67 protein-coding genes (1 of these 67 running past the window's edge) are annotated in these 54622 nt (G+C 54.5%); 29 read left to right on the top strand and 38 right to left on the bottom strand.

What is annotated here, in order from left to right:
* From ACLTXB_RS02050 to ACLTXB_RS01980, 15 genes are all read right to left on the bottom strand, one after another.
* Positions 1-514, bottom strand: partial view of a sugar kinase gene (locus ACLTXB_RS02050; RefSeq protein WP_317335762.1) — the 5' portion only. The gene continues 512 nt to the left of window position 1, outside the view; 514 of the gene's 1026 nt are visible here — the first part of the coding sequence; the start codon lies at positions 512-514; its stop codon lies beyond the left edge, outside the window.
* Positions 515-517: 3 nt separating this feature from the next.
* A complete protein-coding gene (locus ACLTXB_RS02045; protein ID WP_317335760.1) occupies positions 518-1171 on the bottom strand; it encodes a bifunctional 4-hydroxy-2-oxoglutarate aldolase/2-dehydro-3-deoxy-phosphogluconate aldolase in 654 nt (217 codons plus the stop codon).
* Positions 1172-1184: 13 nt separating this feature from the next.
* A complete protein-coding gene (locus ACLTXB_RS02040) occupies positions 1185-2216 on the bottom strand; it encodes a galactitol-1-phosphate 5-dehydrogenase (RefSeq protein WP_317335758.1) in 1032 nt (343 codons plus the stop codon).
* Between the two features lie 24 nt (positions 2217-2240).
* Positions 2241-2984: a sugar phosphate isomerase/epimerase family protein gene (locus tag ACLTXB_RS02035; RefSeq protein ID WP_317335756.1), complete on the bottom strand. Its 744-nt coding sequence runs from the start codon at positions 2982-2984 to the stop codon at positions 2241-2243.
* Between the two features lie 102 nt (positions 2985-3086).
* Entirely contained in the window at positions 3087-4097 is a 1011-nt protein-coding gene (locus tag ACLTXB_RS02030) for a zinc-dependent alcohol dehydrogenase (protein ID WP_317335755.1), read from the bottom strand.
* A 55-nt stretch (positions 4098-4152) separates the two neighbouring features.
* Positions 4153-4992, bottom strand: coding sequence for a class II fructose-bisphosphate aldolase (locus tag ACLTXB_RS02025; RefSeq protein WP_317335753.1), 840 nt, complete (start codon positions 4990-4992; stop codon positions 4153-4155).
* 22 nt (positions 4993-5014) lie between these two features.
* Positions 5015-5917 carry a carbohydrate kinase family protein gene (locus tag ACLTXB_RS02020; protein ID WP_317335752.1) on the bottom strand — a complete coding sequence of 301 codons (903 nt, stop codon included), beginning with the start codon at positions 5915-5917 and terminating at the stop codon, positions 5015-5017.
* Positions 5914-6969, bottom strand: coding sequence for an alcohol dehydrogenase catalytic domain-containing protein (locus tag ACLTXB_RS02015; protein ID WP_317335750.1), 1056 nt, complete (start codon positions 6967-6969; stop codon positions 5914-5916). Before ACLTXB_RS02015 ends, ACLTXB_RS02020 begins: the two co-directional genes overlap by 4 nt.
* Positions 6970-7006: 37 nt before the next feature.
* A complete protein-coding gene (locus tag ACLTXB_RS02010; protein ID WP_428226080.1) occupies positions 7007-7717 on the bottom strand; it encodes an ABC transporter ATP-binding protein in 711 nt (236 codons plus the stop codon).
* Entirely contained in the window at positions 7704-8435 is a 732-nt protein-coding gene (locus ACLTXB_RS02005; protein WP_317335746.1) for an ABC transporter ATP-binding protein, read from the bottom strand. The genes ACLTXB_RS02010 and ACLTXB_RS02005 overlap by 14 nt, the downstream gene beginning before the upstream one ends.
* A 3-nt stretch (positions 8436-8438) precedes the next feature.
* Positions 8439-9482, bottom strand: coding sequence for a branched-chain amino acid ABC transporter permease (locus tag ACLTXB_RS02000; protein ID WP_412260056.1), 1044 nt, complete (start codon positions 9480-9482; stop codon positions 8439-8441).
* 147 nt (positions 9483-9629) lie between these two features.
* Positions 9630-9914 carry a hypothetical protein gene (locus tag ACLTXB_RS01995; RefSeq protein WP_428226089.1) on the bottom strand — a complete coding sequence of 95 codons (285 nt, stop codon included), beginning with the start codon at positions 9912-9914 and terminating at the stop codon, positions 9630-9632.
* Entirely contained in the window at positions 9890-10213 is a 324-nt protein-coding gene (locus ACLTXB_RS01990; RefSeq protein ID WP_412260348.1) for an iron-containing alcohol dehydrogenase, read from the bottom strand. Before ACLTXB_RS01990 ends, ACLTXB_RS01995 begins: the two co-directional genes overlap by 25 nt.
* Before the next feature lie 149 nt (positions 10214-10362).
* Positions 10363-11643 carry a TRAP transporter large permease gene (locus ACLTXB_RS01985; protein WP_317336448.1) on the bottom strand — a complete coding sequence of 427 codons (1281 nt, stop codon included), beginning with the start codon at positions 11641-11643 and terminating at the stop codon, positions 10363-10365.
* Positions 11644-11668: 25 nt separating this feature from the next.
* On the bottom strand, positions 11669-12025 hold the full coding sequence (locus ACLTXB_RS01980; protein WP_317336451.1) for a TRAP transporter small permease: 357 nt from the start codon (positions 12023-12025) through the stop codon (positions 11669-11671).
* Between the two features lie 155 nt (positions 12026-12180).
* Between ACLTXB_RS01980 and ACLTXB_RS01975 the strand changes: the two genes are divergently transcribed.
* Together ACLTXB_RS01975 and ACLTXB_RS01970 are read left to right on the top strand one after the other, a co-directional pair.
* Positions 12181-12366 carry a hypothetical protein gene (locus tag ACLTXB_RS01975; protein ID WP_036626780.1) on the top strand — a complete coding sequence of 62 codons (186 nt, stop codon included), beginning with the start codon at positions 12181-12183 and terminating at the stop codon, positions 12364-12366.
* Positions 12367-12387: 21 nt separating this feature from the next.
* Positions 12388-12609 (top strand): hypothetical protein, encoded by a 222-nt coding sequence (locus ACLTXB_RS01970; RefSeq protein ID WP_412260051.1) that lies wholly within the window; start codon positions 12388-12390, stop codon positions 12607-12609.
* Between the two features lie 253 nt (positions 12610-12862).
* Here ACLTXB_RS01970 and ACLTXB_RS01965 read toward each other — a convergent pair whose 3' ends face one another.
* From ACLTXB_RS01965 to ilvD, 3 genes are all read right to left on the bottom strand, one after another.
* The gene (locus tag ACLTXB_RS01965) at positions 12863-13039 is read right to left on the bottom strand and encodes a D-alanyl-D-alanine carboxypeptidase family protein (protein ID WP_081692017.1); all 177 of its coding nucleotides are present in this window, start codon (positions 13037-13039) and stop codon (positions 12863-12865) included.
* A gap of 1210 nt (positions 13040-14249) precedes the next feature.
* Positions 14250-17753: a pyruvate:ferredoxin (flavodoxin) oxidoreductase gene (gene nifJ, locus ACLTXB_RS01960; protein ID WP_412260048.1), complete on the bottom strand. Its 3504-nt coding sequence runs from the start codon at positions 17751-17753 to the stop codon at positions 14250-14252.
* Positions 17754-17786: 33 nt separating this feature from the next.
* Complete coding sequence (ilvD, locus tag ACLTXB_RS01955; RefSeq protein WP_317336450.1) at positions 17787-19478, bottom strand: dihydroxy-acid dehydratase; 1692 nt, start codon at positions 19476-19478, stop codon at positions 17787-17789.
* 253 nt (positions 19479-19731) lie between these two features.
* Here ilvD and ACLTXB_RS01950 point away from each other — a divergent pair, with 253 nt between their 5' ends.
* A complete protein-coding gene (locus tag ACLTXB_RS01950) occupies positions 19732-20913 on the top strand; it encodes an IS110 family transposase (protein WP_138309038.1) in 1182 nt (393 codons plus the stop codon).
* Between the two features lie 142 nt (positions 20914-21055).
* On the opposite strand, the gene ACLTXB_RS01945 is transcribed toward ACLTXB_RS01950, so the two are convergent.
* The 5 genes from ACLTXB_RS01945 to ACLTXB_RS01925 all read right to left on the bottom strand — a co-directional run bounded on the left by ACLTXB_RS01945 (position 21056) and on the right by ACLTXB_RS01925 (position 25802).
* The gene (locus ACLTXB_RS01945) at positions 21056-21499 is read right to left on the bottom strand and encodes a VOC family protein (RefSeq protein WP_412260044.1); all 444 of its coding nucleotides are present in this window, start codon (positions 21497-21499) and stop codon (positions 21056-21058) included.
* 83 nt (positions 21500-21582) lie between these two features.
* A complete protein-coding gene (locus tag ACLTXB_RS01940) occupies positions 21583-22920 on the bottom strand; it encodes a TRAP transporter large permease (protein ID WP_337601199.1) in 1338 nt (445 codons plus the stop codon).
* On the bottom strand, positions 22917-23435 hold the full coding sequence (locus tag ACLTXB_RS01935) for a TRAP transporter small permease (protein ID WP_412260040.1): 519 nt from the start codon (positions 23433-23435) through the stop codon (positions 22917-22919). Before ACLTXB_RS01935 ends, ACLTXB_RS01940 begins: the two co-directional genes overlap by 4 nt.
* A gap of 140 nt (positions 23436-23575) precedes the next feature.
* On the bottom strand, positions 23576-24691 hold the full coding sequence (dctP, locus tag ACLTXB_RS01930) for a TRAP transporter substrate-binding protein DctP (RefSeq protein WP_337601201.1): 1116 nt from the start codon (positions 24689-24691) through the stop codon (positions 23576-23578).
* Between the two features lie 43 nt (positions 24692-24734).
* Positions 24735-25802: an MBL fold metallo-hydrolase gene (locus ACLTXB_RS01925; RefSeq protein WP_412260037.1), complete on the bottom strand. Its 1068-nt coding sequence runs from the start codon at positions 25800-25802 to the stop codon at positions 24735-24737.
* A gap of 323 nt (positions 25803-26125) precedes the next feature.
* Between ACLTXB_RS01925 and ACLTXB_RS01920 the strand changes: the two genes are divergently transcribed.
* The 5 genes from ACLTXB_RS01920 (at position 26126) to ACLTXB_RS01900 (ending at position 29226) form a co-directional block, all read left to right on the top strand.
* Positions 26126-26959: a FadR/GntR family transcriptional regulator gene (locus tag ACLTXB_RS01920; protein ID WP_081692016.1), complete on the top strand. Its 834-nt coding sequence runs from the start codon at positions 26126-26128 to the stop codon at positions 26957-26959.
* Positions 26960-27156: 197 nt separating this feature from the next.
* Positions 27157-27552, top strand: a complete 396-nt coding sequence (locus ACLTXB_RS01915; RefSeq protein ID WP_412260345.1) for a tyrosine-type recombinase/integrase — start codon at positions 27157-27159, stop codon at positions 27550-27552.
* Entirely contained in the window at positions 27477-28103 is a 627-nt protein-coding gene (locus tag ACLTXB_RS01910; RefSeq protein WP_317336347.1) for an N-terminal phage integrase SAM-like domain-containing protein, read from the top strand. The genes ACLTXB_RS01915 and ACLTXB_RS01910 overlap by 76 nt, the downstream gene beginning before the upstream one ends.
* On the top strand, positions 28072-28809 hold the full coding sequence (locus ACLTXB_RS01905; RefSeq protein WP_412260342.1) for a site-specific integrase: 738 nt from the start codon (positions 28072-28074) through the stop codon (positions 28807-28809). Before ACLTXB_RS01910 ends, ACLTXB_RS01905 begins: the two co-directional genes overlap by 32 nt.
* 240 nt (positions 28810-29049) lie before the next feature.
* Positions 29050-29226, top strand: coding sequence for a hypothetical protein (locus ACLTXB_RS01900; protein ID WP_428226079.1), 177 nt, complete (start codon positions 29050-29052; stop codon positions 29224-29226).
* Between the two features lie 897 nt (positions 29227-30123).
* Here the strand turns inward: ACLTXB_RS01900 and ACLTXB_RS01895 are convergent.
* From ACLTXB_RS01895 to ACLTXB_RS01850, 10 genes are all read right to left on the bottom strand, one after another.
* The gene (locus ACLTXB_RS01895) at positions 30124-30339 is read right to left on the bottom strand and encodes a cysteine-rich KTR domain-containing protein (RefSeq protein WP_317336348.1); all 216 of its coding nucleotides are present in this window, start codon (positions 30337-30339) and stop codon (positions 30124-30126) included.
* A 142-nt stretch (positions 30340-30481) separates the two neighbouring features.
* Complete coding sequence (locus ACLTXB_RS01890; RefSeq protein ID WP_317336349.1) at positions 30482-31258, bottom strand: rolling circle replication-associated protein; 777 nt, start codon at positions 31256-31258, stop codon at positions 30482-30484.
* 27 nt (positions 31259-31285) lie between these two features.
* Entirely contained in the window at positions 31286-31936 is a 651-nt protein-coding gene (locus ACLTXB_RS01885) for a sigma-70 family RNA polymerase sigma factor (RefSeq protein WP_317336350.1), read from the bottom strand.
* Between the two features lie 63 nt (positions 31937-31999).
* Positions 32000-32128 carry a hypothetical protein gene (locus ACLTXB_RS01880; protein WP_317336351.1) on the bottom strand — a complete coding sequence of 43 codons (129 nt, stop codon included), beginning with the start codon at positions 32126-32128 and terminating at the stop codon, positions 32000-32002.
* Positions 32125-32400 carry a hypothetical protein gene (locus ACLTXB_RS01875; protein ID WP_317336352.1) on the bottom strand — a complete coding sequence of 92 codons (276 nt, stop codon included), beginning with the start codon at positions 32398-32400 and terminating at the stop codon, positions 32125-32127. Before ACLTXB_RS01875 ends, ACLTXB_RS01880 begins: the two co-directional genes overlap by 4 nt.
* The gene (locus ACLTXB_RS01870; protein WP_317336353.1) at positions 32393-32605 is read right to left on the bottom strand and encodes a hypothetical protein; all 213 of its coding nucleotides are present in this window, start codon (positions 32603-32605) and stop codon (positions 32393-32395) included. The genes ACLTXB_RS01875 and ACLTXB_RS01870 overlap by 8 nt, the downstream gene beginning before the upstream one ends.
* A complete protein-coding gene (locus tag ACLTXB_RS01865; RefSeq protein WP_317336354.1) occupies positions 32598-32978 on the bottom strand; it encodes a hypothetical protein in 381 nt (126 codons plus the stop codon). Before ACLTXB_RS01865 ends, ACLTXB_RS01870 begins: the two co-directional genes overlap by 8 nt.
* Positions 32975-33163 (bottom strand): helix-turn-helix domain-containing protein, encoded by a 189-nt coding sequence (locus tag ACLTXB_RS01860; RefSeq protein WP_317336355.1) that lies wholly within the window; start codon positions 33161-33163, stop codon positions 32975-32977. Before ACLTXB_RS01860 ends, ACLTXB_RS01865 begins: the two co-directional genes overlap by 4 nt.
* 69 nt (positions 33164-33232) lie before the next feature.
* Positions 33233-33496, bottom strand: coding sequence for a hypothetical protein (locus ACLTXB_RS01855; protein ID WP_317336356.1), 264 nt, complete (start codon positions 33494-33496; stop codon positions 33233-33235).
* A 34-nt stretch (positions 33497-33530) separates the two neighbouring features.
* Positions 33531-33725, bottom strand: a complete 195-nt coding sequence (locus ACLTXB_RS01850; protein ID WP_317336357.1) for a helix-turn-helix domain-containing protein — start codon at positions 33723-33725, stop codon at positions 33531-33533.
* Positions 33726-33882: 157 nt separating this feature from the next.
* On the opposite strand from ACLTXB_RS01850, the gene ACLTXB_RS01845 reads away from it, so the two are divergent.
* Both ACLTXB_RS01845 and ACLTXB_RS01840 read left to right on the top strand, forming a co-directional pair.
* Positions 33883-34461, top strand: coding sequence for a helix-turn-helix domain-containing protein (locus ACLTXB_RS01845; protein ID WP_317336358.1), 579 nt, complete (start codon positions 33883-33885; stop codon positions 34459-34461).
* Positions 34462-34584: 123 nt separating this feature from the next.
* The gene (locus tag ACLTXB_RS01840; RefSeq protein WP_317336359.1) at positions 34585-35814 is read left to right on the top strand and encodes a tyrosine-type recombinase/integrase; all 1230 of its coding nucleotides are present in this window, start codon (positions 34585-34587) and stop codon (positions 35812-35814) included.
* Between the two features lie 368 nt (positions 35815-36182).
* Here ACLTXB_RS01840 and ACLTXB_RS01835 read toward each other — a convergent pair whose 3' ends face one another.
* Entirely contained in the window at positions 36183-36398 is a 216-nt protein-coding gene (locus ACLTXB_RS01835) for a ribbon-helix-helix domain-containing protein (protein WP_317336360.1), read from the bottom strand.
* Between the two features lie 337 nt (positions 36399-36735).
* On the opposite strand from ACLTXB_RS01835, the gene ACLTXB_RS01830 reads away from it, so the two are divergent.
* On the top strand, positions 36736-37005 hold the full coding sequence (locus ACLTXB_RS01830) for a hypothetical protein (protein WP_317336361.1): 270 nt from the start codon (positions 36736-36738) through the stop codon (positions 37003-37005).
* Positions 37006-37743: 738 nt separating this feature from the next.
* Here ACLTXB_RS01830 and ACLTXB_RS01825 read toward each other — a convergent pair.
* From ACLTXB_RS01825 to ACLTXB_RS01810, 4 genes are read right to left on the bottom strand one after another with little or no spacing between them, the layout of a single operon-like run.
* Positions 37744-38283 carry a TlpA family protein disulfide reductase gene (locus tag ACLTXB_RS01825; protein WP_412260025.1) on the bottom strand — a complete coding sequence of 180 codons (540 nt, stop codon included), beginning with the start codon at positions 38281-38283 and terminating at the stop codon, positions 37744-37746.
* Positions 38283-39146: a 4Fe-4S binding protein gene (locus ACLTXB_RS01820; RefSeq protein ID WP_317349486.1), complete on the bottom strand. Its 864-nt coding sequence runs from the start codon at positions 39144-39146 to the stop codon at positions 38283-38285. Before ACLTXB_RS01820 ends, ACLTXB_RS01825 begins: the two co-directional genes overlap by 1 nt.
* Positions 39139-39249: a CD1871A family CXXC motif-containing protein gene (locus ACLTXB_RS01815; RefSeq protein ID WP_394806207.1), complete on the bottom strand. Its 111-nt coding sequence runs from the start codon at positions 39247-39249 to the stop codon at positions 39139-39141. Before ACLTXB_RS01815 ends, ACLTXB_RS01820 begins: the two co-directional genes overlap by 8 nt.
* Positions 39250-39271: 22 nt before the next feature.
* Positions 39272-39976, bottom strand: a complete 705-nt coding sequence (locus ACLTXB_RS01810) for a hypothetical protein (protein WP_317336480.1) — start codon at positions 39974-39976, stop codon at positions 39272-39274.
* 133 nt (positions 39977-40109) lie between these two features.
* Between ACLTXB_RS01810 and ACLTXB_RS01805 the strand changes: the two genes are divergently transcribed.
* From ACLTXB_RS01805 to ACLTXB_RS01720, 18 genes are all read left to right on the top strand, one after another.
* Positions 40110-40739 carry a helix-turn-helix transcriptional regulator gene (locus ACLTXB_RS01805; protein ID WP_317336479.1) on the top strand — a complete coding sequence of 210 codons (630 nt, stop codon included), beginning with the start codon at positions 40110-40112 and terminating at the stop codon, positions 40737-40739.
* 69 nt (positions 40740-40808) lie between these two features.
* Positions 40809-42137: an MATE family efflux transporter gene (locus ACLTXB_RS01800; RefSeq protein WP_412260020.1), complete on the top strand. Its 1329-nt coding sequence runs from the start codon at positions 40809-40811 to the stop codon at positions 42135-42137.
* An 87-nt stretch (positions 42138-42224) separates the two neighbouring features.
* Entirely contained in the window at positions 42225-42746 is a 522-nt protein-coding gene (locus tag ACLTXB_RS01795; RefSeq protein ID WP_317336477.1) for a GNAT family N-acetyltransferase, read from the top strand.
* Between the two features lie 60 nt (positions 42747-42806).
* Positions 42807-43121, top strand: a complete 315-nt coding sequence (locus ACLTXB_RS01790; RefSeq protein ID WP_317336476.1) for an ArsR/SmtB family transcription factor — start codon at positions 42807-42809, stop codon at positions 43119-43121.
* 87 nt (positions 43122-43208) lie between these two features.
* On the top strand, positions 43209-44210 hold the full coding sequence (locus ACLTXB_RS01785; protein WP_317336475.1) for a permease: 1002 nt from the start codon (positions 43209-43211) through the stop codon (positions 44208-44210).
* Positions 44211-44228: 18 nt separating this feature from the next.
* Positions 44229-44573 (top strand): thioredoxin family protein, encoded by a 345-nt coding sequence (locus tag ACLTXB_RS01780; protein ID WP_317336474.1) that lies wholly within the window; start codon positions 44229-44231, stop codon positions 44571-44573.
* Between the two features lie 3 nt (positions 44574-44576).
* The gene (locus ACLTXB_RS01775; RefSeq protein WP_317336473.1) at positions 44577-44999 is read left to right on the top strand and encodes an arsenate reductase ArsC; all 423 of its coding nucleotides are present in this window, start codon (positions 44577-44579) and stop codon (positions 44997-44999) included.
* 152 nt (positions 45000-45151) lie between these two features.
* On the top strand, positions 45152-45832 hold the full coding sequence (locus ACLTXB_RS01770; protein WP_317349023.1) for a response regulator transcription factor: 681 nt from the start codon (positions 45152-45154) through the stop codon (positions 45830-45832).
* Positions 45829-46962 carry a sensor histidine kinase gene (locus tag ACLTXB_RS01765; protein WP_412260014.1) on the top strand — a complete coding sequence of 378 codons (1134 nt, stop codon included), beginning with the start codon at positions 45829-45831 and terminating at the stop codon, positions 46960-46962. Before ACLTXB_RS01770 ends, ACLTXB_RS01765 begins: the two co-directional genes overlap by 4 nt.
* A 462-nt stretch (positions 46963-47424) precedes the next feature.
* Positions 47425-47637 carry a helix-turn-helix domain-containing protein gene (locus tag ACLTXB_RS01760; RefSeq protein WP_317326505.1) on the top strand — a complete coding sequence of 71 codons (213 nt, stop codon included), beginning with the start codon at positions 47425-47427 and terminating at the stop codon, positions 47635-47637.
* The gene (locus ACLTXB_RS01755) at positions 47634-48068 is read left to right on the top strand and encodes a helix-turn-helix domain-containing protein (RefSeq protein WP_317326504.1); all 435 of its coding nucleotides are present in this window, start codon (positions 47634-47636) and stop codon (positions 48066-48068) included. Before ACLTXB_RS01760 ends, ACLTXB_RS01755 begins: the two co-directional genes overlap by 4 nt.
* Positions 48062-48433, top strand: coding sequence for a hypothetical protein (locus ACLTXB_RS01750; protein WP_317326503.1), 372 nt, complete (start codon positions 48062-48064; stop codon positions 48431-48433). Before ACLTXB_RS01755 ends, ACLTXB_RS01750 begins: the two co-directional genes overlap by 7 nt.
* 303 nt (positions 48434-48736) lie before the next feature.
* A complete protein-coding gene (locus tag ACLTXB_RS01745) occupies positions 48737-49156 on the top strand; it encodes a hypothetical protein (protein ID WP_317326502.1) in 420 nt (139 codons plus the stop codon).
* Positions 49144-51108: a MobP3 family relaxase gene (mobP3, locus tag ACLTXB_RS01740; RefSeq protein ID WP_428226078.1), complete on the top strand. Its 1965-nt coding sequence runs from the start codon at positions 49144-49146 to the stop codon at positions 51106-51108. Before ACLTXB_RS01745 ends, mobP3 begins: the two co-directional genes overlap by 13 nt.
* 142 nt (positions 51109-51250) lie before the next feature.
* On the top strand, positions 51251-51574 hold the full coding sequence (locus tag ACLTXB_RS01735; RefSeq protein ID WP_412259960.1) for a DUF6809 family protein: 324 nt from the start codon (positions 51251-51253) through the stop codon (positions 51572-51574).
* Positions 51571-51777 carry a hypothetical protein gene (locus tag ACLTXB_RS01730; RefSeq protein WP_317336562.1) on the top strand — a complete coding sequence of 69 codons (207 nt, stop codon included), beginning with the start codon at positions 51571-51573 and terminating at the stop codon, positions 51775-51777. Before ACLTXB_RS01735 ends, ACLTXB_RS01730 begins: the two co-directional genes overlap by 4 nt.
* 55 nt (positions 51778-51832) lie before the next feature.
* Complete coding sequence (locus ACLTXB_RS01725) at positions 51833-53038, top strand: tyrosine-type recombinase/integrase (protein WP_317336561.1); 1206 nt, start codon at positions 51833-51835, stop codon at positions 53036-53038.
* Positions 52996-54414 carry a tyrosine-type recombinase/integrase gene (locus tag ACLTXB_RS01720; RefSeq protein WP_412259958.1) on the top strand — a complete coding sequence of 473 codons (1419 nt, stop codon included), beginning with the start codon at positions 52996-52998 and terminating at the stop codon, positions 54412-54414. Before ACLTXB_RS01725 ends, ACLTXB_RS01720 begins: the two co-directional genes overlap by 43 nt.
* The last annotated feature ends 208 nt before the right edge of the window (positions 54415-54622 follow it).

Below are 54622 nucleotides of genomic sequence, written 5' to 3'. Positions count from 1 at the left end.
TTTTGCGATAATTCAAATCGCAACTGACGGTAACCCCCCTCTTTTTTGCCTCCTGGCACGCTGTCAGGCAAATGGCCGCCAGGGCATCGGAGAGGGCTGGAGTGATGCCGGTGAAATGGAACCAATCCGCGTCCGCGAAAATCGCGGGCCAGTCAAAGTCCCCCGCCGCCGCCATAGCAATGGCGGAACCCTTCCGGTCATAAATCACCTTGGAGGGCCGTTGGGCGGCTCCTTTTTCCACAAAGTACACACCCAGCCGCTCACCGCCCATGGCAACATGGGAGACATCCACGCCGTAGCCACGCAGTTGCCGCAGCGCCGCCGCCGTGAGGTCGTTGCGGGGCAATTTGGTCACAAAGGAGGCCTGGTCGCCGTAATTCACCAGGGACACCGCCACATTGGCCTCACCGCCGGCATAGGACGCCTCAAAGGAAGTCGTCTGCTTGATCCGCAAATAGCCTGGCGGGTTCAGCCGCAGCATAATCTCGCCAAAACAAACCACTCTTTTCATCATTGTTCACCATGTTTCCGCCTGCTCCGTATAGAGCAGGGCATTTTCCCGAATAGCCGCATAATTTCCGGCTGCCAGCAGTTCCTTGCGTACAATGTTGGAACCCACGCCAAAGCATGTCACGCCAGCCCGGTGAAACTCCTCCAGGTTGTTGTGGTCCACGCCGCCCACCGCGCAGAGTGGAATGTGATCCAACGGTCCGCGCACAGCCTTGATGTAATCGGGCCCCAGATTTCCGGCGGGAAATACCTTCACGACACTGGCGCCCCACTGCGCCGCCTGAACGATCTCCGTGGGAGTCATGGCACCGGGAATGGATACCATCTCCAGCTCCCGAGTACGGCGGATGACCATTTGATTGCAGTTGGGAGAAATTACAAAGGTTCCGCCCGCGGCCGCCGTCGCCTCCGCCTGCTCGACTGTCAGCACGGTTCCGGAACCGATGTACATGCGCCCCCGCATGGCTCCGGAGAGACGCGCGATAGCGTCGGCGGTCGCCCGCACACCGTCCGCCCGCTTCTGGTCAAAGGTGACCTCAATACACCGAATACCGCCTTGGTACAGCACCTCCGCCAATGGCGTCAATTGATCCGGCGCCACGCCCCGCAAAATTGCAATAATTTTCGTATCCAGGATAGTCTGTAGCACGTCTTGATACATCACAGCGCTCCTCTCATGGCTCCAAAACCACTTTGATCAGGCCGGGCTCCGCATCGTGAAGTCGGTCGAACCATTCACCGCCCTGTGCTAAAGGCACAACCTTGCTGATAATACTGTCCGCATCCACCATTTTATGACCAATCATGTTCAGGCACACGTCATATTCACCAGAGGAAGCACAGCTTCCCTGTAGGTCGATTTGTCGGGTCACACACTTTTGCAAAGGAAGTTCCGTCTTTTGAGCGATATTGCCCACCATGACCACGCTACCGCCGGTGCGGACACTGTCGATGGCGGTGTTCAAGGTGGCTGTGATTCCAACTGCCTCAAAGGCAATATCGGCACCTCTGCCGTCCGTACGGGCGGCCACCACGGCTGCCACATTCTCCTTGGAGGAGTTCACGACGCAGGTGGCTCCTAGCCTTTCAGCAACCTTCAGCTTGTCCTCATCCAAATCCACCACGATCAGCTCCGTAACGCCCGCCGCCTTGACCACCTGGGTCAGCAGCAGACCAATAGTGCCCGCTCCCACAATCACAGCACGGTCTCCCAGGCGAAGGCGGGAGACAGCTACGGCATGGACAGCGACGGACAGCGGCTCCACCACAGCGGCCTGGGCATATGTGACCGTATCTGGCAGCTTATAGAGAATTCGCTCCGGCACGGCCACATACTCCGCCATGGCACCGGGGGTGCGATAGTCGTCGCAGGACACGCCCAAAACCTTGCGGTCCTCGCACAGATTTACCATGCCCCGCCGGCAGTACCAGCACTTTCCGCAGTAAACCGTGGAATCAAAGGTGACGCGGTCGCCCGCCTTATACATGGAGACCTTCTCGCCAACTTGACTGATCACGCCGGCGGCCTCGTGCCCCATGATCACGGGCGGTTGGCGGCGCCCGCTTTTGCCGTCATAGCCATGCACATCGCTGCCGCAAATGGCGCAGGCCTTTACGCGGACGATTACCTCGCTCTCTCCGCACACGGGCGGAGGCATATCCTTGTATTCAAATTTGAAATAATCCGTGAGGACCAGTGCTTTCATACAATCGACCCGCTTTCTTTGAATTTATACCTCGTCCCAGAGGGTCTTTACATATTCATAGGCGTCCCGGACACCTGCGAATCCACGTCCGCTGGCCTCCTCAATGCACAGCCAGCCGTCAAAGCCATTGGCCTTCAAATATTGAAACACGGCGCGGTTCGGCGTCACGCCACTGCCGATGGCAGTCGGGGAAAAGGAGCCTCTATGCCGCATGTCCGTGACATGAATCGTTTCCACCCGGTCCAATACCTTGGGCAAAATCTCCATGGGGTCCTCGCCATGGGCGGTGATATTACCAGTATCGAAATTTATCCGAATATTCGTATCCCGAATACGATCGCAAATCCGCAAAAAATTTTGGGGATCATAGGTAAAGTCCACGTTGTCCCAGGCGCCCGGCTTCCCGTGGTTTTCAAAGACAAGGCTCACATCAAAGTGCTTCGCGTAGGCGTCCACGGCGTGAAAGGCGTCCGACACCCAGTCTACACACGCCCCGGTGTCCACTGTAGGGTGGGCCTGGCCCGCCAGAATACGGAGATAGCGAGCACCCAGCTCAGAGCACAGCGCCACATCGCTCTGAAGGTATAAAAGCTCTCGCTCCCGCTGAATAGCGTCTGGATGGGTAAAATCCGGATAAGTCGTCATCATAATGACAGGCAATCCCACATCCGCTAACCCCTGTCTCAGCTTGGCAAGATAGGTGGGGGTGCGGTTTTTCAGAAACATGCTGCTGATGTCGATACCGTCGTAGCCAATCTCCTTTGCCACTCCGGCCCAATCCACCAAGTCCATTCTGTCAGAGCAGATATCCTTGAAAATAGAAACAGGCAAACACGAAATTTTCACGATATGTCTCCCCTCTCCCCAAGCTCAGCCCTTTGTAATGGAGTCTTCGATCTCCACCAAGACCTTTACCTGCCGGGTCTCGCGCCTTGCCATGGCGGTTATCATGGACGTTACTTTCCAAAAGTCGATTCTGGCCGTAACAAGGTCCATCGGGTCGACTCCACCGGAGGTGAGAATTTTCAAGCAGGCGGAAAAGTCCTCATCTGTAAAGGCATAGCTCCCCCGGAGGTGAAGTTCCCGCGTGACGACATTTTGCATATTGATGGAAACCATCTGGTCCGCGTTGCCCACCCAGATGACACGTCCGCAGTTCTTCACGCAGTCCACGGACATCTGCGCGGTGGGGGTGACGCCAACCGCCTCAATGGACACGTCCACGCCGTCTGAAATTCCAACGGCCCGCAAAACCTCCTCATGTTTGTCCTTTAAAGGATTCATTACCGCTGTCGCGCCATTTTCGCGAGCCCTGTCCAGATTTTCCGATGAAACATCGCTGACAAGAATGGAGGCGGGATTTTCTAGGACCAATAGCTTCAAAATCAACTGTCCGATGGCGCCAGCACCGACAAGCAGCACATGCTTGCCCGCGAGAGGCCTTGCGGCGGCGACCGCGTGGTGGGCCACGGCCATGGGCTCCAACATCGCGCCGGCCTCAAAGGACACTGCGTCCGGCAGAATGTAGCACAGTTTTTCTGGTACGCAGATGAACTGCGTAAACGCGCCATTTACGTCCAATACGCCCAAATTACTGCGGTTGGGACAGATATTGGGAAAGCCCGCCTCACAGAGGCCACACTTTCCGCACGCGGAATAGGGTAGGACCGAAACACGCATCCCGGGCTTTATCCGGTTCACGCCAGGGCCCACGGACACCACGGTGCCGCTGAATTCGTGCCCCATGATCATGGGCGGGATTTTCCGGCCCGAGGCTCCTGTAAATCCATGGATATCACTGCCGCAGATGCCGCAGTATTTCACGCGTATTTTGACTTCGCCCTCAACCGGCTCCGGCTCGGGGATCTCCTCCACGGGCATGGTCCAGGGGCCCTAATAAACCAGTGCTTTCACGTTCCTCTCCCTCCTTGTCAGCTCAATTCTCTTCGGCTGTAAAAAGTTGAATTTTAGCCTTTGCGACATTCATAACGAAGCTTCTGGCAACGGATATATAGGTATAGATGTCTCTGGAATCCATCGTGGCGCGCAGGCCCTCTAAATATGCCAGGCGTATCTCTGTCGCAACATTGATTTTGCGGACACCCTCCTGGATGGCAGACCGGACCACCTTATCCTGCAGGCCAGACCCTCCGTGGAGAACCAGATGGGGGACTTGGGCCTTCAGCTTCCGAATGCTCTGCAGCAGTTCAAAGTCCAGCTTTGGCTCCGACTTATAGAGACCATGCGCATTGCCGATGGAGACCGCCAGGGCATCCACATCGACGCCGTTGATAAATGCCTCCACCTCCGCGACACTGACCTTTGCAGGACCATTTCCGACAATCCCGTCCTCTGCCCCGGGAATCGCTCCCAGTTCCGCCTCCACGCTGACACCTACTGCGTGGGCAGCCTTGATAACCAGTCGAGTCTGCTCAATATTTTCCCGCAGCGGAAGCGAAGACCCGTCGAACATGACAGAGGTAAACCCAGCCCGGATGCAGGCAACGGTTTGCTCAAAGCTGGCGCCGTGGTCCAGGTGCAGAACAACTGGCAGAGCGGATCTTGCGGCCAGCGTTTTTACAACGGAGGCCAGAAGATCCAGCCGGCCGACCCGGATGGCCCCCTGCCCCACCGCAAGAATGACGGGCTTTTGCTCCTCCTCCGCAGCCAGCATGAGGGATTGTGCAATGTCGATGTTATCGATGTTGAACGCCGGCACGGCAGCGTTATGCGCCTCAGCCCAGTCCAGGACCTCTTTCAAGCTTACAAGCGGCATCGTGTGCGCGCCTCCTCATCCATCAAATGTTATAGGTCTCTCTCATCAGCGTCAGGGTGGCCTCCAGGGATGGAGACGCCGTCTGTCCGCCAAGCGCCGTACAGGTGAGGGCGGAATACGAGCTGGCAAAGGAGAGTGCGTCGCGCAATCCCTGACCCTTAGACAAGGCATATAGCAAAGCCCCATGAAAATTATCTCCAGCACCGGTGGTATCCACAACCGGCACGCGGCAGGCGGGGATACGGACGGTCTGGCCGCCCTGCCGGGCAGTGAGCCCCTGCTCCCCCATCGTAACGCATGCCAACGCGGTTCCGTTCTCCACGAACTTCTCACATGCCTCTTCAGGCCCAAGGCCGAGTCTGTCCCTCACAGTCTTGTGGTCCGGGGCCAAAATGTCCACAAAGCCCGACAGCTCTAGCAAGATGTCTCCGCCAAGGTTCCCACCGTCCACCGAGAGCTTGGCCCGACTGTGCGATCGGCAATATCCCGCCAATTCCAGCATCTGTCCATCTTTTAGTCCCGCCAAATGAATCATCTCCGCCCAGGCCAGGAGCTCGGCTTCCAGCTCCACCGCCCGCACCCCATCGATACACCCGCCGAAATGGGTGATACATCGCTTTCCATCCTCTTCCACCTGAATGGTACTGAAACTGGTAACCCCCTGTTCCTTTGTAAAGAGCTGAAGCCGCTTCCCAGCGATCCGCTCCGCCTCCCCCCGCACAAATTGCCCATTCGCGTCCGCTCCGATCGCCGTGATAAGCCCAGCAGTGCCCCCCAGCCCCGCAAACGCATTGGCCGCCGTGGCCGCCGGACCACCGCAGGACTTCTGGATCTTCACTGCCTCGATGCGCCGGTCACTCTTCGGTGGTTCTTTCACCAGCATGAGAAGGTCCTTGGAAATCGTCCCAATAAATAGGCAATTCATATTTCGACACCTTCGCTGGCGACCTCAATCAACACCTTGGATACCTTGTCCTTTTGTCCGATGGCAGTTTCAAACGCCTCTTGCGACCGTGTGAAGGGGAAGACATGGGAGATAATCTTTTCTGCGGGAATCACATTCCTCGCCAGAAGGTCAATGACCATCTCGTAATGATTTCGATACCGGTAAATTGTGTCAATTCCACCGCCCAAGTACATAAGTTTCATGAACTCAATGGGTGTTTTTCCTGGAACATTGCCCACCATGACAATTTTTCCGCCCCTGGCCAGCACATCCACGGTCATGGAGGCAGTTTTGGGACTGCCAGCTGTTTCAAACACGACGTCCGCGCCGGCTCCGCCCAGGAGGGCGCGAATCTCCTCCACCGACTCCGGGCGGCCGCCCAGCACGACACCGTCCGCGCCCATCTCCATGGCCTTGTCCAGCCGGCTTTGAAACAAGTCGGACAGGATAACCCTAGCCGCCCCCCGTGCCCTGCAGAGGAGCAGCGTCGTCAGGCCGATACAGCCCGCGCCCAGAATTACCACCGTCTTGCCCACACAGACGTCGCCAACCTCGGCGGCCTCGGCTCCGACGCACAGGGGTTCCACCAGTGTCCCAAGCCGCATGGAGCAGGAGGACGGCAGCAAAAAGGTCAAATCAGCCGGAAACGAAATATAGTTTTGTAAAAAGCCATCATAGGGCGGAACCGACGGGAACCGCACATGCTCACACATGTTGTAGCGACCTGACTTGCACATCCTACATTTCCCACAGGTTATCTGGGGTTCAATGGTAACCCTGTCGCCCACTCTCCGGTCCGTGACGCCGTCACCTACCCCCACAATCACACCGGAGCACTCGTGACCTAACACAAAGGGCATGGGAATCGGCGTTTCTCCCCGGAATCCGGATTCAAAGAAATGCGCATCGGAGCCGCAGACGCCCACATAGCAGACGCGAATCGCCACTTCTCCGGGGCCGGCCTTGGGGACCGGCCGCTCCAGAGGGGTAAGTTCTTGCTTCTTTGTCAGTGCATATGCAATGTTCTCCATACAATCACACCTTTAGTAAATATCAAACGATGCGCACTCAAATGCCCAGGTACGCCCTCTGAATATCCTTGTTGTTGAGCAATTCCCTACTGGGGCCTGTCATTTGCATATGCCCGGTCTCGAGAACATAGCCGCGGTCCGAAATCGACAGTGCCTTTGTGAGGTTCTGCTCAATGACGAGCATTGACGAACCCTCTCGTTTCATAATGTCCAGCGTCCGGTACACATCATCCACCACCACGGGGGCGAGGCCCAGAGAGGGTTCATCCAAGATCAGCAACTTTGGGGCCATCATCATGGCCCGGGCGATGGCCAGCATCTGCTGCTGGCCACCGGAGAGGGAGCCGGCGGGGAAATTCAGCCGTTCTTTCAAGATAGGAAACATCTGTAAAACTTTTTCCAGCAGCTCTCCCCGGCGGGGCTTTGTGCGCTTTGTATAGGTTCCCAGCAACAGATTGTCCTTAATTGAAAGACTTGCCAAAATGCCGCGTCCCTGGGGGATATGGGCAATTCCGTTTATCGCCCGTTTATTCTCCGGCATTTCCGTTAGCTCCTGCCCCATCCAATTGATGCTGCCCGAGGTTGGAATGACTTCACCGGATATGGTGCGCAGTAGCGTCGTCTTTCCCGCGCCGTTGGATCCAACCAGGGCGACAACCTCGCCCTCGTTGATCTCCAGGCTGACGTCGAACAAAACCTTTAGATCGCCGTAGCCCGCGCAGATCTTGTCCATTTTAAGCATACCCATAGTCCCCTCCCAAATAGGCGCGAATGACATCCGGATTGGCCATTACCGTTTTGGGGTCGCCTTCCGTCAGGAGATGCCCTTCATTCATCACGACAATCCGGTCGCATAGCTGCATCACTGCGGAAATCACATGCTCAATGAACAAAATTGTGATTCCCCGTTGGTTAATACGCTTCACAATGGATAGGCTGTTATCCATCTCGGAAGGCGTCAGGCCGGCCAGACACTCGTCCAGCATCAGCAGCTTTGGATCCGTCACCATGACGCGGGCCATGTCCAGCCACTTTCTCTTTTCAATGGGAAGCTTGCCGGAGAGAATCTGGGCGTAGGACGCCAAATCCAGGAATTCTAGCATCTCATCTGTCTTCTCCTCTGCCTTCTTCCACGTTTTGTTGTACAACAGCGCTATGGTCAGAACACTGTCCCGCACCGTCAGGTTGGTGAAGGGCTTTGGGGATTGGAAGGTGCGGCCGACCCCCATCCTAGCGCGCTCTTGAATCTTTTGCCTATAGAGCTCATGCTCGTTGTCGAAGACAATTTTTCCGCTATCCTGAATATATACGCCGGAAATCAGATTGACGCAGGTAGATTTTCCGCAGCCGTTGGGGCCAATCAGCGCCAGAATTTCGCCCTCATATACGTCAAAGCTCAGGTGATTAATTGCGTGAACTCCCGCAAAAGACTTGTCCAAGTCCTGAATTTGCAGCAATTTGTTCATGATTTAAACTCCTTTTACAGCCCTGGCAGCCTTCCGCTTGGCCAGCTTCTCACGAATCACATCCGCCAGCGTGATCAATCCGGAGGGACGCAGCAACACAATCAGCACGATCAACAAGCCATAGAGGGCGTATCCTGCGCCGCCGCCGGCGAAGTCCTGCAAATAATAATTGCATAGCTCCAGCAGCGGAATGATGATGAAGGCACCCAGTACTGGCCCCCAGGTGGTCCCCATGCCTCCCAGAATTGCAATCAGGCCAATTTTCACAGAAATGTCGTGGGCGCACAGGGCGTTGGGGTCCACATAGCCGAGACGAAACACATAAAGCGTTCCAGTGACCGACATCATGGAGGTACTGATGAGAAATGCTTTCGTTTTCAAACTGGAGGGGACAATCCCCAGAGAGGACGCGGCGTCCTCATCCTCCCGCACAGCGCGGAGATAGTATCCCAGTCGAGAGCGCTTCACAAACACGAAGATGGCGACACAAATCAGCATCCAAATCAGCGCGATATAGTAGAAGTCAATTTTGGACTTGAAGGTGAGCATCCAAAGACTGTAGTTTTTCCGGATTCCAAAATTGAGGCCGACAGACCCGCCGGTAACATTTTTAAAAACGATGAGGCACTGGCGGAGAATGGTGGTGCAGGAGATCGTCGCAATGGAGAAGAACACACCGCGCAGGCGGAAGCAAGGCGCTCCGATGACCAGCGCGAACAGACACGCGGCGATAATACCGATAAACATGCTGATCCAGGGGGACAGTTTCACGCTCAGATACATCATGATGCCGGCGTAGGCGCCGATGGTAAAAAAGCATGCGGAGGCCCAAGAGATCTGCTTGGCCAGACCGCCCAACACGTTCCAGGCCACCCCTAATGCGGCGAAAAAGAACACTTCTATCACAACATTCATCAGATAAATGTTGCTGCAAAGATAAGGAAATACTGCCAGCAAAACCAGTACGGCAATGGCAACAGGACTTCTTTTGACGGTGCGCAGAATGTCCTTTCCAGAGAGACGGCGCTCCAAATCAATTTTTCTCATGCGACGCGGGCCCCCTTTCCGAATAGGCCATAAGGTTTAAAAATTGGAATTTTAAGCAGCCTCAATTCAAATAAAGAATAGAATTCCGATTGACTTGGATGCTCTCGCTGAAAGCATTCTTTTCTTCTTAGTGCCTAATCTTTTCAATCAGGAACGTGTTGCACAGGTATTTATCTCGAAAATGGTCTTCAACGACGCATTGCACATACCAGCGTCTACTGCTTCCTTTGCCGCTTTTCCCTCTTTTTGCAGACACTGCCAGCACATGGTCGCAAGACCTACAGCCAGCGCCGGCTTCCCTGCCACTTGATTGCCTCTGCAGGGGGCTCTGCAGGCACGTGCTTCAAAATAGGTCGCTATGGTGTCGCCCATTTCTGCCATCAGTGGCTTGGCAAGTGCTTTCGCAATCACATCTGTGTCCACCAACACCATATCCGCACAGCGGTCCAAAAAAGATATCTGTCAAATTCACCGTTATCTTGGTAAATCACGCTCAAGGAGCTACAGGGGGAATCTGTAGAAGCCACCGTGGGAATGATGTCCACTGGCAATCCCGCATAATACGCCACATCCTTGGCTGTATCCAGGATCTTGTCGCCGCTGATTCCCACAACTACAGTAGATTTCTCGGCCTTTGCCCTTTCCACCAGACGGTCAATATGGGGCTGAGGGCATTCTCCCCGGAAAATCTCATACCGGATGGCATAGCCCGTACCGGCAAAGCCCCTCAATGAAAACGGAGGAACTTCGTTCCTCCGTTTGTACAACTCATTATTCCATAAAGCTGGGAAGCCAGAGGCAAATTTGGGGAATATAAGTAATAAGCAGCAGATTCACCAGATAGCATTACGCACAGTATATTCCACCAATCAAATCTCTGTTATCCGTAAATTAGATTCGGAATCAATGTCGAGAACTGCGGTACAAATCCTATCAGCAGGGCCACTATAATATAAGTAATCAAATACGGCGTCAACATTCGGAATGTATCCTTCACTTCAATCTTTGCGATTCCGCAACAAATGTAAAGGAGGATTCCTACCGGCGGAGTAATGCCGCCGATCAACAGGGACACAACCATAAATGTGCCGAAATGAATGGGGTCAAATCCATAGCTTGCCGCCAGCGGGAACAAGATGGGGACTAAAATGATCAGTGCGGATGTACCGTCAATGAACATACCCACAATGAGCAGCAGCACCAAAATCAAAACTGTAACAACAGCTTTATCCGTGCTGATGGAAAGCATGAAATTGACGACGCGAATGGGGAACTGATCAATGGTAAGAATCCAGCTAAACACGGAAGCAGACGCGATAATAAGCATCATGGATCCCGTCGTAATGGCCGCGTCATAAACCGCAGCCCAGAACTTTTTAAAGGTCAATTCCTTTCTGATGATACCAACAGCCAACGCATACAACACCGCCACTGCACCGGACTCGGTAGCCGTGAAAATGCCCGTGAGAACGCCGCCAACAATGATAACCGGCATAACAAGTGCGTCCAGCGTATTCACCAAGGCAGCACAGAACTTAGAGATCGTCGTCCGCTCACTGACGGGATAATTTCTCTTTTTTGCAATGAAATAGGTGGTGATCATCTGGGACAGGCCGACGATAATTCCAGGGAGCAGACCCGCAATGAACAGCTGTCCCACAGACAAGCTGGCAATGGACGCAAACAAAATAAACATGATGCTGGGGGGGATAATCGGGCCAATGGTGGAAGATGCCGCTGTTACCACTACGGAAAAATCATCATCATAACCCCGTTTACGCATGGCCGGGATCAGCACGGAGCCCAAACCAGAGGCATCGGCGGCAGCCGAACCGGAAATACCAGCGAACAACATACTGGCAAGAATATTTCCCTGGGCCAATCCGCCACGAATATGACCGACTCCCCGGTCCGCAAGCGTAATAATTCTCTCACTGATGCCACTGCCGTTCATCAACGATCCTGCCAACATGAACAGCGGAATTGCCATCATCGTAAAGGAATCAAAGGTAACAAAAAATCTCTGCGCAATAATTTCCATCGGCAGATCCATCGCAAGCAAAATGGTAATCAATGCCGAGCAGCCGAGCGAATATCCAACGGGGACATTGAAAATCAGCAGTGCAAAAAAACTGATGAGCAGAATTGCAGATACTGGCATGGCCGTATATTACCTCCCTCTTTCTTTAGTCATTCTTGTCGCCACGATACGCCTGTGTCTTTTTCCAGGTGTCAACCCCCAGGAAAAACAGTACAACCAGCGCGCCTACCGGTATTCCCGCATATGCAATGCCGATGGGGATCTTCATGGCTGGGGACATGACGGAAAGGTTTTGGAGCGACAAACGGGCACCATAGACGATCAGGATAACATTGAACGCAACCATGATGACCTGGCCCAGCAGATAGAATCCAAACTGTGCCTTCTTTCCAAACCTGGTCGTTACCATGTTTAATCGGATAATGTTCTGACAATAAAACGTGGCTCCTGTGGCTATTTTCCATTTCTGTGGTATGGTGTGTTGCTGACAAGGAGGTAGCACACCATACAAGAAACACCTGAAGACCTGTACTACGGGAGCATCATGCCATACGACTGCCAAGTCCGTTCCAGAGCTTCCCTGATGAAAGTGATGGAACAGTCTCGGGAGTGTGAGGAACAGCTCACCAAACTGCTGGAGGGCGAAGCCACAGTCTGTTGCTGCGGCTCATCAACGCAGGGAACGAGATCGGCAGTACTCTGGCTCTGGAGAATTTCATCCTGGGCTTCCGTCCGGGGACGCGACTGATCCTGGAGGCGCTGGACGGGGACGACAGCAATCTGGTAGAACTGCGCCCAGCGCCCGGTAGCCCGCGCAAGTCCTGCGATGCCAATCAAAGATAAAACCTCGGAGGTGAAAAAGAAATGGCGATGCGCAGGCCATCCGGAGACGGCATGGTACGCAAGCAAAAGCACGGCCGCCGGGAGGGGCACATCGTCATCGGCCACAAGGAGAACAGCGATCCCATCTTCCGCTACATCCACGCCTATATGCCAAAAGAACTGACCGCCAAACTCCGGCAAAACATCACCGCCTATCAGGGTGTGGATCTCACTGAGAAGTGCAGGATGCGTCTCTCGGAGTGACTGGAGCAGATGGCATCAGTCCCCTCTGCCGGTTGGCTTAGGATCTCCCTGACCAGATCTGCAACGGAGACTTCGCCGCTGCACGGATGGATACAGTCCTGCTCGGCCTGCTCCGTCACCTTAAAGCTCTCCATGCGATCGGAGGCCAGCGCATTATTCAGTTTTCTGCGTTCCTAATGCTTAGTGAGTCAAATCACTGCCGCAAGCAAGATCAGCAACACCAGCAGTCGCATCGCCAGAAGTCCGTATCGTCCTACCGTGCAAAGTCCAACGCGAGATACTCCTCCAGATAAATGCTCTGCTCGGCGATTTCCCCGGAGGCATCCAGACCTACATAGCGGTAATGCCAATGCTCATAGCTGATGCCAGTGATCTCACTTTTCTCGGTGGGATAGCAGAGAATCAAGCTGTATTCTGCAGAGCCGGCCATGAGCTACTGCTGGACAGGCGTGTCCTCCTGCTTCTTATCCAGCAACTGATAGCTCTGATACACAATGTCCACCGCCAGCCCAGCCTGATGTTCTCTGGTATCGGGTCGTGCCACCCAAAACGGCGGCTGCCTTTCCGTCTCTGCTTAAGTATATCCCTGATCCAGATATGAGTAAATCTTCCTTTGAAGCAGTTCGGCCTGCTTGTCCCAGCTACGGCAAGGGGAGCAGATCAGGGGCCTGTACCCCGCCGCCCGGGTTGCGTCCATCATTTTCTGGATGTGGATAAGTCCCGCTATTGATACTCTGACCATTTTTCAGTTTCATCAGTTCCGGAACAGAAAAATCCTCAGGCAGTGGCTTCTCCCCATTTACCGGAATCAGCTTCCAATTCTCTGCGGTTTCTCCATCAGAGTTGGCGCCTGCACCCGGAAACGCCGGAAGGCCAGGGGTGATGCTGCATCCCTCTCCAGTACTGCCGCCTGACGGTATTGGTAAACCGGCATCATTAGCCTTTGATATCTGCGCTGCCTAGGTGTACTCCAACAGCACAGCCAGAGAAGCGCAACGAGACGCAGGCTGCACCGCTTTTGGCCTTTCCGGGACGCAACATAGCATTTCCGTTCAGGGATGTCGGTGTAATCAGTAGGATTGTTTTGGATAGAAGACATATCGGGACATTCCTTTGCTGTTTTCTGTCCACCACCTTACCACACCGTTCCGTTAAACTTCCTTCGTTTTTGCATCAAACTGCCATCACCCAGCGGCATCGTAGGTTTCTGCCAAGTTATCTGCCGCTGGACTTAAGGGCTTCTGGGCTGGATAGTTAAAAAGCAATATCCACCTTCTCCATCAGAATTGTCCAAATTGATGTTATACAAGACAATTGTCTCCGGCAGGGGATCCCTGCATGATCCACGCCTTGGATCTGCACCTGGTTCTCAATCTCAAGGCGGTCCATTAAGGCTTTGCCAATCTCTGAAGCGGTGGTAGAGGGATGTTCCGATATGGCGAAAAACATCTGCAAGGCGACGGTATGGCCGGTATTCGCATCTGGAATGATGGATAAATCCGTCTTTTTTACGCATCAGGGACATCCATTTGCAGGAAAGCAATACCCCGCAGGGCTTCTTTTTTGTAACAATATAGGAGCCCGGCAAAGCCGGACCCCATATATTGAGATATGAATGAAGAGTTAAGCGTGTTTAGAACTTACTGCCGGCTGAGATGGCGGTAGCTTTCCAGACGTTCCTTAGCATCGCTCTCCGCCTTTCTGTACAGGCGCTCTGCCCTTTCAGGAAAGGAGAGCTTCAAGGATGCGTAGCGGTTTTCGCCCATGAGGAACCGCTGAAAGTCACCGGTGGGGGCCTTTGAATCCAGAATGAAGGGATTTTTACCCTCTTCCTTCAAGGCGGGGTTGTAACGGTACAAGTGCCAGTAACCGGCCTCCACGGCTTTCTTCTCCTCCAATTGGCTCAGGCCCATACCTGCCTTGGGACCATGCTCGATGCAGGGACAATAGCAGATGACGAGGGAAGGGCCAGGATAAGCTTCGGCTTCCCGGATGGCCTTTAAGGTCTGAGTGGGATCAGCGCCCATAGCCACTTGGGCTACATACACATAGCCGTAGTTCATAGCCATCAGGCCCAGGTCTTTCTTCTTGGTCTCCTTGCCGCCAGCGGCGAACTTAGCGATGGCGCTGGCCGCAGTGGACTTGGATGCCTGACCGCCGGTATTGGAATATACTTCGGTATCAAGGACCAAGATGTTGATGTCTTTGCCGGAAGCTAGAACATGGTCCAGACCGCCGTAGCCGATATCATAAGCCCAGCCGTCACCGCCGAAGGCCCACACGCTCTTCTTGGTGAGATATTCCTTGTTGTTACGAATGAACACAGCCTCATCACTGTTGTTATCCGCAATGGCTTCCAACAGTGCGTCGCTGACGGCGCGTGAGGCTTCGGGATCATTAGCCCGCTCCAGATAATCCTCACAGGCAGTCTTGACGATGTTCTGTTCCGCCAGAGCAGAGACGTTCAGTTCCAGCTGATGGCGGATAGCGTGCTGTCCCAGCAGGAAGCCATAAGCATATTCGGCATTGTCCTCGAACAGACTCATAGCCCAGGCAGGGCCATGCCCTTTACAGTCGGTGCAGTAGGGAGAGGAAGGGGTAGAGCCACCGTAAGCGGAGGAGCAGCCGGAGGCGTTGGCCACATACATACGGTCACCGAACAACTGACTCACCAGCTTGATATAAGGTGTCTGGCCGCAGCCTGCACAGGCACCGGAGAACTCAAAGTAGGGCTTGGCGAACTGGGACGCCTTCACGTTCTTATTGCTGATAGCATCCTTCTTGATGGACACCTTATCCATAGCATAGGTCCAGTTCTCCGTTTCCTTAAGCTGGCTGTCCAAAGGCTTCATCGTGATGGCGGTATCCTTGGCCAGGCACACGTTCACACAGCTGCCGCAGCCGGTGCAGTCATAGGGAGACACCTGAAGCCGGTAAGTGTACTTGCCGTTCATACCCTTGGCGGGAACAGTGTTAAAGCCGATGGGCTTAACAGCCTCTTCGTCCTCGTTCAACAGGATGGGACGAATGGCGGCGTGGGGGCAGACCAAAGAGCACTGGTTGCACTGAAGACACTTGGCGGCGTCCCATTCCGGCACATCTACAGCGGCGCCCCGCTTTTCAAACTTTGAGGTGCCGGCGGGCCAGGTGCCGTCCTCCAGGCCAAATTTCATCATGGTGGACACTGGCAGGCTGTTGCCCTCCTGGCGGTTCATCACGTCCACCACCTCCTGGATGAAAGCGGGCTTATTTTTCTGGATGGGGGTATCCTCTGCAGTGAGCCACGCAGCGGGGATCTCCACCTTGTGTACCCCATTGAGGCCCTTTTCGATGGAGGCATTATTCATGTCCACAACGGCCTGGCCCTTTTTCTTGAAGTAGGTCCTGTAGATGGCCTCCTGCATCTCGGAGACAGCCTGCTCTACGGGAATCACAGCAGAGAGCTTGAAAAATGCAGCCTGAAGGATGGTGTTGGTACGGTTGCCAAGGCCCAACTCCCGGGCGATGGAGGTGGCATCAATGGTGTAGAAGGCAGCATTCTTTTCCGCCAGTGCCCGTCTCATAGAGGCGGGGAGGTGTGCCTCCAGCTCTGCATCACTCCAGCTGCAGTTCAACAGGAAGGTGCCGCTTTCTTTCAAGTTCTTCACCATATCGTACTTATCCACATAGGACGGAGTATGGCAAGCCACAAAGTCCGCAGACTGGATCAGATAGGGAGAACGGATGGGGGACTTGCCGAAGCGGAGATGGCTCTGGGTCAGGCCGCCGGATTTCTTGGAGTCATAGACGAAATAAGCCTGGCAATAGAGGTCCGTCGCATGGCCGATGATCTTGATGGAGTTTTTGTTGGCACCCACAGTGCCGTCGGAGCCCATACCCCAGAACTCAGCGCTGGTCTGACCGACGGGAGAGGTGTCGATGTCGCAGGTCACAGGCAGGGAGGTGTGAGTCACATCGTCTACGATGCCTATGGTAAAAGCGTTCTTGGGGATCCCTGCTTTCAGGTTTTCGAACACGTCAATAATCTGGCCGGGGGTGGTGTCTTTGGAACTGAGGCCGTAGCGGCCGCCTACGATTTCCATGTCTAGGCCTCTGCTCTTGTAGGTCGAGCAGATGTCCTGATACAGGGGCTCTCCTATAGCACCGGGCTCCTTGGTGCGGTCCAGCACTGCCATACGCTTGCAGGCAGCTGGCACGGCGGCCAGGAAATGCTCAGCAGAGAAGGGACGGTACAGATGAACATTGATGAGGCCGACCTTCTCGCCCTTGGCCATCAGGTAGTCCACAGCTTCCTTGGCGGTCTCGGCTGCGGAACCCATGAGGATGATGACCCGTTCAGCGTCCGAGGCACCATAGTAATTGAAGAGTTTGTATTTCCGGCCAGTGAGCTTGCTGACCTCAGCCATGTAGTGTTCCACAGCGGCGGGAATGGCCTCGACCTTCTGGTTGCAGGCCTCACGGCACTGAAAAAAGATGTCAGGGTTTACGGTGGTGCCGCGGGTGACAGGATGTTCCGGATTCAAGGAGTGCTTGCGGAAAGCCCGCAGGGCGTCCATGTCCACCAAAGGGCGGAGATCCTCATAGTCCCACGCCTCGATCTTCTGGATCTCATGGGAGGTGCGGAAACCGTCAAAGAAATGGAGGAAGGGCATCCGGCAGTGGATAGCGGACAGGTGCGCCACAGCCCCCAGATCCATGACCTCCTGAGGGGTGGAGGCGGCCAGCAGGGAAAAGCCTGTCTGGCGGACGCCCATGACATCACTGTGGTCACCGAAAATGGACAGTGCATGGGAGCTAAGGGTGCGGGCAGACACATGGAACACACCTGGCAGCATCTCGCCGGCGATCTTATACATATTAGGGATCATCAGCAGCAACCCCTGGGAGGCGGTGTAAGTAGTGGTCAGGGCACCGGCCTGCAGGGAACCATGGACCGTACCGGCCGCCCCACCCTCGGACTGCATCTCCACCACCTGTACCGGCTGGCCGAAGAGGTTCTTTTTACCGTTAGCCGCCCAGGCATCCACATGTTCCGCCATGGGAGAGGATGGGGTGATTGGGAAGATGCCAGCCACCTCGGTAAAAGCATAGGATACATATGCCGCCGCCTCATTGCCGTCCATGATCACGATTTTCTTCTTCATATCTATCGTCCTTAAAATCAGCCTTTCTATGCGTTACAGCTCTTTCAGCTTTTTCATATCCAGCACGGCACCTTCTGCCCCCGAACCTGCCAATTTGCAGTAGAGGCCCAGCCAACCCCGGGTGAATTTGGGCTCCGGCGCCTTCCACGCAGCCTTTCGGGCGGCCAGCTCTTCATCACTGACCAGCACGTTCAAAGAGCGCTGTTCCACGTTGATCACGATCCGGTCCCCGTCCCGGACCAGAGCAATGGGTCCTCCCTCAGAGGCTTCGGGGGAAATGTGGCCTACGAAGCAGCCATTATTCGTACCGGAGAAGCGCCCATCGGTGATCAAGGCAGTGGACAATGCCAAGCCGCGGCCATAGAGATATTTCATGGCCTTATACATTTCCCGCATACCCGGGCCACCCTTAGGCCCCTCGTAACGGATCACAACCACATGCCCTTCATGCACTTCGCCTGCCAGAATAGCCTCTTCAGCATCTTCCTCGCAGTCGAAGCAGATGGCTTCGCCCTCAAAGTGATGTAGGCTCTTGTCAAATGCACCAGGTTTTGTGATGCCTGTGCTGGGGGCCAAGTTGCCTCGCAGCACTGCTACACCGCCGCTATAGCCGAAGGGGTCATCCAGTGTGTGGTTTACCAGACCCGTGGCGGGATAACGATACCTGTGCTCCGCGATGTTTTCCGCCAGCGTTTTCCCCGTAACGGTCATTACATCCGTTTCCAACAGGGACTGAAGATTTTCCAGCAGTCTGGGCATCCCGCCGTCATGATAGAAATCTATCATGTTGTATTTGCAGGCTGGGTTCATTTTCGCAATCTGTGGAGTAGAGTTAGAGAGGTTGTCAAATAGCTGCAGTACATCAATGTCCAGCTCCGCTTCGTGAGCAACGGCTGTCAGATGCATCACCGCATTGGTGGAGCCGCTCATTGCAAGGCAAGCCTTGATGGCGTTGCGGATTGAACCCGGTGTGATGACTTTTCGTACTGTAATATCCCGCTCGACCAGTTCCACGATCTTCATGCCGGTCTCTTCGCCCAGTTGGGACCGGTGAGCAGATGCAGCCGGGGCATTGGCGCCGTCCGGCAGAGTCATGCCCAAGGCTTCCGCCAGACTACACATGGTGTTGGCAGTCCCCAGATAAGAGCAAGAGCCGCAGCCAGGGCAGGCTGTATCCTCCAGAGCCTGATACTCTTGTTCCGTAATCTTGCCGGCGGAAAGCATTCCGTAGGCTTCCGTGGCAGTGGTCTGATCCGACTGACGGCCGTCAAAGACCATGCCGCCCTCCATGGGGCCACCAGGCAGGAAGATGCAGGGGATGTCCAACCCTGCGGCAGCCATCAGCATCCCCGGTACGATCTTGTCACAGGAGCCAAGCAGCACCAAGCCGTCAAACTGGTTGATCTGTGCCATGCTCTCGATAGAACTGGCTACCAATTCCCGGGACGGCAGAATATAATGCATCCCGACATGGCCGTTCGCCATGCCATCGCATCCACCCAGCACGCCAAATTCAATAGGCGTACCTCCGGCCCGGTAAATACCGTCCTTCACCCGTTGGGCCACCTGACGCAGGTTATAGTGACCGGGGACGCACTCGCTCCAAGCGTTGGCGATACCGATCACCGGCCGTTTTAGGTCCTCCGTAGTAAAGCCCATGGCCTTTAAAGTCGCACGATAATACTGGTTTTCATTTCCGGTCAAGATTTTCTTGCTGCGTTCCATCCCTTAACTATCTCCTTGTATTATAGAGTAGTAGTTATTAGAGCCCCTCTCCAAGGGCTGTGCTACACTATAAGGGATGCTGTGGATTGGTTGCGTTCTCCTACCGCATGACGGTTCACGAAAGGCTCCAACCACAGCCCTTTACCAGTTTGTTAATCAGTTAGATACCGCCAGACGGTTTATGTGAAACAAGGTTACAAGCGTAAAGAGCCCTGTGGAACCAGCATCAAGTAAACATACTGGGGGTATTTTCATGATTTGTGTGGGTATTGACGTTGCTAAGGACAAGCACGACTGCTTCATCCTCAGCTCGGAAGGCGAAGTCCTGGCAGATGTATTCACCATTTCAAACAATGCAGAGGGATTTGACACCCTTCTGCAGACCATTCATCGCTGTGCCCGTCCGGAAGATAAAATAAAAGTAGGACTTGAGGCAACTGGACATTACAGCTACAACATTCTCGGATTTCTGCTTGACAAAGGTCTGCACACCTTTGTTATCAATCCTCTGCACACCAACCTTTACCGAAAGAGCCTCAGCCTCCGCAAAACGAAGACAGACCGTGTCGATGCGCGAACCATTGCAGCTATGCTCATGTCTGATGTGGACCTCAAGTCCTACACAGACACAGCATACCACAACGAAGAACTAAAATCACTCACAAGATACAGGTTCGACAAAGTAAAGGAGCGAGCAAAGCTGAAGCAGTCAGTTTCCCGATTGGTCACCATTCTGTTTCCTGAGTTGGAAAAGCTGGTTCCAACACTTCATATGGCTTCCGTGTATGCCCTTCTCAGCGAGTTTCCTGGGGCCAAACAGATTGCCAGAGCTCATCTAACTCACCTAAAGGCACTCTTAAACGATGCATCCAAAGGCCGCTACGGACGAGATATGGCCACGGAACTTCGGGATGCCGCCAGATGTTCTGTTGGCTCTGTTATGCCTGCCAAGTCTCTTGAATTGCAGCATACGATCCGCCTGATCCGGGAACTGAATACCGAGATCGAGGACATTGAATCCGCCATCCAGACCATAATGGAAGAAATGCAGTCTCCCATTACAACTATCCCCGGAATTGGTTTCCGCATGGGCGCTATGATCCTGGCTGAGATTGGCGATTTCTCGCGTTTCGATTCACCGGATAAGATTCTTGCTTATGCCGGCATGTCGCCGTCTACTTATCAATCTGGGCAGCTTTCGCTGTCTGGCACGTACTCACACATGGAGAAGCGAGGCTCCAAATACTTGCGCTACGCTCTTTACAACGCAACTAAATATGTCTGCCTTTGGGATTCAACCTTCGAGGCCTACCTGGCTAAAAAACGGGCAGAAGGCAAGCATTACAACGTCGCACTTTCCCACGCCGCCAAAAAGTTGGTTCGGTTGATCTATGCCATGGAGAAATCCCGGCAACCGTACAACAGCGTCGCTTAATCTTTTCTCTTGCATAAGTTTAAGCAGGCGTCCAAACGGACGTCAGCTTTGCTATACTCTTTTTGAACCGTCTAAAATTTTTTGCTAATCCATTCATTTCAGGCTTGACTTTTAATAGTTAGTCTTTCTGTAGCCCCAAACCTTAATTCTGTTCCTTGATATTCTGCATGATCTCGAACCGCTCGCCGTTGATCCCCCGGAAGAAGGTCACCAACAGGTCCATATCGCCCAGATTGGGCACGCTGCGGATTTCGGCTTCCTCACAGGTCACCTTGGGATGCTTCAGCAGCTTCTCCTTCACCGCGTGGATATCGTCCACCAGGATGGCAAAGTGGTGGTCTACCTGCAGATACTTTTCCCGGAGCTCTTCGGGGGTGTGGGTGGGGACCCAAAGAAGCTCCAAGGTGAAATTGCCCAGCCGCAACATAGCCAGCCGCTCATGGGCCACTTCTACCACACCGTAATACAGCACCTCAAAGCCAAAGGTCTCCTGATAGAGCTGTACGCTCTCCTCGAGATCTGCTACGAAAAAAGCCGTGTGATGGGTGGTCACCACATGATCGCCCACATAGTATTTTTTCTGCATTGCCGATAAGTCCTTTCATTTTTTAACATTAAATATAGTGCAGCGCCCGGAGCAGTTGACCTACCCGGACGCCGCAGGCCGCTTTAAGACATCATCATATTGGGCAGGAACAGGATAATCTGGGGGAAAATCATGCAGATGGCAATGGTCAACAGCATCAGGACGATGTAGGGGAGCGCATGCTTAAAGATGGTAGCCACATCCACAATGTCGCCCAGAACACCTTTGCAGGCGAACACGATGGTGCCGAAGGGCGGCGTGATCTGGCCAATGCAGACGGCCATCACCAGGATAACGCCCCACCAGACTTGGTTGTAGCCCATGGCCTGGATCACCGGCTGGATAATGGGGGTTGTCAGCAGGATGATGGAGTTGCCGTCGATGACGCAGCCCAGAGCCAGGACCAGCAGCAGGAACACGCCGATGAGGGCCCAGTTGGGGAGATTGGCACTGAGGATGCTGGTAGAGACCCACTTCACAGCGCCGCTGACGCTCAGCAGGCGGCTGTACATCTGGGCGGAGACCAACAGCATGAGGATGCCGGCGCTGCCCTTGCTGGTATCCAGCAGGATGGAACCGGTGCTCTTCCAGGTCAGGGAACGCTTGCACAGGGCGATGATGAAGGCACCCAAGCAGCCGATAGCGCTGGCTTCCGTGGGGGTAACATAGCCGCCCCAGATGCCGCCCAGCACTACGATGATCAAGAGCACAATGGGCAGTGCACGCAGGGTGGACTCCAGCTTGCCCTTGGGATCAGGGTCCTCATAGAGAGGCTTGCGGGTCACAGGATCCAGGCCGATGGCAGCGGGATGTCTGGTGCCATAGATCGATGTATAGATGATGAAGATGGTGGCCATCAGGATACCAGGCAGAACACCGCCAACGAACAGCTGGCCGATGGACACCTGTGCCACAGTACCGTAAACGATAAAGAACAGGCTGGGCGGGATGATCATGCCCAGATTGGATGAACCGCAGACGATACCTGTCGCAAAGTTCGAGTCATACTTATACTTGCGCATCTCGGGGATAGCTACCTGGCTGAACACGGTGGCAGAGGCCACGCTGACGCCGGTCACGGCCGCGAACACAGCGTTGCCGATAACGGTGGCGGCAGCCAGGCCGCCGGGGACCTTCTCCAGCATCTTGTGGGCCCACTTAAACAAGTCGCCAGCCGAACCAGAGACTGCCATGATGGTGCCCATGAGCATGAAGAGGGGGATCACACAGTATGTATATGTGCGGATAGCGTTGAATGCGGTGGTCGAGAGCACGCTCAGGGCCGTAGAAAGATTGCTGGTAACCAAAAATAGTCCCACAAAGCTCAGGGACATCAGGGTAAACGAAATGTGGACACCAGCAAACACGCAGACGAACAGCAATGCAACGGTGACCAGAGCAATAATAATGCTAGTGTTCATTCCTTCTCGCCCTCCTTTTTCACAGCTTTCACGATCAGCTTAATAAAGTTGTAAATCGCCGCATAGAATGTGAACCATGCGCCGAACAGTGTCAAAACATAGAAGGGGCCCATGGGCATCAGGAACGTGCCCTCGGAGTCAAACTGATTGGTCGCAAAGGATTGGAGAGTCGGCTTGATCATAGCGTAGGCCATGAACAGGAACAGTACGGTGCCGATACCTTCGGCGATTAGGTCCAGAATGAGCTTCGTTTTGGAGGAAGCCCGCGCATACAAGAATTCAGACCGGGTATGGCCTGCTACGAAAGTCACATAGGGCAGTCCCAGAAACATGGCGACTACCAGCAAGTTACGGACGATCACGGAAGCGCCGTTAAAGGCAGAATGGAGAAAGGTGCGCAGACCCACGTCCACAGAGGTAATCAGCATCATGGCGATCAGCATGATGCCGCCCAGCAGACATAAGAATTTTGAAATGAGTATCAGAGCATTATTGATTGACTTCAACATTTTCATGGTAAATTTTTTCATCCCTTTCTTTTCTTATACAGAGAGGAAAAAAGCCGCAGACTTGACCTATGCTCAATGAGCCAAGCCTGCGGCGCTTTTAGACATTCCCCGCTATATGCGGCCAGTCAGATTCAGCTATTTTGAGATCAATAATTGAACTGCCAGTCGCGGGGAATGTTAACACCGTTTTCCTTCAGCAGCTCCACATAGCGTTCCAGAATCTTCAAACCAGTGGGGCCAAGCTCGGTAGCGGTATCGGGGATATTGGGCAGGGCGTTCAGCCAGGCAGCCTTCTCTTCATCACTCATCGTCACGATGGTACCGCCGGCCTCCACAAAAGTATCGTATGCCTTGGAACGGCACTCGTTGGTGTACTCCAAGTGATACTGCTCCAGCTCCTTGCTGACTTCCAGGATGATGTCCTGCACCTCAGTGGGGAGAGAGTTCCACTTCGTCAGGTTCACGGTCAGCAACTCGCCCATGGTAGAATCCAGACCGATGTCCGTCGCGTATTTGCAGATGTCCTGATAGTTTGCCTTCACAGCCCAGTGAGGAGCAGCGAACTGGCCGCTGATCAGGCCGGTCTGCAGGGAGGTGTATCCATCGCCCATGTTGGACTGGATGCCAACAGCGCCGGTGTTCTCCAGCCACAGCAGGTTACGGCCGGAGCCTCCAATCTTCTTGCCGCTCAAGTCAGAGAACTTCTCGATGGGAGTGGAGGAAAATATCTCATAGGAGTCCAGAACCATCTTAGCCAACAGCTTCTGGTTGTACTGGGTCTCGAAGGAGGTCACCAGCTCATCAGAGAACTCCTCATACAGCTGGTCGGACACCTTCTGGAGCAGGGCGTTGTCACCAGTGCAGAAGGGGAGGTAGATGCTGTACTGATGATAGGGAAGCTGGCCGGAAACAGGGGAGACAGTGATAACGCACAGATCCAGCAGGCCATCCTGCGTGGCGGTCACTGTTTCGGACAGGCCGGCCACGGTGCCGTAAGCATCCGTCCACTCGATCTCATAATCGGTGTTCTCGGAAACGCGCTTGGCGACCTCAGGCTTGAAGAAGTTATCCAGGCTGTCCAGGTATTCCATGGAGCCTACAGTGTGGCCCGCGCCGATGACCAGGTTGATGGTTTGCTTTTTGCCGGCAGAGTCACCGGAGTTGCTGCCGGAGTTATCATCGGAAGACGTGCCGTTGTTGCCGCAGGAGGAGAGGGAAAGACTAAGGACCAGTGCCAGAGCAAGAGCTGTAAATTTTTTCAAGTTCTTTCTCCCTTTTCTTTTTTTATGACCGCCGAAGCGGGGATCATTTCTTGGCAAAAGTGGACTTGCTGAAGTCGTAATTCTCACTCCCGTCGGGATAGCGGTAACGACCTTTATCCTTGTCAGCGGGATAGTTGAAGCGGCCCCCGCAACGCATGATCATGGTCTTGATCTCGGGGGTGTTCTCGCTGACGATGCGAGTAAACTGGTTCACCAGCAGCTCAGGGTCGCCGGCGGTGTTGGCCCAGTTGTCATAGTGATCGGGAATCAGCAGCTTGGCCTTCAGAGTCTGGCCAACGCGGGCACAGTCATACGGAGTCATCTTATCGGTAGCGCCGGGAGCGTTGCAGCCCATATCGAAGATTGCCACATCGATGTTATACTTCTGGGCAACTGCCACATAGCCGTCATGATACCAGGTATCGCCCATGAAGAGAATGTTGCCCGCGCTGGTCTTGAACAGGTAGCAGTAGGCAGCTTCCTCGAAGGGCAGCAGCACATCGCCTTCGCCGGTCTTGATGGCGGTCTGATCGTAGCAGATCAGGAAGTCCACCTCAGCGCCCTTCACCTTGACGGACTCGCCGACTTTGGCGACCACGATGCGGTCATCGGGAACGCCGAAGCCCTGCAGCTTCTTCACTGCTACGGGAGGTGCATAGAACGGAGCGTCGGTGGTGGCCGTCATGGCCTTCACAGCGTACAGGTCGCAGTGATCCTGGTGGGCATGGGTGCAGAAAATGCCATCGATATGGTTGAACTTCCAAGGATCGATCACCTGAGGATTGAGGCGGATCCAGTTGATGCTGTCAGCACCGGCCTGCTTGCACACACCGCAGTAGTACAGCTCCGTATACATGGAGGGACCGCAGTACTGGTCGATCATAAAGATGCCGCCTTCATCGGTCTTCAAGACCCAGGAGGGACCGCCGCACCACCAGAGGCTGACCTGTCCCTTGGGCACTTCATAGCCCTCGATCTCCCGATTCAAGAAGCTTCCCCACTCAGGGAAGGTATCCTCCAACCACTGAGTTCGATCCATAGGGTGGTTCTGGTTCAAGTAGGCACCAGAAGGGAAGCCGCGTCCATCAGTCTTAGGCACTTGGTTCGTCATTGTCTTGTCCTCCTTGTGTAATAGTATAATAATGTTAGGATTGCGCACCATCTATGTTGTCCTACATCCTACATAAATGATAGCAAAGTCATACATGTTTGTCAATTGTGCTAACTCGTACAAAATTGGCTTCAAAATTTGTTAAACCGAACATTTTTCCATGCTATAATTACTGTTTTGATATCATGTGCCAAACAGCAAATATGCGATCTGCAAAATTTTATGCTTTATCGACTGCTAAATTTCTCCCTTTTGAGCCTTCTTGTCTGATGTCATATTTTTTCGGAGGAAGCATTGACTTCCATTTGAAAATTAAATAAAATATGGAAAGACAAGCACTATATCTGAATAGATGCCGCAACCTACAAATTATTTTTAAGGAGACTTATTACTCAATGCCACTTCCAAACGATAAAAATACATCCGCACTACAGCAGCTGACTTTCTTGGATGACCTGGTTGCCAGTGAACGCCGTAATATTTCCGATGTGATCTTTCGGCGTATCCGAGATGCTATCATCAGCGGTGAGCTTCCTCCAGGCTATGTATTCCCTAATGAAAATGAGCTTTGCAAGAAGCTGAATATCGGCCGCAGCAGCCTCCGGGAAGCCTATTCGCCCCTGGAGACCTTGAAGCTGATCTCCCGCAGCAAAGCTGGGACATATGTAAATGACTTGGATATTTACCAGAATGCGATGAACTTTGAGGCAATCGCTAAGCAGACCGATGTGAAAAACATCGCCGAGTATCGCCAGATATTCGAAATAGGGGCTATCCAATTGGCTGCAAAGCGTGCAACGGAAAAGAACGTCACACGCTTAAGAGAGATCCTAAAAAAAATGGAGGAAGTCCCAGAGGACTCCGTCGCTCTTTCACAGTATGATTTTGAATTTCATGCCTACCTGATGAAGATGACTCACAATGAGCTTCTCATCGTCATGTTCAATTCCATCCGGAATGCATATAAGAACCTCACCGAAAGCATATTTGCTATGGGATGCCTGCCAACGACGATAAACGAGCATTTGGCCATCGTGGATGCCATCGCTGACCACGACTCAGCACTTGCCGCTCATATGATGCAGCTCCATCTATCAAATATAGAGAGTTTTCGTAATCGCCAGTCGGCCGCGGCAGGGAAGGCCTCCGAAAAATAAGCAGATCGGGACGAGTCAGATGACTGGACTGCCCCAGTAAAAAAAGAGAGCTCTATTACAGTTAATGTTATTAAGCTAAGAACCGGGGCGAATACCCCGGTTCTTAACTTTCGCTTTTTTAGCGTTTTTCGCAAAATTGCGCGAAATAAGTTGCTGCTTTCTGCACTCTTTTATCGGAAAGCGCTTAACTTAATGACATTGCTTATTCTGTATGGATCTTTCCCAATCCACCCAAACTCAAAGCACCCATGACCCCCAGCGCTGCATACCGACAGTTGAAAGCGATCCTGACAGAAAACGATCTGCCCGACCTTCGTTTTCATGATCTCAGGCACACCTTTGCCACCTACGCGCTGGCGAATGGAGTGGACGCCAAAACACTGTCCGGAATCCTGGGCCACACCAAAGCCAGTTTCACAGTGGACACCTACACCCACACGACCACAGATATGTACCGGAAAGCCACCAAAATCGTCGGCGGCTGCCTGACCGACTACTTGGGAGAGGAGATGGCCCCATGGCAAAGCGCAGAAACCGCGGTGATGGCAGTCTCCACCCGAGAAAAGACGGTGGTTGGGAAGGCCGGTATGTAGTGGGCTACGATGACATGGGCCTGCCGGTGACCAAAAATGTCCTCGCCAAAACCAAGCCGGAATGCGCGGCAAAGCTGGCACAACTCCGGAAAACGCCGAAAGAGCTTGTGCCGGACCAACCTAAACCCGGAATCTTGTTGGCGGACTGGCTGGACCTCTGGTATCAAGGGTACAAGAAACCGAACCTCCGCCCCAACACCCAACCGTCCTATGAACGACGGATTTATCAGCATACCATACCAGCCTTTGGCGGTACCCAGCTGGACAAACTGACCCCTGCAGACATCCAGGAATTTTATGTATCCCTCAAAAAGGGCGGCCAGCTGATACACACCGAGCTCTACGGTGAAGGTCTCTCCGACCAAACGGTCCGAGGCATCCATACTACCCTCCACGCCGCTCTGGACAAGGTCGTGGAGGAAAACCCGATCTTCCGAAATTTTTCGGAGGGATACAAGCTTCCCTCTGCCAAGCCAAGAGAAATGAAAGTGATGACACCGATGGAGATCCAGCGGTTTACTGATCCAGGCCAGAGAGGATGGCTGCTATGAGCTTCTGCTCTTAGAGTTATCCACCGGTCTGCGCCGGGGTGAGATCTGCGCCCTCCAGTGGAATGACCTGAATCTTAAAACGGGAGCGCTCCAAGTGGAACGGCAGGTCCACCGTGCGCGAGGGGAACTGGTGGTATCTCCGCCCAAAACCAAAGCGTGCCAGAGGACTGTGCTCCTCCCCCCCCCAGTCCTGAATGTGCTCAAAGCCTACCAGACCACTCCAACCTCCCGGTGGATGTTCCCATCTCCAGTCAAAGAGGACTCCCCCATGGACCCCGCAGCAGTACGAAAGCGGCTGTCCACTGTGCTGAAACGTGCCGACTGCAAGCGACTCCGCTTCCACGATCTGCGCCACACCTTCGCCACCGCTTCCCTGGAGCACGGTATGGACGTCAAGACTCTTTCGACCATCATTGGCCATGTGTCCAGCAGTACCACGCTGAACATCTATGCCCATGTGACCGACGAGATGCAGCGGACCGCCGCCGCTAAGATAGACCGTGGAATTGTCAAAAGCGAAGCCGCCCAAGAAGTTGACACGGTGCCAAGAAACCCGCCGCCCTCCACCTTCCAGCCCTACAAGGGCCAGCGCCGCAAGCCCGGCACCGGCTGTGTCAGCCAGATCAGCGAAAACCTCTGGGAAGGCCGATACTCTCCCGTTGTCAATGGAAAGCGCATGGCTCGGAATGTATATGCCAAAACATAGGAAGAGTGTGAGGAAAAGCTGGCCCAGCTGATCCAGGAGATGAAGCAGGAAATCGCCGCAAGGAAGGCAAAGACGGGCTGAAAAGCACAATGCTCCGGCGGTTCGATCCCGCCGGAGCACTGATTTTTTCTGTCTGTGGCTTGTTCTGTGGTCAAAGCCCTAATCCAAAATTCCAAGCAAGCCAAAAAGTCATGAAAAATAAAGTAAAACCGCCCTTTTCTACTGAAAAGAGCGGTTTTCGTGGAGCTGCTGGGCGGATTCGAATTGCTCAAAGCCGTTTTCCAGCGTGGTTTTCCGCTCCGTTTAGCCCTGTGTTTCAACGCCTCCGTGGTATTACATGGTATCTTGTCCCCATCGTCAGGAATCGCGTTAAGGGAAAAAGCAAGGGAAATTTTTCGCCCCTTTCCTGGCCTTTGACACTGGATATATACCAAAGCACCCTGCAACGCGGCGGAGCCGCTGCGGGCCTCCCGCGGCGCTCCTGTGTCTGAAATCTTGATGCGGGATTTTTTCTTTTATACGAGGTGGCACGCGGTCTTACGCAGTAGCGCCCAAAACTTTCTTGCCCTGGGGGGGCGGGGCAAGGAATACGCGGGCACACACGCCCAGGCAGGCACTCCTGCGCGCTCCGGCGCGGGCGTAGCTTCCAGCCATGAAACACACGCAAAAACTCCCGCAATTTATGGCCGTTTTTGCGAACGTCTGACCCCCATGCGCGGCGTCAATGTGGCAGCGCTGTCGCATGTATGGACCTGGGGCCCCTTGCATGTTTTCCGCCCAGCGTTATTCTGCCTGGGGGTCTCCCCCGCACACGCACACGGCACCGCACGGGCGCAAGGCTTTCTGCTTTGTCCTGGACCCATTGCGATTGGGCGCCATCCGCCCTTTCGGCTTTTTGGGGGCCGGGGGTCCCTTTCACGCTCCGCCGTGGGGAAAAAATCTTGCATGAATGGGGGCATGCGGTCTTGAGCAATTCAGTCAAAACTTTTTGACCCGGGGGGCGGGGTGCAAGGAATCCACGCGCATGCGGACACAGGTACCCGTGCGCCCAAGCGTACCGCCACTTCCGCTGCGCCCGACGCGATTTTTTACCCGGTTTTTATGCCGAATTGCGGCCCCGCTTTGCGCAGGCGCGGCGTTTGCGATCACGTCACACACGCGCCATGCGCGCCCGGTATTCCGCCCGTGCGTGCGCCTGTGAACCCCCTCCGCCATATCCGCCGCCGTCGGAAATGCCTGCCCCCTCGGTCCTGGAAGGCAAGCAGATCCTCCCCCAGGCACAGGGGGGGATACCCCACCGCGTCCCTTACGATTTCACGCCCCGACTTTCCGCAGCGTCACGCGGTCAAACTTATCCCCCGCCTGGATGTCAACCACGCTCTCCCGCTTGCATTTGCGGCAATACAGCGACACACACGCCGCCGCAGTCTCCGGGTACAGCCGCATGAGCTTCCCGGACCTGCACACCGGGCACGGGACAAACACGCCGGACGGCGTGGACTTGCATAAAACAACAGCTCTTCCGTTCATGGAAAACAGCTCCTTTCCTGGACAGCCCTCCCGCACGTGCGCCTCGCGCGAAAAAGCCCCTTGTGATTTCATGTTAGGGCACCTCCGCTTCCTTTTCAAGCGGTTTCCGCCCTTTTCTCTACCCCCATTCCTAAAGTTATATCTAATTACAAGCAAGTAACAAGGCGTCAAAGTTGCCTTGTTTTTCCCCTTCCGGTCTCCATGCCGGACCGCTGTTCCAGTGCAGCGGCATCTTGTATTTGATATAGCAGTAGCTTCCGAACTCTGTTACCCGCTCTTCCCGCTCTATGATATGGCACCCAACCGGCACGGCCAGCATGGTATCATTCGGCACATAGGAGGACTTCACCACCGGCTTTTTCATATTCCGGCTTGCCGTCCACATCTGCGCCCCCACAGGCCGCCCGGAAACGCTCTCCTTCGTCAGGTATAGGGCCAGCGTTTCAAAATCCCGCTGTCCCACATATTCCATATCCACCACATCACCATAGGGCCACAAGCTCCGTATGATCTCCATATCGGCCCCGGTCCCGTTGATAACAAGATGGTGGTGCAAGCGGGCCTCCCCGTGCTTTTCTTCCGTGGTGTATATGTATTTCAATTCCTGGTCCCTAGCTTTTCTGTGCGCCCGGAACGCTTTGATGAATCCCCGCAGCAGCTTCACCGCTGCGGCCCGGTTTTGTGGAAGGTCCTCATCCCGGTATGTCAGTGTTACAAACAGGTCCCGCCCGGTGAAATTGGCCGCCAGCAGCATTTCCAGACGCCCACGGGCTGCTTTATCGTTCATTGCCTTCTGCGCAGCGGAGGTCATGCGGGACTTCTCTGCCCTGGCGCGTTTGCCGTCCAACGGCTCCGGGGCCGTGTAAATGATAGTCTTTACGATCTGCCCGGCTATGATGGTCTTTTTCCGTTTTGCCATTTCTGCCCCCTGTAATCATGCCCGCCACTAAAACTGACAGGCAAACTCCGCCAGCCGTCCGCCGACGTCCCGTTTTCTCATTCTCCGCAACGCACTGTTCTCTTTTGCCGAAATTGCTTGATGTGATTTCCCCTCTGCCGCCGCGATCTGCTGCAAGGTCTGTCCCATCCAGTACCGGCGCACCATGATGCGCCTCCATTCTACCGGCAGCTTCGCAAGGGATTCATTTACCGCGCGGCGGAGCTGCTGCATCCATATCGCATTTTCCATGCGGTCAACGACGCTGTATTTTTCCGCCAACAGGTCCCCTATTGTATCGCTGTCTGCGTCTCCAAGAGGCTGTGAAAGGCTCACCGCCCACCGTATAGGCTCCCGGTAGTCCCGCACCCTGCGGACGCCAAGGGCCTCGTTAAAGGCGTTTTTCAAGTGCAAATCCAGCCAACCAAGGAACGTCATTCGCCCGCCGCCCTGGTACGTCTCCGCCGCGCGGAGAAAGGCCAGGAATCCATCTTGTATCAGGTCTTCCACTTCGGTGCCGCAATATGCCCCGCCGTTCTGGCAGGCTCTTACCCGGCGGCGGGCCTGCCGTTCCACAAAGGGCCGCACACTGTCCCACAGCTCCTCCAGATGTTCCCGGTTCCCGCTCTGTATCTCCGTTATGAACGCCTCATTTACCATGTCCGGCCCTCTCCTCCGTAAAAGCACGTTTAGCCCTGCCGTCTCCGGCAAGGCTAATTGTGCTTATTTTTCTGCTGTTTTTTCCTGCTGCGGTCCGTTCTCCGCCTGGAGGACTGCCGCCAAAAGCAGCATATCCCGCCGTTGCCGCTCCGTCAGCATGGCAGCCAGCCGCCGCGCCTGGGCCTCACTCATGCGCACGTCCTTTCTACGCTGTTGTCCTGCGTGTTCCCGGTGATCTCTTTAAGCGCATCCTCTGCTTTACTAAGCAGGTCATGAATGACGTGAAGCATTACCTGAATGTCCCCGGCGTTCTCCTTGATGATGCACTGATACTTGCCGTAATCGGCGTCAAAAAAGTTATACTCCACGCTTGTCTGCACGCCGCGCAGAACAGACCGCGCCATAGCAATTTTTGCGCTCGCATCGTCCGCCGACCAATAAGCGCTCCTTGCCCTTTCAGCCATAGCTCACTTCGCCTCCCGCCGCCTTCCTGCTGGGCCGTTCTTCCACCTGTGGAATATCCAGCACCTGGATATAACCTCCGCCGCGACGGAGGACGCCCGCCACAGGGAACAGCTTGCCGCCTGCTTCTCCGTATGCCTTGCCATCCAGGACCGCCACGCCGGGGACTTCTTCGGCGTCAACAAACGCGCCTTTCTTTTCAACCATGCTCTACCGCTCCTTTCGTAGATACCTCCGCCGCGGCGGATGTCTTGACCTTCACGGCGATCTCCGCCGCCGTTTGCAGCACATCCGCCGGGAAAGACTGGCCCAGCGCTTTCGCCGCGTTCTCCCTGTCCTGCCCTTGCAGCTCCTGCGGACAGCCCTTGCCGCCAATGAAGAAGCCCCACGGCTTGTCCGCCTCCATCTTCTGCCGGAACACTTCAACGCCCCTGGGGTCAAACGGTCCGAAGTTGGCAAAGGAAACCGCCGCATCCTCATAAGCGAAGATTAGCCGGTCCTGTTTCGCGGCATAGCGGGACAGCTCCACCATCCGCTTCTCCACGAAGTCCCGCCCGTACTCGGTCAGCTCCTCCTTCATACTGCCGCCTCCTCTCCCGTGGCCTGTTTAAGTACCCAGGCCCGCAGGCCTTCCACGGAAATGATGGTGCGGTTCCCGGTCTTGAAAGCAGGGAAATCCGCCCGCCGCGTGAGCTGATAGACGCTTTTCGGGCACATACCCAGCATCTCCGCCGCCTCTGGGACTGAAATAGCGATTTTCTCCATGTTTTCCATCCTTTCGTGTACCTCCGCCGCGCGGCGGAGGTTATTTGTGTGTCCGAATTGGACACATTTTCATGTACACAGGCTTTCCGTCATCAGGCGGACAGCGCAGCGGAACCCGTTTTGAAATCCCAACTCCGCATAGGCGTCCGCCATTTCCTCCGCCGCGCCGGATACCTCTTCCGCCCGTTCCACACTCAGCGGAGCAAGGGCGGCGTTAAGAAGCTGCTGCGCCTCCTTCGTCCTGGCCGTCTCTGTGCGTGAAAACTGCGTGACTGCCGGGGCAATGAAGCCTTCTCCAGCATCCTTGATTGCCGCGATCATGCTGAATTCCATTTTTTCGCCTCCATATGTTGCGTATTTGGGATTTTTAGTTTAAAAAAACTTCTTGTGGATTTTCTATTTTCAAAACTTCACACAGAGCAACCACCTCTGTCAAAGTAAAATCTTGCTTCCCGCAAAGTTTTCTACTAAGTGAATTTGCTGAAATTCCAATCTTTTCTGCAACGGAATTCTGATTCAGTCCATGTTCCTTTATCTTCGCTCTAATTTTATTTGCTTCCATTTCGCGCCCTCCTTTCGTTGCATTTTTGGGATAACCGTATAGTATCATTGCTTTCGGTTCATGTCAACCCAAATATGCAACATTTTTCGAAAAAGTTGTTGATTATTTGGGCCGTTCGGGTTATGATGATACCACTAAGTGCAAAGGAGGGAATTTCATGCAATCGGAACAAATGTTAAATGATATTGCAGCACGTATTAAACAACGTCGAATTGACTTGAATTTAAGCCTTCAAGCTGTTGCTGATGCGGCAGATATGAGTAAATCAACATTGCAAAGGTATGAAACTGGCAGCATAAAAAATATTCCTCTTAAAAAGCTAGACGATCTTGCAAGAGCCTTAAACACTTCTGCCGATTGGCTTTTGGGCTTGACTGAAAACGCAGAAGATGTAACCCCTCTTGATGTTGATTTTAAGCGTGTATTGCGCTCCCTTGGATTTCAGCTTCAAGCCTGGCCTGGATATTCTTCCCGAATTTACTTTAGTGGGGATATCGGAATGGGACAAATCACCAAAGAGGAATATGAACAGCTCCGTGATAATGTTTCCGCTTATGTCAAATTCAACGCAACAAATTTATTAAAACTTGCAGTAGACAGAGAAACCAAACGCGAAAAATACGAATTAAAAAAATGGAAAGCATTTGGAGATGCCATAAAAGAAGGTAAGAGTTGCAACGATGCCTTCATCGCCGGATTACGTGCAACAGACAATCCTACATCCGAGGATGAATAAAAAGCCCGCCCAGGCTGGACCCCTGGACGGGTAGCATAAACAGACACCCACGGACTAACATAGGCTCTGTATGCCCTTTTATGATAGCATACCGGGCCGCAAAAAGAAAGGAGATTTTTCACCATGGCAAGGCGGTCCGCAAACGGCACCGGCACGATCAGAAAGAAAACCGTCACCCGAAACGGGAAGAAATACGAATACTGGGAAGCCCGCTATACGGAGGGCGCCGACCCCGGCACCGGGAAGCAGGTGCAGCGCTCCATTACCGGCAAAACCCAAAAGGAAGTTGCCCAGAAGCTGAAGGCAGCCACCACCGCCATTGACAACGGCACCTATACCGCTCCCAGCAAGCAGACATTGGGGCAATGGCTGGACACCTGGATAGCCACCTACTGCGGCGGAGTCAAGCCCCGGACGCTGGAAATCTACAAAACAGATATTCGCGTACACATCAAGCCCGCCCTGGGTGCTATCCGCCCGGAAGCCCTCAACACCCAGACCATCCAGAGCTTTTACAACAAGCTGGCAAAAGAGGGCCGGGAAATCCGCAGGAAGGACAAAAAGGGCAAAATCACCGTCACCAAAGCCCCCATGTCCGCCAAGAGTATCAAGAACATCCACGGCGTCCTCCACAAAGCCTTGCAGCAGGCGGTTTTGATTGGCTCCCTGCGCTTCAATCCAACGGAGGCCTGTACCCTTCCCCGGCAGGAAAAGAAAGAGCTGGCACCCCTGGATGATGAACAGATAGCTGCCTTCCTGGCTGCTATCCAGGATTCCGACATGAAAACCCTGCTGACGGTCACACTGTTCACAGGGATGCGTGAGGGGGAAGTCCTGGGCCTCATGTGGGAGTGCGTGGACTTCGAGGCCGGGACCATTACCATCAACAAGCAGCTGCAGCGATACCGGGAACCCGGCGGCGGTGTCTACCGCATATCCGTGCCTAAGAACAGCAAGGGCCGCACCATCACCCCCGCCGCGTCTGTTATGGCCCTGCTGAAGCAGCACCGGGCCACCCAGGCCGCCCAGCGCCTACGGGCCGGGAAGCTGTGGGAGGATTCCGGCTTTGTGTTCACGGACGAGCTGGGCCACCATCTGACAAACTCCATCGTCTACCGGGCTTTCAAACGCGCGGCGGCGGAGATTGGCCGCCCGGACGCCCGCTTTCACGATTTGCGCCACTCCTATGCCGTGGCTGCCATCCGCTCCGGGGACGATATTAAGACCGTGCAGGAGAACCTGGGGCACGCCACAGCCTCCTTCACCCTGGACATTTACGGCCACGTGACAAAGCAGATGAAGCAGGCCAGCGCGGACCGCATGGAGGCATATATCAAGAACGTGGCGAAATAGTACAAGGCCCGTGTGTCCGATTTGGGCACGCGGGACCTTTTCAGCATCTTCCGGCGGATGAAAACTCCGCCTTGCTTTTTCGACAGGGCCATGTTATGCTTGCTTTGGCGCTGCACAACGGCAGGCGGTTAGCCACATCACCCGGAAGGGGGTGAGGCTCATGCGGATTACGTTACATATCGGGCCTTTCACGGTCACGATCATCGTAAAAAGCAGAAACCGCCACCCTGGCCGGTGACGGTTTCTATGGTTTCCATAGTCTCTTAAACCCAGAGGGCTAACCGCTTGTCGCAGCGCCCTTGCTATATTCATTATAGGCCCCTGCGGGCCGACTGTCAACCCCCAGCCCTGGGCCTCCGGCCTGGGGCTTATTCTTTGCTATCCTGCAGTCCTCTGTCAGCCTTGTCCCGCTCCATGGCCTCACTGATTGCCCGGTTGATAAAAGCGTTCACGCTCTCGCCCTGGGCCGCTGCGTGGGCCTGAATTTCATCCTTTTGCCCCTTTGGCAAAGTCAAATTCACCCGGTCATAAGCCTTTGAAATATACTTATTTGTTGCCTTCTGCTGCGCTTTTGATACTGGCATATTCGCTGTTTCCTTTCTGGGGGAGGCATTATTTTAATCTGCACCTCCTCCATTATAGCTTTATTATAATCCATTTATATACTTGTGTAAATATACTTTTTGGACAAATATATTTGCACAAGTATGTTTATTTTGTCAATAGACATATTTGCGCAAGTATATTATACTATAATCACAGCAAGGGAAAAGAGAGCTGCGACGGACGGACCGGGGACGAGCCGGGTATTCCCTCTACAATCTCTCCAATCCCAAACAAGGGCGGGCCTGCTTAGTGAAGGCCGGGGACGAGCCGGAGAGCACCAAACCAGCCGCCAGACGAAACAAGGAGGAAAACAGTATGAGTATCAACGAACTGGAAGCCAAGGCCCGGGAGCTGCGCCAGCTCCAAGCCCTGATTGACGAGGCCCAGGCGGAGGCGGAAGCCCTGAAGGACGCCATCAAGGCCGCCATGGGAGACCAGGACAGCATCCAGGCCGGGGAGTACCACATCACCTGGAAGGCCGTTACCTCCTCCAGAATCGACACCACCGCCCTGCGGAAGGCCCTGCCCGACGTGGCGGAGCGGTTCACCAAGGAGACCACCACCCGCCGCCTCTGCGTGGCGTGAGCGATATACCGCCAGCGCGGCGGCGGTCCCGGCAAATCGGCAAGCGCTTGCCGATTTGGCACCGGGCGAGAGATCACCGGCGCGGCGGAGGCTCTGGCCCTGGCCTGCTGCGGTCCTTGTGTCCGATTTGGACACCGGGGCCGCTTTTGTCTCTTGTGGATCACCGTCTACTGAAAACCCGTCAACGGTGTCCCGCTCTATCAAATCCGCATGTGCGTTCGTTTTTCATGCTCTGCGGAAATCAGACAGCGCTGTCCGATTTGCACCGCTGAAATTCGCCAGCGCTGACGAATTTGGCCTTCTCAAAAACGACAGCGTTGTCGTTTTTCCCTTCCCGGAAATCCGCAGGCGCTTGCGGATTTGGCGCCGAAAATGCCCTTCCAAAAACTGAAAAGGGAAAATTTAAGGGAAAACAATTCCAAAAGCGAAAAGAAAAAGCCTTGTAGTCGTTGAAACTACAAGACTTTTCTTTGGAGCTGCTATCCGGATTTGAACCGGAGACCTCATCCTTACCAACGCCGATTTGATATTTTTTCTAATATTTTTCGTTCGTTTTTAGTGTTTTCCTCTTGATTCAATATGCTTTCCGTCACTCTTTAGCCGTACTGGTTCCGTACATTCCACCGCTATCTGTGGCTGGTTATGTGGTCAAACGCCAGAGACTCCGCTCTTCAGAGATACTGAGGTCACGCAGGAAATACGTCGCTGAATCAAAGAAAAAGACTCCAAACGCCCATTTTAGGGGCAAATCAACTCCAGCCGCTCATTCACTGTGTCGATCTGTTTTTTCACATTCCCAACAATAGGTGCGCCGATGATATTGCCCTCACCATCCACGATATAGGTGGTGGGATAGCTGAAGATCTCGGAGACAAAGTCCTTGTAGAACTCGCCTTCCGGGTCCGGGGAGATGTTCACATAGGTGACGCCCTTCTCCTTCAGAATGTTTTGGGCGGTCTCCAGCTGCTCCTCGCCCTCGCCGGAGTCGGTGCCTACGCCGATGAGATTGATATTCTGCTCCTGAAACTGGTGGTACAGCTCCTCCAGCTCCGGCATCTCCTCAATGCAGGTGCCGCAGCCGTTGTTCCAGAAGTTGACGATGGTGGCGTCGTAGTCCGCAAAGATGTCGCTGCTTACCGGGTTTCCCCCGGTGTCCACCTCAGAGAATTCCGGAAAGGGCGTTTGGGATACCAGGGAGTTGTCCTCCCCGGCGGAACAGCCTGTCAGCGCAGCCAACAGCATGAGCAATGCCAACAGCAGAGATGATCCTTTTTTCATCATACAGTCTCCTTCTTTTTCGCTTGTTTTTTCAGAGAAAAGGTCTTGGTGATGGCCTGATGGGGGCAGGTGGCCACGCAGTCCCCGCAGCGGATGCACTCGGCGTGGTTGGGTGTGCGGAACACGTCCACATCCATTTTACACACCCGGCTGCACGCGCCGCAGGAGGTGCATTTGTTTTGATCTACCTCCAGCCGATAGACCGAGACTTTGTTGCACAGCCCGTAAAAAGCCCCCAGAGGGCACAGCCATTTACAGAAAGGGCGGTAGAAGAATACCGACAGCACCACGACGCCCAGCAGGATACAGCTCTTCCAGGTGAAGAGCCAGCCCAGACTGGCCCGGATGCCATCGTCGGCCAGCGACAGTGGGATTCCGCCCTCCAGGATCCCGGCCGGACAGAGGTATTTGCAGAAAAAGGGGTCCCCCATTCCCACCTCGTTCACCACTGTCATGGGCAGAACGATGACAAAAAGAACCAGGATCACATATTTCAGACAGGTAAGGATATGGAACCGCTTTGTGCTGAATTTTTTTGTGGGGATCTTATGGAGCAGCTCCTGAAACCAGCCGAAGGGACACAGAAAGCCGCATACCACCCGGCCCAGCAGAACACCGATGAACAGCAGGAAACCCACTACATAGTAGGCAAAATGAAATTTAGAGGAGCCGATCACAGCCTGGACCGCCCCGATGGGACAGGAGGCCGCCGCAGCCGGACAGGAGTAGCAGTTCAGTCCAGGGACGCAGACCCCCTTCAGCTTTCCACGAGAGATCTTCCCCTGAAAGAAGTTCAGAAAGAAGGGGTTGGTGGCCAGCGTCGCGCCCAGCTGGATCTTCCAGCGATGTCTGTTCTTAGCCAATGCCCACACACTCCATGCACAGATTGATCCCCTTGGAGAGGACCGTCGCCCCCTCGCCCCGCCACAGGCCGAGGCCCATCATCAGCAGGGCTACTGCAAGCATACAAATGGTCTTTTTTCGCATATCAGCCCAGAGACCCCTCAACGATACCCGTCCCTCCTGTTTCCGTATTTTTCTGCATCTCCTCCGCGATGCTCACAAAAGTCTCCGCGTCAGCGACCAGACTGTCCCTATTCAGTGTGGCATACCAGGAAGAGAGAAAGGAGCCGTTCACATACCAGGAGGCGGTATTGGGTAGGTCCGGGTCCTCCACCGTCTCTTTGTTGAAGCCCATAGCGTTTTTCAGGGAATCGTTGAGCAAGATCACCGGGAAGAGTGCTCCAGCAAACTGTTCCGCCTGTGCTTCGCCTTTCACGCACAGGATCAGCCCAGCCCCCGCCTTTTCCACATCGGGGAAGGCTGCCTGCATCTCCTCAAAAAAAGAGGCTGCCCCCTCTGTTTCCGGGTCCACGAACGCGAACAGAACGACATCTCCCACCTGCTCGCGGGTAAATTCCTCGCCGGAGACCGTGGTCGTGGTAAAGTCGCCCACCCGGTATGCCTCCATTTTATCAGAGGCGGGGACACTGTGCGCCTCCATGTAGTTCTCTGCCCAAGTCTCGTCCACCCAGCCCTTGTCCAGAGCATCCTCCATGGTGAGCGTGCCTGCTTCGATGGCCTGCTCCACTTCCTCCAGGCTGGGCGCCTTTTCGCCGCAGGCAGCCAGGGAAAGCGTCATGGCAGCGGCCAGACCCAGAGCCGCCGCCCGTTTCTTCGTCCAAAATTTCATCAATAAAACCTCCTTGTCCTGATGGAACAGGAGGGAGTATAACAAATACGGTGTAAATTTTCCGTCAAGGCGGATTGATGAAAGGAAACAAACTTTGTGCTACAATATAGCCAAATGAAGAAAGGATGATGAAATGAAGAGTAGACAGCTGGAGATCCTGCTCTATCTTTTAGATATAAAGAAGACGACCTGCGCGGTGCTTGCACAGCGTTTCGAGGTGAGCCAGCGGACGATTCTGCGGGATCTGGACAAGCTCTCTGCCATGGGGGTCCCGGTCTGGACACAGCCTGGCTATGAGGGTGGAGTCTTCCTCTCACCGAACTATCGCTTCGACCGGAGTTTCTTCACAACCGAGGAGATCGGGGACATTATTCTGGCCTTTCATCTGGCTGACCACCTGCGGCAACGGCAGCAATCCGCACTGAAAAAACTGGAGTTGCTGGTACCGGAACTGGCCTTTCTCAAGGAATTTGACCTGAGAGAATACCTAAAACTGGAGCTGCTCGCCAAACCAGTCAACATCCAAACGGCTGTTTGCCAGAGAATCAATGAAGGTCTGAATGATGAAGTCCTTCTTCAAATCACAGTAGGAGATCATCTCCATACAGTCGCCCCCCTCTACTACATCCTTCGTCCGGACGGGCTGTATCTACACTGCGCCGATCAGAATCAGACATATACCTTTCCGGTGGAGCAGATTCAAGCTTGCAGCCAAACGGAGATCGAATTTGACCGCAACCGTATTCTTGAAAGGGCTCCTTAAAAATACCAGAAGGAAGATGACACTACCTGTCACCTTCCTTCTGGTATTCTTTTAGAGAGGTGACCCAACTTGAACAATTCCATCTATGAAAGCAAACCGATCCATAGCCTGATCTTGGCCTTTTCCATCCCGGCTATATTGTCTCTATTAGTCGAGGTGCTGACTTCTGTGGTGGATACCGCCTTCGCGGGGCATCTTGGAGGGATCAGCCAGGCGGCATTGACCGCTTTAGGTCTGCTCACTCCAGTGCTGAGTCTGTTCACCGCAATTCAGGCCCTGTTTGCCGTTTCGACCTCCATCCTGCTGGCCCGGCATTTTCAGAATAAGACCCTGCGGGACCGGTATTTTCTGACGGGGCTCATCTGCACGGTTCTGGTCAGTGCCGGTGTTTCTATCTTGGCTCTTCTGGGCATGGCCCCACTCCTGACCTCCCTGGGCGCACATGGGGAGGTCTATGTGCTTGCGCGGGAATATCTGACCATCCAGCTGGTGAGCAATGTATTCAGCGCCCTGGGGTATACATTGACCAGCTGCATCCGGGCCCTGGGCGATCCCAACACGGAGATGCGGATCACCGCTGGAGCGGTGGTGGTCAACATCGCCGGAAACGCCCTGTTTGCCTTTGGCTTCCGCATGGGCTTTGTGGGACTTGCCTGGGGGACTCTGGTCAGCGAGATGTGCTGTATACTGTTCTCGGTCCTCTGGATTCAAAAACACGGATATATGCCATCCGTAGCCGCCATTCATGGGACCCCTATCCTACCAATGGCTTTGGAATTATTCCGCCTGGGGATTGCCCAGACGATGATCCAGGCGCTGGCCGGTTTTACCGGTCTGTTTGTAAACCGAAGTCTGCTTCTTCACGGAACAGCAACCTCTGTGGCTGTGTGGAATGTGGCACAGAAGCTGTATACACTCTTATTGATGCCGGTGGTCGGTATTACCCAGGGGGTACAGACCATCATTGCCTATTTTGACGGACATGGCCAGAGCAGCCAAAACCGAAAGACCATTTTGATCACTATCGCCTGCACGGTAGTTTACGGCACAACAGCTGTCGTTATCGTATTCCTTCTAGGCGCACGGGTACTGCTTCCCTTCGGACTCAGCGGAGCACTGCTGTCTGAAAGCGCCGCTGTTTTGAAGATTCTTTTCCTGACCTTTCCTCTGGTTGGGCTGTTCTACACATTCCTCACAGTTCTTGAAGTCACCGGGCATGAGATACTGGCCGTCCTGCTGACCCTCACGCGGCAGGTATTTTTGATGCTGCCTCTGGTCACTCTGCTGCCAGTCCTGTTTCCCAGAATACAGCACGCAATATTTTGCGCTGTTCCAGCAGCTGATGTACTGGTCCTGTTGCTGATTTTGGCTGTCTGGAGATGCTGGCGGAATAGGTGATCGGTCTATATTCACCTTGAATTGCATTCCCAGTCGATCTCTGATATACTCCTACCTGACAGTCAGGAACAGCAAGGAGGCATCTGGATGGCTATTTCTCTGATCCCCGTGGTAGACAGCGATCTTGAATTGTACAAATACGATATGCAGGAGGCCTTTCAGCGGGGGTATGAAGACGTGTTGGGTCCTACAAATGAGGTAATCCTGCCGGAGGAAGATATCGACTGCTCTTTGAACACCGCAGGGGCCGCGGCCTATCATGCGGTGCTTGACGGGGAGCGTGTGGGCGGTGCCATTGTGGTGATCGACCCTGTCACGCAGAAAAATCACCTAGATTTTTTATTCGTGAAGCACGGTGTACAAAGCAAAGGTATCGGCTCTTCCATCTGGCGGGAAATCGAAGTGCGTTATCCGGAGACCAAAGTATGGATCACTTGTACCCCATATTTTGAAAAGAGAAACATCCATTTCTATGTGAACCGATGCGGCTTCCATATCGTTGCCTTTTTTAATGAACGGTTCCCAGACCATCATATGCCGAATGATTATATGGAAAAAGATCCTTCCGAGGGAATGTTTCTGTTTGAAAAACGGATGGAGCCCTCTTGACAAAAGGGCTGAGCTCACCTATACTCCTTATATCAAAATTATTTGATTTGAGGTGAGAGAATGGGAAACCATCAGGACAACGCCAAGGTTTTCAAAGCCCTGTGCGATCCCAAACGACTTGCCATTCTGGAGCAACTGCGCAGCGGAGAAAAATGCGCCTGCGTCTTACAGGAGCCGATGGATCTGACCCAGTCCGGCCTCTCCTATCACATGAAGATCCTGTGCGATTCCGGACTGGTGGTCAGCCGACAGGAGGGCAAATGGACCCACTATCGGTTGAGCGTATCCGGCAGAGACCGTGCCGTACAGCTGCTGCTTGCTCTCACCACCCCCGATGGAGTGCAGGCGCCGAGCTGTGCATCCTGCGGCAAATGAACGCCATCTTGTCAGGTGGCGTTTCTCTCAGACTAAAACATCAAAATTTTTTGATATATCATTTGAGGCAGAAAGTGAGGTTTTCCTATGGAGATCTGGCAGTTGATACAGGATCAGATTTTAGGGATGAAGTGGCTGAATGAGTTGATCGGGCGGGGGCTGGCTGCTCTGGGTGTGGATCTCAGCGGACGGCTGGGCGGCAGTCTGCAATTTTTCCTTTACGATGTCCTGAAGATCACCGTCCTGCTGTGTTGTCTCATTTTCCTGATCTCTTACATCCAAAGCTACTTTCCGCCAGAGCGGAGCAAGAAGATCTTAGGCCATTTTCATGGGATGTGGGCCAATGTGATCTCCGCCCTGCTGGGGACCGTGACGCCCTTTTGCTCCTGCTCCTCCATTCCGCTGTTCATGGGCTTTACCAGCGCGGGGCTTCCTTTGGGCGTGACCTTTTCTTTCTTGATCTCGTCCCCCATGGTGGATCTGGGCAGTCTGGTGCTGCTGATGAGCATTTTAGGGGCCAAGGTCGCCGTCATCTATGTGGCACTGGGGCTGATGATCGCTGTGGCAGGCGGAACGCTCATCGAAAAGCTACACATGGAGCGGTATGTAGAGGGATTCATCCTCACCGCCAGCAGGGTAGACATAGAATCTCCCACTTTGAGCAGACAAGAGCGTGTGCAGTACGCAAAAGAGCAGGTCGTCTCCACCTTTCGAAAAGTGTTCCCCTATATTCTGGCTGGAGTAGGGATCGGGGCGATCATCCACAACTGGATTCCGGCAGGCTGGGTGGAAACTATTCTGGGGAGTGACAACCCCTTTGGTGTAATCCTTGCTACGCTGGTGGGTATTCCTATGTACGCGGACATTTTCGGCACGATTCCGGTGGCGGAGGCCCTGCTGGCCAAGGGGGCACAGCTGGGGACCATCCTGTCCTTTATGATGGCGGTGACCACACTGAGCCTGCCCTCCCTCATTATGCTCCGCAAGGCAGTTAAGCCCAGGCTGCTGGCGCTGTTTGTCACCATCTGTACCGTCGGTATCATCCTTGTCGGCTACCTGTTCAACGCATTCCAATTCACTCTGATTTAATTTTAGGAGGTTATCAACATGGGACTGTTCAGCAGAAAAAAGAAAGAAGCATCCACGGCCTGCTACTGTGGTGCTTGCACACCGGAGGCGGTGTCACAGCCAGAGCGTGTCAAGGCAACCGGCGGCATCCAGATCCTTGGCTCCGGGTGCGCAAAGTGCAACGCTTTGGAGCAGGCCGCCCGTGAGGCACTGGCGGAACTGGGGATGGACACCGCCATCGACCATGTGACAGATTTTGCACAGATCGCCGCCTACGGCGTCATGACTACCCCGGCGCTGGTGATAGATGGCAAGGTGGCGTCCTACGGCAAAGTGCTGAAAAAAGAGGAAGCCAAGGCGCTGATTCAGAAGATCCGGAGGTGACGCATGAGCCAGAAACCAAAGGTCGCCTTTCTCTGCGTCCACAACTCCTGCCGCAGCCAGATTGCGGAGGCATTGGGAAAGTTGCTGGCCGCTGATGTATTTGAGAGCTATTCCGCAGGTACAGAAACCAAGCCACAGATCAATCAGGACGCCGTGCGGCTGATGAAGCAGCGCTATGGCGTAGACATGGAGCAGGCCCAATACAGCAAACTACTCTCTGCCCTTCCCCCTGTGGACATCATTGTGACCATGGGCTGCAATGTGGCCTGTCCCGCGCTGCCCTGTAAACACCGGGAGGATTGGGGGCTGGAGGACCCGACTGGGGGTCCGGATGAAGTGTACCTCTCTGTCATTGAGACGATCGAACAGAAGATATTGAAGTTAAAAGAGAACCTGTATAGTCTTTCAATAAACCAGATCGTTTGACGCTTTCCATTCCGTTACAGTATGCTCCTCAGTGCAGTCCTTCTTGTCCAAATGGTATTATGATATTCTGAAAAGAACTTCTATCTCTTGACTCTAAATTTACACAGTCATGCTATAATGAGGGCATAGCTGGAAAACAGGGGGAAGGAACCATGCGCATTCTGGTGGTCGAGGACGAAAAGCTGTTGTGCGACGGCATTGCGGAGGATCTGGAACTGGAGAAATACACAGTGGAGCGGTGCTATGACGGCGCAGAGGCCTATGACCTGCTCCTGAGCGAGTCCTTCGATCTGCTGATTTTGGACCTAAACCTGCCCGGCATGGATGGGCTGGACCTGCTGCGGGCTGTGCGTGTGGAACACCCGGAGCTGCGGGTGCTGATCCTGTCGGCCAGGGCAGAGCTGTCCGACCGGGTGGCGGGTTTGGATCTGGGGGCCGATGACTATCTCACCAAGCCCTTTGCCCTGGAGGAACTGGAGGCTCGGGTCCGCAGCCTGCTGCGCCGGGAGTTTGTCTCCCGAAACACGGTACTTACTGTGGGTAGTCTGACGCTGGACATGTCCTCCCGCGCTATCTCTGCTGGCGGAAAAGCGCTGGAACTGACCCCCAGAGAGTTCGCCATCCTGGAGCACCTAATGCTCCACCGGGATCGCTGGGTCAGTCAGGAGGAGCTGATGGAGCATGTACTGGAGTCGGACGCCAACCCTTTCAGCAACGTGGTCCGGATGCACATCTCCTCCCTGCGGAAAAAGTTGCGGGATGCTCTGGGTGATGACCCCATCCAAACGAAGGTCGGTCAGGGGTATCGCCTGATGGAAAAGGAGACGCTATGAAACCCTTTCGTTCCCTGCGGCTGCGTATCACACTCTTGTGTGCCCTGCTGCTGACATTGTGCTGTGCTGCTCTGGCTGTGACCAGCAATCTGTCTGCCATCCAACTGGCGGACACCATCACTGCCGTCCCTCTGGAACCAGCTCAAACCGTTCCCGGCACCGTAATTGATGGGGAGCCCGCGCTCATTGCTCCGGCAGCACCAGCGATCCAGCAGGCCCAGCGGATCTTCCACACCCAAAGTCTGCTGGCCACCGCCGCAATCCTGGCGATGGGACTTTTGCTGATCTACCTGCTGGTGGGCCATGCTCTTGCGCCGCTGAAGGACCTGAATACGCAAATTCAACATCGGACTGCCAAGGACCTGGATCGGCCCCTGTCCATCCCGGACCGCGGGGACGAGGTGACACAGCTGGCGCAGTCCTTTCAGGAACTGTCCCAGCGGCTGAGCCAGGCCTTTGTCATGCAGCGCAGCTTCTCCCAAAATGCCGCCCACGAATTTCGCACGCCATTGGCTGTTCTCAAGACCCGGATCGGTCTATTCCGCAAGAAGCAGGATTTTGCGCCCCAGACCACAGGGGCCTTTCTTGATATTCTGGAGGGCGAGGTGGACCGGCTCTCCGGCATGGTGGACAGTCTGCTGAAGCTGACCAATCTGGAACAGGTGCCCCGCACTGACCAAGTCGAATTGAGAGAATTGCTCCACCAAGTTGCCGAGGATATGTCGCCTCTGACCAGCAACAAAGGTTCCGTCCTTCTGGTGGACTCTGCTCCCGGCACCATCACCGGCGGCAGGGAGCTGCTCCGCCGGGCGCTGTTCAATCTGGTGGAAAATGCAGTGAAGTACGGGCCGGAGGGCGGACAGGTACGGATTTGTGCGGAATTGGATGGAAACGACATGGTCATCTCCGTGGCCGATCAGGGACCCACCATCCCGCCGGAGCTGCGGGAGCGGATCTTTGAGCCCTTCTTCCGGGTGGATACCGCCCGCTCCCGGGAGCTGGGCGGCACCGGCCTGGGGCTGGCCTTGGTCCGGGCCATCGCGGAAGTCCACGGCGGCAGCGTGTGGGTGGAGGAACATCAGGCTGGAGGGAATCGATTTGTGCTCCGGCTTCCGGCGGCACAACCATGAGGGAGGACCGGCATCCGTTGCTATGCTATAAACAAAGACAACGGAATCAGTCGAAGTGTCGAGCCCATTGTCTTGCTTTCGATATCCCCTGTGCTTAAATATCTCGAACAAATTTTCTAAAAAGCATTGACACAGAACATTTGTTCTGTTATGATAAAATCATAATTTGAATAGCCGCAAAATGCTGCACCGAGCAAAGGGGTGCGCTGGCAGCCAGTCAGCGTAGAATGAAAAGTCTCCACCGAATCGCCGGGCGCATGAGAAACATACGAAACAAGGCAGGTAGGTTCCTGCCAAGTGTTGAGTTGTTCTCATGTGCCCGGTTTTTGTTTTTCTCAAAAGCTTCTTTGTTCGTGCCCGAGCAGTAGAGAGTTGTCCGAGCGCTGGTCAGAGAGGAGGTGCAGGTCAAGGAGACAGGGCTGTGAAAATTATGCAGAGAAAAAACATGAGGAGGTAACCTGAATGAAACCATCGATCTACAAAAGCTATGACGAACTGCCGCTGATGCTGAATATGAAGCAGCTCTCGGATCTTCTTGGAATCTCAGATGCAAGTGCCTATGAGCTGGTGCAGGAGGAGGACTTCCCCTCTCTGCGCATCGGCAAGCGCATCGTGGTCCCCAAGGAGGAACTGCGGAGATGGATCTCCGCGCACACGAAGGGAGTACAGGGATGATGGGAAATCAGAAGCGAGATGTGAAGAAGTATTTCTTCATGCTCCCTAACGCGGTGTTCGAGTTGGGGCTCCATGTGTATGAACTGGCCATCTACGCCTACCTGCTGAGGATCGAGGATCGGCGAACCTGGCAGTGCGTGGTCAGCTACCCGACCATTGCGGACAAGCTGGGGATCTCGGTCAACACTGTGGCTAAGTATGTGGGACTACTGGAGGAACACGGTCTCATCGCTACGGAGCGCACCGACGTCATCACCCGGGACGGTCTCAAGCGCAACGGCTGTCTCCGGTACACCATCCTGCCGATCCAAATAGCTATCGACCAGTTCTATGAGCGGCAGATGTATGCAGCAGAGGTGGCTGCAGAACGGCAGAGAGTGGAACAGCGCAGAGCGGCCTATGAACAGAAACGAGGTGAGGCGGTATGCTGACCCAGATGGTGGATCTGCTGATCCAGCAGGATCCAACTCTGCTGGCACAGCGCACGGTTGACGCAAGGAGGTACATCATGGACCAGTGGGACCGCACGCACAGGGACCCCATTGATGAAAACGCTCTGGCGGTGTTCCTCTGTGATGAAGCGCACAGCAGCTTGCCCGAGGAACAAAAGATATTCGCCAGAGAGAAAGGGGCAGAGGTAAGGGACTGCTATCGCAATGCGCTGTTCCGTCTCCTCCTGTGTGGGGAGGTGCTGCGACGCGGCATGGTCACCGGAGCGGAGGAGTACTGCCGAGTGTTTCTGCCCACGACAGTCGGTGTGCTTGACGGAAGCGTTCCCCCATGCAGCGGCCTGTGATGAATTGTGTTCGACCAGATGGGGATGGGTAGAGTCCCAGCCCCAACCAGGCCTTCAACGCGAATTCGAGCCGTTTTTGAGGGCTCTGCGGAGGACGAAAGAAAAAGCAGGATAAAGGCAGGGGTCGCAGGCGGCCCCTGCAGGAAGCACTTCTGCCCGCAGTGCGGGCAGTTACGGGGAATTCTGCGGGGCTGTGAAGTGGGGTCAAAAACAGAGGAGAACCGCTCCCTGTGCGGTCGTTATCCCAAAACACTTACTGCCACAACGAAAAATCAGGGGTCACCCCCCGGAAAGGAGCCCATTTTGAGCAAGAAAGAGAAATTTGCCCTGTACCTGACGCCGGAGAAAAAAGCGGTGCTGGAACGCCGCTATCGGGAGGACGGGAGCCGCAGTCTCACCGCCTTCATCGAACGGGCCGTCGACTTCTATCTGGACTACCTCAGCGCCAACGACGCCGGGTTGTTCCTCCCCACCGCGCTCAAGTCCTATGTGGATGGCCGACTGGGACAGATGGAGGACCGGATGTCCTCTCTGCTGTACAAGCAGGCCGTGGAACAGGATATGGTAGCCGGCATCCTGGCGGACGCCTATCAATTCAGCGAGGAGGATCTTAAGCGACGCCGGGCGGAGAGCATCAGCAATGTGAAGAAAACTAATGGCCGCGTCTCCCTGGACCAACGGGTGCGGGAAGTCTGGGAGGAGGGAGATGAGTGGCAAGACTGATCGTCAAAAGTCCCTACTACAAGTGTGGCGGGAACACTTCTCTCAGCGGCTACCTGCGCTACATCGCCACGCGGGAACGGGTGGAACTGCTGCCAGACGACCGTCCGCCCACACGCAAGCAGGAGCAGCTCATCAACAAACTTACGAAAGATTTTCCTGACAGCAAAACCCTCTATGAGTATGAGGACTATGCTGCAAAGCCCACAAAGTGCAATGCATCTGCGTTCATCACACTGGCTCTGGAGTCTAACTGGGACAAGCTCTCCAACATGGAGGGCTACGCCGGGTACATCGCTACCCGTCCCCGCGCAGAGCGGCTGGGCAGCCACGGCCTGTTTGGTGACGAAGATGGTGTGGACTTGGAGAGCGCCATGTCTGAACTGGAACAGTACACCGGAAATGTGTGGACCCACATTATCTCCCTGAAGCGGGAGGATGCAGTGCGGCTGGGCTACGACAGTGCCAAGGCGTGGCGGGATCTGCTCCGCACGCACCGCAACGACATCGCCGCAGCAATGAACATCCCGCCCAACGATTTCCGCTGGTACGCCGCCTTCCACGATGAAGGGGAACACCCCCATGTCCACATGATGGCGTGGTCGGCAAAGCCGGGGCAGGCGTACTTATCCAGAGATGGCATCCGGCAGATCAAGTCCGAACTCACCAACGATATTTTCAAGCAGGAACTGCTGCACCTCTACGAACAGAAGTCTAACAGCAGAGATGAACTGGTGCAGGAAGCACGGAAAGCCATGCTGGAGTTGGTGCAGGTTATGAAAGAGGGTATCTGCGACCACCCGGAGGCAGAGCGGCTCATGCTGGAACTGGCGATGCAGCTGAAAGTGGTCAAGGGTAAGAAGTCCTATGGCTACCTTCCAAAGTCACAAAAGAAACTGGTAGATGAAATCGTAGACGAGATGGAGCGGCTTCCCAGTGTGCGGGACTGCTACGACCAGTGGTTGATCCTCCAGGGCAAGGTGGATGGATACTATCACGATAAGCCCAGAGAACGAAAAAAGTTGTCACAAGAGAAAGCGTTCAGGCAAATCAAAAACGCCGTCATCAAGGAGGCGGAAAACATCCGGCAGTGCAATTTGTCCTTTGAGGACAAGGGCGTGGAGCAGGAGAGCGAGCTGGAGGAATTCCGAAACGCTTCCTATGACTACGAAAACCTTCGTGATGCGATTCGGGATGAGGGCCTGACACTGGAGGAGCGCGGTGACGCTGTCGATGAAATGAACGAGCTGGCGAAAAGCGGTGACAAGTACGCGCAGTACCTCATGGGAAAGCTGTGGCGGGATGGTCCGTTGCTGACACCGGATTGGGTGAATGCCCGGTACTGGTTTCAAAAGTCGGCGGAGCAGGGACACACCTATGCGCAGTACGCCCTGGGCAAACTCCTGCTCTCTGATGATCCCGAGGTGCATGATGTGGAGGATGGTATCCGTTGGCTGAAGCGGGCCGCCGAAAATGGAAACCAATTCGCCGCCTACCAGTTGGGCAAGGAATATTACAGCGGGAAAAATGTTCAAAAGAATTTCACCACGGCGGCGAAGTGGTTTGAGCGCGGGGGACAGGCTGGAAACCAGTACGCGCAGTATATGCTTGGCAAGCTGTATCTCATGGGCCAGGGCGTGGAGTACGACAAAGAGTTGGGCGCTGATTGGTTAAGCAAATCTGCGGCACAGGGTAACGTCTACGCGGAAGCCCTTCTCCAACATCAGGACAGCGGCAGGCCGCCCCATGTATTTCTGGCTGTCACCCGTTTGCTCCACCACATGAGCAGGATCTTTCAGGACCGATCCCTGCCCCAGTCTGGAACAGGGCTGCAGGTAGACAGCAAGCTCCGTCAGAAAATCAAAGAAAAGAAGATCGCCATGGGGCATAAAGCAGATGACCACGAAGATCCTGAACTGACGCAGGGCGGCATGGGCGGCATGACAGGATATTGATAGGACCGGAGGATGGTATCAAAATGTGATACCATCCTCCAGGACCGCCAAATGATAAATCTTTGATAACTCTGCGCATTTGCTGTGGCTATTTTCTGTTTCTGTGGTATGGTGTGTTGCTGACAAGGAGAGGAGGTACACAATGCGAGAGACGCTGGAAGACCTGTACTACGGAAACATCACGCCATACGACCGCCAGATCCGTTCCAACACATCCCTGATGAAAGCGATGGAGCAGTCGCAGGAGTGCGAGGAGCAACTCACCAAACTGCTGGATGGCGAAGCCTACAGTCTGCTGCTGCGGCTCATCAACGCGGAGAACGAGATTGGAAGCACACTGGCTCTGGAGAATTTCATCTTAGGCTTCCGTCTGGGAACGCGACTGATCCTGGAAGCGCTGGACGAGGACGATGGCAGTCTGGTGGAACTGCTTCACAGAGACGACCGAAGGGAGGAGCAAGGATGACCACAAACCAACTGCCCATCCAACGCTGCCACTACTGCGGCAGTGACGACCTTGGGCTGGGCTGGCAGCACGGCGAGGGAATCGTCACCTTCAAGAAGCACGGTATCCTGGGCAACCGGATGCGCTGTCTGATCTGCCGCCGCTGTGGTGCAGTGCTGTTCCAATGGGTGGCGGAGCCCCACAGGTTCCCGCCCATCCGATAGGCCACGCAAGTCCTGCGATGCAAATCAAAGATAAAACCTCGGAGGTGAAAAAAACATGGCAAAGCGAAGGCCGTCCGGCGATGGCATGGTCCGCAAGCGGGAGGATGGCCGCTGGGAGGGGCGCATCGTCATTGGCCACAAGGAAAACGGCGATCCCATCTTCCGCTACATCTACGCCGAAACCCAAAAAGAGCTGACCGCCAAGCTCCGGCAGAATATCACCGCCTATCAAGGTGTGGATCTGACGGAGGAGTGCAGGATGACACTCTCAGAGTGGCTGGATCGGTGGCTGGAGCAGATGGTAGCCATCCTCCGCCCCAGCACGCTGGAACACTACCGCAGTGACATGGAGCATCACGTCAAACCGTATCTGGGCCAAAAGAAGCTCACCCAGATCACCGCTTCTGATTTAAGAAAACTGTATGACGATCTCAAAAAACAGGGCCGAGTCCATCCCCGCCCCGGCCAGAGCCGTGGGCTATCCACCACCACTATCCACGGCATCCATACCACCCTGCACCATGCGCTGAAATCCGCGGTAGACCAACGGCTACTGCCCCACAATCCTGCCGACCATGTGGAGCCACCCAAGGTGGTCCACAAATCCATGACCATCCTGAATGAGGAACAGCTGGATACCTTTCTGGCGGCAGTAGAGCAGGACCCCATCTGGAAGAACTTCTTCTACACAGAGCTGACCACCGGCCTGCGGTTGGGCGAAATCTGCGGACTGATGTGGTCTGACTTTGATGCCAAGAAAGGGACACTGAGTGTCAACCGAACCATCCACAAGGAAAAGGGTGGGCGTCTGGTGACCGGCGACACCAAGACCTACGCCGGAACCCGAACCATCGTCCTGCCAGACAGCACTGCGGAATTGCTGCGGGGCCGCAAAAAGAATTCCTACTCCGTCTGGATCTTTCCTAACCCGCTCAAACCAGAAGCGCCTATGAACCCCAGCACCGCATACCGACAGTTGAAAGCGATCCTGACGGAAAACAGTCTGCCTGACCTCCGCTTCCATGATCTCAGGCACACTTTTGCCACCCACGCGCTGGCCAACGGAGTGGATGCCAAGACCCTCTCTGGAATTCTGGGCCATACCAAGGCCAGCTTCACGGTGGACACCTACACCCACACCACCACAGATATGCACAAAAAGGCCGCTGAAATTGTTGGTGGCTTCCTAACGGACTACCTGGGAGAGGAGATGGCTCCATGGCAAAGCACAGAAACCGCGGCGACGGCAGTCTCCACCTGAGAAAAGACGGACGCTGGGAAGGCCGGTACGTGGTAGGCTACGATGACAAGGGCCTACCCATGACCAAAAATGTTCTCGCCAAAACCAAGTCGGAGTGTGCGGCAAAGCTGGCACAGCTCCGGGAAACACTGAAAGAGCCTGTGCCGGAGCAGCCCAAACCCGGAATCTTACTGGCCGATTGGCTGGACCTCTGGTATCAAGGGTACAAGAAACCGAATCTCCGCCCCAATACTCAGATGTCCTATGAACGGCGAATTTACCAACACATAACCCCTGCTCTGGGACAAATCCAGCTGGACAAGCTGACCACCGCAGACATTCAGAAATTCTACGCCAATCTCAAGAAAAATGGCCGGTTGCTTCGCACAGAGCTCTATGGCGAAGGTCTCTCTGACCAAACGGTTCGAGGCATTCACACCACCCTCCACACCGCGCTGGACAAGGCCGTGGAAGAAAATCTGATTTTCCGAAATCCTTCAGATGGATGTAAGCTTCCCTCTGCCAGGCCCAGAGAAATGAAGGTGCTGACGCCGGAGGAGATCCAGCGGTTACTGATCCAGGCCAGAGAGGATGGCTGCTACGAGCTGCTCCTGCTGGAGCTGTCCACCGGTCTGCGCCGTGGCGAAATCTGTGCCCTCCAGTGGAATGACCTGAATCTTAAAACGGGAGCGCTCCAAGTGGAACGGCAGGTCCACCGGGTACGAGGGGAACTGGTGGTATCTCCACCCAAAACCAAGGCAGGCCGGAGGACTGTGCTCCTCCCAGCTCCTGTCCTGAATGTACTCAAAGCCTATAAAACTGTCTCTACCTCCCGTTGGATGTTCCCCTCGCCAGTCAAGGAGGACTCCCCCATGGACCCCGCGGCAGTGCGAAAGCGGCTGTCCACTGTGCTGAAGCGGGCCAACTGCAAAAGACTCCGCTTCCATGATTTACGCCATACTTTCGCCACAGCGTCCCTGGAGCACGGTATGGACGTCAAGACTCTTTCGACCATCATCGGCCATGTCTCCAGCAGCACCACACTGAATATCTACGCCCATGTGACGGACGAGATGCAAAGGACTGCCGCAGCCAAGATCGACCGTGGGATCATCAAAAGCGAAGCTGCCCAAGAGGGTGACACGGCGCCAAGAAATCCACCTCCCTCCACCTTCCAGCCCTACAAGGGCCAGCGCCGCAAGCCCGGCACCGGCTGTATCAGCCAAATCAACGACCACCTCTGGGAGGGCCGCTACTCCCCCACCGTCAGCGGAAAACGCGTGGCCCGCAACGTCTACGCCTGCACCGAGGAGGAATGTGAAAAAAAACTGGCCCAGCTGATTCGGGAAATGAAGCAGGAGATTGCTTCGATGAAAGCACAGGAAAAGGCAATCTAAAAAAGCAACGGGCCTCCGGAGGTAAAACACCTTCGGAGACCCATTTTTCTCTGTCTGTGGCTTGTTCTGTGGTCAAAGCTGCGATTACAAATTTCAAATAGGCAAAAAAGTCGCAAAAAGCAAAACAAAACCGCCCTTTCCAAGCGAAAAGAGCGGTTTTTGTGGAGCTGCTATCCGGATTTGAACCGGAGACCTCATCCTTACCAAG

The sequence above is a fragment of the Flintibacter sp. genome (assembly GCF_046973065.1).
This window is presented reverse-complemented; position numbering and strand designations above follow the sequence as displayed.

Bases quoted from the DNA above. Each gene is read 5' to 3' on its own strand.
- ACLTXB_RS02020 (WP_317335752.1), bottom strand. From the start codon at position 5,917: ATGAATTGCCTATTTATTGGGACGATTTCCAAGGACCTTCTCATGCTG.
- ACLTXB_RS02030 (WP_317335755.1), bottom strand. From the start codon at position 4,097: ATGCCCGTGGAGGAGATCCCCGAGCCGGAGCCGGTTGAGGGCGAAGTC.
- ACLTXB_RS01840 (WP_317336359.1), top strand. From the start codon at position 34,585: ATGGCAAGGCGGTCCGCAAACGGCACCGGCACGATCAGAAAGAAAACC.
- ACLTXB_RS01770 (WP_317349023.1), top strand. From the start codon at position 45,152: ATGCGCATTCTGGTGGTCGAGGACGAAAAGCTGTTGTGCGACGGCATT.
- ACLTXB_RS01880 (WP_317336351.1), bottom strand. From the start codon at position 32,128: ATGAGTGAGGCCCAGGCGCGGCGGCTGGCTGCCATGCTGACGGAGCGG.
- ilvD (WP_317336450.1), bottom strand. From the start codon at position 19,478: ATGGAACGCAGCAAGAAAATCTTGACCGGAAATGAAAACCAGTATTAT.
- ACLTXB_RS01780 (WP_317336474.1), top strand. From the start codon at position 44,229: ATGGGACTGTTCAGCAGAAAAAAGAAAGAAGCATCCACGGCCTGCTAC.
- ACLTXB_RS01890 (WP_317336349.1), bottom strand. From the start codon at position 31,258: ATGGCAAAACGGAAAAAGACCATCATAGCCGGGCAGATCGTAAAGACT.
- ACLTXB_RS01815 (WP_394806207.1), bottom strand. From the start codon at position 39,249: ATGCTTGCAGTAGCCCTGCTGATGATGGGCCTCGGCCTGTGGCGGGGC.
- ACLTXB_RS01985 (WP_317336448.1), bottom strand. From the start codon at position 11,643: ATGCCAGTATCTGCAATTCTGCTCATCAGTTTTTTTGCACTGCTGATT.
- ACLTXB_RS01940 (WP_337601199.1), bottom strand. From the start codon at position 22,920: ATGAACACTAGCATTATTATTGCTCTGGTCACCGTTGCATTGCTGTTC.
- ACLTXB_RS01790 (WP_317336476.1), top strand. From the start codon at position 42,807: ATGGGAAACCATCAGGACAACGCCAAGGTTTTCAAAGCCCTGTGCGAT.
- ACLTXB_RS01920 (WP_081692016.1), top strand. From the start codon at position 26,126: ATGGAAAGACAAGCACTATATCTGAATAGATGCCGCAACCTACAAATT.
- ACLTXB_RS01885 (WP_317336350.1), bottom strand. From the start codon at position 31,936: ATGGTAAATGAGGCGTTCATAACGGAGATACAGAGCGGGAACCGGGAA.
- ACLTXB_RS02000 (WP_412260056.1), bottom strand. From the start codon at position 9,482: ATGAGAAAAATTGATTTGGAGCGCCGTCTCTCTGGAAAGGACATTCTG.
- ACLTXB_RS01860 (WP_317336355.1), bottom strand. From the start codon at position 33,163: ATGGAGAAAATCGCTATTTCAGTCCCAGAGGCGGCGGAGATGCTGGGT.
- ACLTXB_RS01935 (WP_412260040.1), bottom strand. From the start codon at position 23,435: ATGAAAATGTTGAAGTCAATCAATAATGCTCTGATACTCATTTCAAAA.
- ACLTXB_RS01755 (WP_317326504.1), top strand. From the start codon at position 47,634: ATGATGGGAAATCAGAAGCGAGATGTGAAGAAGTATTTCTTCATGCTC.
- nifJ (WP_412260048.1), bottom strand. From the start codon at position 17,753: ATGAAGAAGAAAATCGTGATCATGGACGGCAATGAGGCGGCGGCATAT.
- ACLTXB_RS02015 (WP_317335750.1), bottom strand. From the start codon at position 6,969: ATGGAGAACATTGCATATGCACTGACAAAGAAGCAAGAACTTACCCCT.
- ACLTXB_RS01855 (WP_317336356.1), bottom strand. From the start codon at position 33,496: ATGGAATTCAGCATGATCGCGGCAATCAAGGATGCTGGAGAAGGCTTC.
- ACLTXB_RS01730 (WP_317336562.1), top strand. From the start codon at position 51,571: ATGACCACAAACCAACTGCCCATCCAACGCTGCCACTACTGCGGCAGT.
- ACLTXB_RS01750 (WP_317326503.1), top strand. From the start codon at position 48,062: ATGCTGACCCAGATGGTGGATCTGCTGATCCAGCAGGATCCAACTCTG.
- ACLTXB_RS01830 (WP_317336361.1), top strand. From the start codon at position 36,736: ATGAGTATCAACGAACTGGAAGCCAAGGCCCGGGAGCTGCGCCAGCTC.
- ACLTXB_RS01725 (WP_317336561.1), top strand. From the start codon at position 51,833: ATGGCAAAGCGAAGGCCGTCCGGCGATGGCATGGTCCGCAAGCGGGAG.
- ACLTXB_RS01760 (WP_317326505.1), top strand. From the start codon at position 47,425: ATGAAACCATCGATCTACAAAAGCTATGACGAACTGCCGCTGATGCTG.
- ACLTXB_RS01965 (WP_081692017.1), bottom strand. From the start codon at position 13,039: ATGGCCGGCTCTGCAGAATACAGCTTGATTCTCTGCTATCCCACCGAG.
- ACLTXB_RS01795 (WP_317336477.1), top strand. From the start codon at position 42,225: ATGGCTATTTCTCTGATCCCCGTGGTAGACAGCGATCTTGAATTGTAC.
- ACLTXB_RS01785 (WP_317336475.1), top strand. From the start codon at position 43,209: ATGGAGATCTGGCAGTTGATACAGGATCAGATTTTAGGGATGAAGTGG.
- ACLTXB_RS01950 (WP_138309038.1), top strand. From the start codon at position 19,732: ATGATTTGTGTGGGTATTGACGTTGCTAAGGACAAGCACGACTGCTTC.
- ACLTXB_RS01845 (WP_317336358.1), top strand. From the start codon at position 33,883: ATGCAATCGGAACAAATGTTAAATGATATTGCAGCACGTATTAAACAA.
- ACLTXB_RS01870 (WP_317336353.1), bottom strand. From the start codon at position 32,605: ATGGTTGAAAAGAAAGGCGCGTTTGTTGACGCCGAAGAAGTCCCCGGC.
- ACLTXB_RS01970 (WP_412260051.1), top strand. From the start codon at position 12,388: ATGGCGATGCGCAGGCCATCCGGAGACGGCATGGTACGCAAGCAAAAG.
- ACLTXB_RS01735 (WP_412259960.1), top strand. From the start codon at position 51,251: ATGCGAGAGACGCTGGAAGACCTGTACTACGGAAACATCACGCCATAC.
- ACLTXB_RS01810 (WP_317336480.1), bottom strand. From the start codon at position 39,976: ATGAAATTTTGGACGAAGAAACGGGCGGCGGCTCTGGGTCTGGCCGCT.
- ACLTXB_RS02010 (WP_428226080.1), bottom strand. From the start codon at position 7,717: ATGGGTATGCTTAAAATGGACAAGATCTGCGCGGGCTACGGCGATCTA.
- ACLTXB_RS01805 (WP_317336479.1), top strand. From the start codon at position 40,110: ATGAAGAGTAGACAGCTGGAGATCCTGCTCTATCTTTTAGATATAAAG.
- ACLTXB_RS01895 (WP_317336348.1), bottom strand. From the start codon at position 30,339: ATGAACGGAAGAGCTGTTGTTTTATGCAAGTCCACGCCGTCCGGCGTG.
- ACLTXB_RS01775 (WP_317336473.1), top strand. From the start codon at position 44,577: ATGAGCCAGAAACCAAAGGTCGCCTTTCTCTGCGTCCACAACTCCTGC.
- ACLTXB_RS01875 (WP_317336352.1), bottom strand. From the start codon at position 32,400: ATGGCTGAAAGGGCAAGGAGCGCTTATTGGTCGGCGGACGATGCGAGC.
- ACLTXB_RS02005 (WP_317335746.1), bottom strand. From the start codon at position 8,435: ATGAACAAATTGCTGCAAATTCAGGACTTGGACAAGTCTTTTGCGGGA.
- ACLTXB_RS01910 (WP_317336347.1), top strand. From the start codon at position 27,477: ATGGCAAAGCGCAGAAACCGCGGTGATGGCAGTCTCCACCCGAGAAAA.
- ACLTXB_RS01765 (WP_412260014.1), top strand. From the start codon at position 45,829: ATGAAACCCTTTCGTTCCCTGCGGCTGCGTATCACACTCTTGTGTGCC.
- ACLTXB_RS01720 (WP_412259958.1), top strand. From the start codon at position 52,996: ATGGCAAAGCACAGAAACCGCGGCGACGGCAGTCTCCACCTGAGAAAA.
- ACLTXB_RS01995 (WP_428226089.1), bottom strand. From the start codon at position 9,914: ATGGTGTTGGTGGACACAGATGTGATTGCGAAAGCACTTGCCAAGCCA.
- ACLTXB_RS01945 (WP_412260044.1), bottom strand. From the start codon at position 21,499: ATGCAGAAAAAATACTATGTGGGCGATCATGTGGTGACCACCCATCAC.
- ACLTXB_RS02040 (WP_317335758.1), bottom strand. From the start codon at position 2,216: ATGAAAGCACTGGTCCTCACGGATTATTTCAAATTTGAATACAAGGAT.
- ACLTXB_RS01925 (WP_412260037.1), bottom strand. From the start codon at position 25,802: ATGACGAACCAAGTGCCTAAGACTGATGGACGCGGCTTCCCTTCTGGT.
- ACLTXB_RS01850 (WP_317336357.1), bottom strand. From the start codon at position 33,725: ATGGAAGCAAATAAAATTAGAGCGAAGATAAAGGAACATGGACTGAAT.
- ACLTXB_RS02025 (WP_317335753.1), bottom strand. From the start codon at position 4,992: ATGCCGCTTGTAAGCTTGAAAGAGGTCCTGGACTGGGCTGAGGCGCAT.
- ACLTXB_RS01825 (WP_412260025.1), bottom strand. From the start codon at position 38,283: ATGAAAAAAGGATCATCTCTGCTGTTGGCATTGCTCATGCTGTTGGCT.
- ACLTXB_RS01865 (WP_317336354.1), bottom strand. From the start codon at position 32,978: ATGAAGGAGGAGCTGACCGAGTACGGGCGGGACTTCGTGGAGAAGCGG.
- ACLTXB_RS01835 (WP_317336360.1), bottom strand. From the start codon at position 36,398: ATGCCAGTATCAAAAGCGCAGCAGAAGGCAACAAATAAGTATATTTCA.
- ACLTXB_RS02045 (WP_317335760.1), bottom strand. From the start codon at position 1,171: ATGTATCAAGACGTGCTACAGACTATCCTGGATACGAAAATTATTGCA.